Raw genomic sequence first — 57,020 nt, forward strand, 5'->3', positions numbered from 1 at the left:
CCCCCCCCCCCCCCCCCCCCCCCCCCCCCCCCCCCCCCCCCCCCCCCCCCCCCCCCCCCCCCCCCCCCCCCCCCCCCCCCCCCCCCCCCCCCCCCCCCCCCCCGACCGGCCCTGACGCAGCGTCCGGCCGACCACGTCGTTGCCCTCTTCCGGGCCGTACGCGTGCTCCGTCGGGGTGAGCCACCGGCGTCGGCCGTTGTGGCGTGGCTCACGCCGCCGGACGCTCCCCCACTCGAACCGACCGGGGGGACGTGGGAGCGATGGCGTGGTGGAACTGGGCTCTGGTCCTGTGGGCGACGGGCGCGACCGTGGGCATGGCCGGCCTGGGTGTCGTGCTGGCGACGCGCGTGGGAGGACAGCGGCAGGTGCCGGCGTCCGACGACGGGCTGGCCGTGTTCGACGGGGAGTCCCGGCATCCCGTCGGGCCCGCGCGGAACCCCGCGCCACGTGCCCTCGCCCGCCACGTCGACCCAGGCGGCACCGTCGCCGGACCCCGCGGCTGACCCGCGCACCGTCCGCGCGCTGTCCCGCGGACCGTGCCGTCGTGTCCCCGGCCGGGCGCGGCGGGAGGGACCCGGTGTGACCTCGGACGCTCGTGCTCTGCCCACGGTGGTGGGCAGAGCACGAGGGCAGCCGACCGACCGGGCCCGAGCGGACACGGCCGCGCGCCGTGCCCAGGGGTGGCTCCGGGGCGGACGTCGGCCCGCCGTCGCCGGCAGCGCCGACGGAGTCGACCCGGTCAGCCGCCCACGAGCTCGCGGGCCGCCTCCGGCCACCACTGACCGGCGGGCGGGCCACCCCGGCAGGTGCCGTCGGAGTCGCCGGGCTGCTTGATCCACAAGAGCGCGTCGACCCGAGGCAGGTCGGTGGAGGCAGTGGGCGGGTCGCCCAGTCGTCGGTCCGGCGGGTTGCACCAGCGCTCCGGGTCGCTGGTGTCCGGAGGCGGGCCGGCACCGTTCCGGCTGGTGTCGATGACGAAGTGGGCGGGGTCCGTCCCGGCGGGCGCTCCGCGTCCCAGCTCCTCGGAGAGGGCCAGCCCGTAGGCCGCGCTGGCCTCGGTGCTCTCGAAGTTGGAGACGTTGAGGGCGAACCCGTCGGCCCGGTCGACGTTGCTCCGCCGCAGGGCGTCGGCCAGCACCGGGAGGTCGGTGATCCAGCTGGCGTTGCCGGCGTCGACGTAGACCCGGGCCCCCGGCTGCCGGTCGAGGATCTCCACGGCCTGCGCGAGCAGCTCGTAGCGCGCCGCGGGGTCCAGGTCCGGGCAGCCGACCACCGCCTGCGGGACCGCGTCCGGTTCCAGGACGACGACGGCCGGCCGGTCGGCCAGCGCGGCGGCGAAACTACCGATCCAGCTCAGGTACTCGTCGGCGTCCGCGGCACCGCCGGCGGAGTACGAGCGGCAGTCGCGCAGCGGCACGTTGTAGGCCACCAGGACCGGCAGCTGCCCGGCCTCCGCGGCGGCCCGGGACACCTCCTCCACCGCCGGGTAGGGGTTCTCCGGGGCGGCGACCCAGGTGGCCGCCGGCTGCCCGGCCAGGGGCGCGAGCGCCTCGGCCTCCTCGGTACGCCCCGCCGCCTCGGCCTGCCGGACGGCGACCGGGCCGTGGCCCTCGGGGTTGAGCCAGAGCTCCCCGGACAGCCGCCCGCGGTCCTCCTCGGCCACCGACGTGGCGCCGGCCGGAGAGGCGTCGGGCTCGGCGTCCGGCGTCCCGGCGGACCCACAGCCCACGACCGCGGTCGTCGCGGCCACCAGGACCACGCCCCGCAGCGACCGCCGGCGGGTCACCGTCATCGGACGCGGACCCATCGACCCGGGGAGGGGACCCCCTGGGCGTCGAGGACGACGAGCATGTACCAGCCGGACGGCGTCAGCCCCTCCTCGACCGGGACACCGAGCTCGTAGGCCGGCCCACCGCAGCAGCCCGACTCCGGACACGTCCCGTCGTGCTCCCCCTGACCGTGGTCGCCCGAGCCGCCCGGCGGGCAGGACGGGGCCGCCGTCCGGGTCACGTCCAGGGCGATGGACCGCTGCTCGGGGTCGGTCTGGTGGGTCACGGCGCTGGGCCGCATCAGGCGGGCCTCGACGATCTGGCGGTCGGTGGTCACCGGGAAGGCGCTCCCCCGGGTGACGGCCGCCGGTGCGTCGGTGACGGCCGGCCGGTCCCCGGCGAAGAGGTACGGCGGGGAGTAGATCTCGATCCGGGTCTCGAACCGCCCCGGCAGGGTGTTCTCCTCGTCGGAGAACAGCGGGTCCGAGCCCATGGTCATCACCCGGCCGTCGGGCAGCAGCAGCGCGGTGGCGTGGTAGTTCCGCCCGACCTCGTTCGGGGCCGCCTCGTGCAGCTCGCCGGTGCCGGGGTCGTACAGGGTCGTCAGGTGCAGGTCGCTCTGGCCGTTGCCCCGGTAGCCCACCGAACCGCCGGTGAGCAGGGTCCGGTCGTCGGGCAGCGTGACGGCGTTGATGTACCGGGCCGGGCTGGGGTACTCCCCGGCCGGCTCGTACCGCGGCTCGGGGTCGGTCAGGTCCACGACGTCGAAGCGCGCCGTCGACTCCTCGCTGTCCCCGACCAGCCCACCGCCGACGATCCCGACCCGCTGGTCCTGGGCCGGCGCCAGCAGGAAGGAGCTGCTGGTCTCGTTGTACTCGGGGTCCCGGAGCCCGTCGACGTCCTGCCAGCTGTTGTCGGCGAGGTCCCAGATGCCGGGCTGGCGGCCCTCCTCGTCCGAGCCGTAGCCGGTGTTGGAGCCGCTGTAGAACACCCGGTGGCCGTCGGCGAGCCGGAACAGGCCGGGGTAGGTCGGGAAGTAGCGCTCCAGCTGCGGCTCGACCTCCCAGGTGCGGGTGGCCGGGTCGTAGACCTCGTTGTCCCCGTCGATGATCTTGCCGTGCTCGTCGAGGCCGGAGACGGCGAGCACCTTCCCCCCGTCCAGCCCGATCAGCGTGGGGTACCAGCGGGCCTCGGTGAGCCGGTCGGTCTCCCGGTAGGTCTCCGTGGCGACGTCGAACTCGTACGAGGCGTCCAGGCCGCGGTAGTTCTGCTTCTCCAGGGTGATCGTGTCCCCCTGGCCGTAGAGGTCCCGGCGCTGGGCCGGGTCCAGCCCCACGACCTGGAACTGGGTGCCGCCGGTCACGACGTACTCGGCGCCCTCCTCCTCCGCCTCGATCCACACGTCCTGCTGGCCGGCCATCCGGCTGCCGTCGGACATGTGGTGTGCGGGGGGCACCGTGACGTCCGCCGTGGACACGTACGTCTTCCCACCCGCGGTGAAGCGGGTGCCCTCGGGCAGGGAGACCGCGGCGTCGTGGCTCTCGTTCTTGACGGTGAGGATGCCGGCGGCCCGGTCGACGTCGTCGGCGAGCACCTCGTACTCCGCGGTGCCGCCGGCGATCAGCAGGTTGCCGTTGGGGAGGTAGGCGTGCCCCGCGCAGAACAGGTCCTCCGGCGTCGGGACCTCCGTGGTCTCCCCGGTGACCGGGTCCCAGACGACGGTGGTGAAGCTGCCCGCCTCGAACTCGCGGGCGTTGTTCCCGGACCCGGCGATGAGGAGCACCTTGCCGGTGTACAGCAGCGCGGCGTGGATGGCCTGGACCCGGTACTCCTCCGGCAGCTCGATGGTCTCCCAGTGCCCGTACCGGGCCTTGTAGTCGGGCTGGTTGCGCTGGTACTCGGTGTAGGCGCGGTCGACGACGTCGGTGACGACCGGGCCGTTGGCGGCCACGAGCGCGGCCACCGCCGCACCGATCAGCAGGGCGTTGCGCAGCCGGCGCAACGGCCGCGGTCTGCGTCGGGTCATCGGGAGCTCTCCTGGGTCAGGGGGGCGGCCGGGCGGACGGGCGGGACGTCGACCACGAAGTTCGGCGGGAGGCCGAGCGGTCGGCCGACGGCGGCGGGCTCGTGCGGGAGCGGCTCGGGGACGGGCCGGCGCAGGCGGTCCCGCACCAGGCCCGAGCCCCACACCACCACGGGCACCAGGCACACGAGCACGCTCAGCGCCGCCCAGAGGCGGATGGCCAGGTGCGAGTTGCCCAGCGGCACCGACAGCGCGAGGGCGGTCAGCAGCAGCGCGGCCCACGACAGGTTCTTGGTGAAGGAGCCGAGCCGGTCACCGGAGACGGCGCCCTTGCGGGTGACGGCGAAGCTGATGGAGCGGCCGCGGATCGCGGCCCACAACGCGCTGACGTACATCGGCGTCGACATGACCGACATGGCCATCCCGCTGATGCCCGAGGAGCCCTCCTCCTCGTGCGGGCTGACGTTGTGCCGGCGGTTCCAGAAGTACAGGCCGACCTGCAGGACCGCGGCGTTGACGTAGAGCATCAACCACAGCTGCGCGGCGACGAGCACGCCGGCGACACCGGTCAGCAGGTAGGCGGCGAGGTTGGTGACGCCGAGCACCCAGCTGACGGCGACCGCCGGGTAGTAGGACATCAGCAGCCCGTAGTGCGCCCGCCGCCAGAACGGCAGCCGCAGCCGCCAGAACTGCCGGAGGACGACCTCGTCGGTGCCGCGCGCCCACCGGCCCTGCTGGGTGAAGTAGTCCCGCCAGGTCGTCGGGCCCTCCCCCACCGCGAGCACGTCGGGGGTGTAGACCGACTTCCAGGTCGCGCCCGTGTCCGGGTTGACGCTGGAGTGCCAGACGATGCTGGTCGCGGCGTCCTCGGTGATGGAGTCCTGCAGCCCGCCGATGGCGCGCAGGGCCGAGAGCCGGACGGCGTTGTTGGTACCGACGAACATCGCGGTGGCGAACCGGTTGCCCGCCCGCTGCAGGACGCTGTGGAACAGGTACTGCTGGGACTCCGCGGCGCGGGTGACGAAGTTGTCGTAGTTGCCGTACACCTGCGGGCCCACCACGAAGGCGACGTCCGGGTCGTGGAAGTAGCCCATCAGGCGCTCGACGAAGTTCGGCAGGGGCACGTGGTCGGTGTCCACGGAGACCCAGAAGTCGTAGTCGCCGCCGTGGGCGTCCAGCCAGGCGTTGTAGTTCCCGTGCTTGGTCCTGGCCTTGTGCCGGCCGGTCTCCTGGTTCCACGCGGGCACACCGTGGCGGGTGAAGTGGTGGACGCCCAGCTCCGCGCACAGCGCGCGGACGTCGGGGTCGTCGCCCTCGTCGAGCAGCCACACGTCCAGCACGCCGTCGTACCGGACCCGCACCGCGGCCTCGAGGGTCCGCCGGACCATCTCCAGCGGTTCCTTGCCGGGGACGATCGTCGTGATGAAGGCGATGCGCTGACCGGTCAGCGGCGTCATGGGGATCGGGTCGCGCGCGTTGAGGGTCGACACCGCCAGGGTGAACACGTTCACCAGCCGGAGGACCTCGATGGTGGCCACGCTGCCGATCAGGACCAGGGCGAGCACCGACCGCCAGTCCCCCAGGAACTCCGGGTAGTGCGACGGCTGGAGCAGCCAGAGCAGGAACAGCGCCTCGAAGGTGAGGGCGGCCGTCACGAGCAGCCACGCCCGGGCGCGGGCCGCACCGCGGGTCACCGGCCGGAACCGGACCCGACGGTCCTCGGGCGGGGCCTGCAGCGGCCCGGCGAGCTCGCTGAAGTCGCTGTAGGGGTAGGTCGGCTGAGCGACGCGCTCAGTCACGCCGGGACGTGACCACGAGGCTGCCTCCTCTCCGGGAGCACGCCGGCTGGCGGGCAGCCGAGGACCCCGCCGCGGGGCGGGGCGCGTGTGCGTTCAAGGGCGGGGTGTGTGGGGGTGTCGGCCGGTCCCGTCCGCACGACGGGGAACTCCGGACCGGGCGCCCGGCCGGCGGACGCCGCACGGTCAGAGCGGGCGGACCCGGGGACCGGGGCGTCGCAGGACGCGCGGCAGCCGGGCCGTCGAGCGAGGGCGGTCCATCACCCGCGGAGCTGGCGGTGCACGGTGCACGACGTTGTTCCCCCTTGACCCGGCGGTCCGGACCGGACAGGACGTCGGTCTCGCCACTCGCTCCCCGAACGGTCTGGCGACCGTGTTCTCCCCCGTGCACCTGCGTGGCGTCGGTGGGGACCGCTCGGATCCTCACGTCGTCTCGGACGCCTGACTCCCAGGCGCTGTCTGCGACGCTATTGAGGTCTCATCACGCAGAGCGACCGATCTGCCGATGTTCACCCGGAAGTAGGACCGGAACGTGTGACGCAGTCCTCACCTGCGGTCCGCGGACTCCCAGTTCCGCCGGCAGGCCCCTCATCAGCGGATCTGCCGCCGAGCGTGCCGTCCCCGCACCCGAGGCGCCCCCTGGGGGCACCCGGGCGGGCGGCCACGACGGCCCGAGCCCCGGTCGCGCAGCGTGACAACGGATGGCCGCGTACACCCCTCGGGGCGCCACCCTCCGGAGCGTCCGGTTCAGGCGTCGACGTAGCGGTCCCGTTCGACGACGAACTGGCCGGTGGCGGTGTTGGCGTCGATGAACTCCGGCAGCAGCGGGATCCGGACGGTCACCGTGACGCACACGGAGAACTCCTCCCCCGGCGTCAGCGACGGCGTGTAGCTGCCCGCGCCGGAGCAGTCGACTCCCGGCGGGGCGTAGGCCAGCCGGACGTCGGTGGCGTCGACCGCCTGGTCCTCCACCGCCAGCCGCGCCGCCACCTCGGCCCGGGCCGCACCACTCACCGGGTCCGGCGCCGTGCCGATCGCCCGGCCGGCCTCGCGCGCCGCCGCCGTGGAGGCGAACACCCCGCGCTGCACGGCCGACAACCCGGCCACGACGTAGACCAGCGGCACGAACACCACGATCGCGATGAACACGAACTCGACCAGCGCCGAGCCCCGCTCACCGTCGAGCCGACCCAGCCGCGCCCGCAGCCACCTCACGCCGCCGCCTCCTTGACCGCCCGGCCGGTCACCTGCAGCGGCAGCAGGTCGCCCAGCCCCGCCAGCAGCGTCGGCACCGACCCCGAGCAGCGCACCACCACCAGCGTCAACCCGGTGTCGTCGGCCTCCTCGGCCGAGCTGCACACCAGCCCCTCCGCGGTCCGCACCGAGGTGGCCCGGGCCACCGTCGCCACCGTCCGGTCGGCACCGGCCGAGGAGGCGACGTCGGCGAGCGCCGCGTACCGGGCGCCCTCCTGCGCGCTCGCGGTCACCACGTTGCGCACGTGCACGTAGACCGCCACCTGCAGCACCGCGAGCAGCAGCACCACGACCAGCACCGAGACGAACACGAACTCCACGACCGCGCCGCCCCGCTCGCCGTCGTCCCGCGGCGGCTCCTCTGCAGGGGCCCGCCGCGAGCGTGCGAGTGGCGGGGGGCAGAGGGGTCCTCTCTCAGCCACCTGTCGTGACGGAGTCCAGCGCGTTGGTCACCGCGGAGACGATCGCCTCGCGGAACGGGATGAGGATGGCCAGCACCAGCGCCGCCGTCATCACCGTGATCATCACCCACCCCGGGACGTCGCCCCGTTCGGGTTCCTCTCCCCTGAGCCGGTCGCCCAACGCGGCCAGAACGGCCAGGACCCCCGTGAACTGCGGCATCGGTGTTCGTCCCTCCTGTCGTGTCCGCCGGCTCATCGCGCCAGCGAGACGATGCTGATCAGCCCCGGGAACAGGGCGAAGAGAACGGTGACCGGCAGCACCAGGAAGACGACCGGGACCATCATCGCGATCTCCTTCCGGCCGCCGGCCTCCAGCAGCCGGCGCTTGCCGGCCTCGCGCACGTCGGCCGCCTGGGCGCGCAGCACCTCGGCCAGCGGGGTGCCGCGCTCCATCGCGACGAGCAGGCCGTCGATGAAGCGGGCGAGCGCGTCGACCGACGTCCGGTCGGCGACCTGCTGCAGCGCGTCGGTCAGCGGCACCCCGGCGCGGGCGCGGCCGAGCGCTGCGCCCAGCTCGCCGGCCAGCTCCCCCCCGGAGAGGCGGGTGACCCGCGCGATCGCCGCGGTCGGGCTCTCCCCGGCGGTCACGGCCAGGGCCAGCAGCTCGGCGACCACGGGGAACTCGGCGAGCAGCAGCTCCTCGCGGCGGCGGAGCCGGTGGGTGAGCCACCAGTCCCGCCCGAGCACCCCACCGACCAGCCCCGCGATGCAGAGCAGCGCCGCCGACAGCACGTTGACGCTGCCCGCGAGCAGGGAGCCGACCCCGGCCAGGAGCGCGGCCCCGAGCAGCCCGAGCCCGCCCCAGACCACCTGCTCCACGCGGAAGTCCTCGACGGTCGAGTCCCCGCCGAGCGCGTCCAGGCGACGGCGGACCGCCGTCCGGCCACCGAGCACGCGGTCGACGAGACGGGCGCCGTCGGCCACCACCGGACCGAACACACGGCGCGCGGCGGTGAGCAGCCCGGTTTCGGTCGCCGTGCCCAGCAGCCGGGACGGCGGCGGGGTGTCGTGCACGTACGGAGCGAGCCGGTCGACCAGCCGGACCGACCGGAACGGCGGCGCGAACGTGACCACCAGCAGCAGGCCGACCGCCACCGCCAGCCCGAGCAGCATCCCGGCGAGCGCCGCGCTCACGGTGCCACCCCGCCACCCCGCGGACCGTCCGCGTGCCCGACCCTCACTGCAGCACCCGCACGTCCTGCGGCAACCGGCCGATCTGCAGCATCAGCCGGTAGGCGACCAGGCACACCGCGGCGCCACCGAGCAGCAGCGCGGTGCCCAGCGGCGAGTCGTAGGCGTCGAGGGTGGTCGACTGGGTCGCGAGGAGCAGCAGCACCACCCAGGGGGCGGCGACCGCCAGCCGGGCCGCCTGCACCACCCACCCCTGGCGGGTCTCCAGCTCCGCGCGCGCCCGGGCGTCCTCACGGAGGAAGGTGGCCAGGGTCCGCAGCACGCGGCCGAGGTCGCTGCCACCGACCTCGCGGGCCACCCGCAGCGTCTCGACGATCCGGTCACCGACCGGGTCGGCGAGGGAGTCCTTGAGCCGGTCCAGGCACTCCCCGAACCGGCCCGTGGAGCGGTACTCCGCGGCGAACCGGGCGAACGGCGCGCGCAGCGCCTCCGGACCGCGGGTCCCGAGCGCGGCGAGCGCCTCGGGCAGGGAGAGGCCGGCGCGGACGGCGGAGGCCAGGTTGTCCACCACCTCCGGCCAGACCTCGCGCAGGTCGGCCTGCCGCTTGACCGCCAGCCGGCGCACCTGGACCGCGGGCAGCGCCGAGCCGAACGCCGCGAAGACCAGGCTGACCGTGACCGTGCCCGTGGTGAGCAGGACGACCACCAGCACCAGCAGCCCGAGCCCGACCTGCAGCGCGGTCAGCTGGGCGGCGTTGATGCCGGTCAGCCCGGCCGCGGCGAGCCGCTGCTGACGCCGCGACGGGGCGCGCGTCCCACTGCGGCGCTGCGGTGCGCGGGGTCCGCTGCGCCAGACGAGCAGCAGGCCGACGCCCAGCAGGAGTCCCAGCAGCGGCCCGGTCAGGGTCACGCCCCCCACCGGGCGTCGTCGAGCAGCGCCGCGAGGTCGACGCCGTGGGCGGCGAAGCGCTCCGGGTGCGGCGGGTAGCCGTCGGCCCGCACCAACCGCCCGTCCCTCGTGGTGAAGACGTCGGCCAGCTCGATCACGCCGTCCTCGGCGCGTCCGGGGAGCGCGGCGATCTCGCGCACCCGCCGCCGTCCGTCGGGGTCGCTGCCCACGTGGACGACGAGGTCGACGCTGGCCGCCACCGTGGGGACGACGAAGGCGTGGCCGATGTTCTCACCGGCCAGCAGCGGCAGCGTGCACATCTTGACCACGGCCTCGCGGGCGCTGTTGGCGTGCAGCGTGCACATGCCGGGCAGGCCGGAGTTGAGCGCGATCAGGAGGTCCAGGCACTCCTCCTGGCGCACCTCACCGACGACGATCCGGGAGGGCCGCATCCGCAGCGCCTCCTTCACCAGCCGGCGCAGTGGGATCTCCCCGGCACCCTCGAGGTTGGGCTGGCGGGTCTGCATCGCCACCACGTCGGGCAGCGGAACCCGCAGCTCGAAGACCTCCTCGCAGGTGACCACCCGCTCGCGGGCCGGGATGGCCGCGCACAGGCAGTTGAGCAAGGTGGTCTTGCCCGCCTGGGTGCCGCCGGCGACGAGGATGTTCAGCCCGGCGGCGACCGCGGCCTCCAGGAAGCGGGCCGCCTGCACCGTCAGCGTGCCGAGCGCGACCAGCTCGTCCAGCGAGTGCGCCTGCAGCACGAACTTGCGGATGTTGACCGCCATGTGCCGGCGGGTGATGTCCGGGATGACCACGTGCAGCCGCGACCCGTCGGGCATCGTGGCGTCGACGAACGGCGTCGACATGTCGATCCGGCGTCCCGAGGTGCGCAGCATCCGCTCCACCAGGTCGGCCAGCTCCCCGGCACCGAGGATCGTCGTGGTCAGCTCGCTGCGGCCCCGCCGCGCGACGAACACCCGGCCCGGCTCGTTGACCCAGATCTCCTCGACCTCCGGGTCGTCGAGGTGCCGCTGCAGCGGACCGAACCCCGCCACCCGGTCGAGCACGTCGCGGACCACGGAGTCCGCGTCCCCGATCGGCGGCAGCGCGGAGGTCAGCGAGCGCTCGGAGTAGTCGGCGACGACGTCGCGCACGAGCAGCCGCACCGGCGCCGGATCGGTGAACGGGTCCAGCCCGCGGCGGCGGATGAGCTCGCGCACCTCGCCGTCGACCACCTCCAGCGCACTGGTCGCAGTCGGCACGCCCACCCCCGTCGGCCCGTCGAGATCGAGGTCGCCGACTGTATGAGAACTGCACGGTCCGGCGAGCCCGTCGGCGACGGTCTGTGGACAACACCGCGCCAGCCCCACCCGGTCGGGTGTCACCCGGAGGGCCGGACGGCCACCATGTGGGACCGCGGACAGTCGTGCTCTGCCCACCACGGTGGGCAGAGCACGAGCTCCCGCAGGGAAGGGTGCCGGGGGGTCAGGCCCCGACCGGCGCGCCGGCCCGGCGCCACTGCTGCGGGGAGATCCCGTGCGCGGCGCGGAACCGGCGGATCAGGTACCCCGCGTCGGCGTAGCCCACCCGGCCGGCGATCGCCTGCACGGTCAGGTCGGTCTCGGTCAGCAGCCGGCGCACCTCGGCCAGCCGGCGCTCGGTGATCCACTGCTGCACGGTCCGACCGGTGCGCTGCCCCACCACCGTGGTCAGGTGGCCGGCCGACAGCCCCACCTCCGCGGCCACGTCGCGCAGCGAGATCGCCTCGGCGTACCGCCGCTCCACCACGTCGAAGACCGCGGCCAGCAGCGGCTCGTCGCGCAGCCGCAGGTGCCCCGGGACGTCGGCCGCCAGCCGGGCCAGCTCCACCAGCAGCAGCGTCAGCTGGGCCAGCGCGGCCTCGGCGTACCCCTCGCGGCGTTCCCGCAGCTCCCGTTCGAGGTCGGCGAAGCGCCCCGCCCACGCCGGCCGGTCGACCGCGGGCACCGACAGGCGCTGCACCCCGCCGGCCCGGCGCCCGACGAACGGGAACAGCAGCGGATGCGCCCGCCAGGAGCCGAGCGACCCGGGGTTGCGCCGCTCCACGGCGTCCGGCGGGAAGGACGCCGTCCACACCGCGGCGTCCAGGTGCGGGGCCGACCACTCCGGGGCGACCACCTCCCCGGGCGCCACCACGACGACGTCCCCCGCGGCGAGCTCCCACGTCCGGCCGTCCAGGACCAGGCCGCCCGCGCCCCGCTCGACGTAGCTGAGGACGAGGAAGTCGTGCGCGTGCGGACGGTGGGGGAACCCCGGCGGCTCGTGCCCACCCTCGAACCGGGAGACGGTCACCGGGGGCAGGCCGGCCACCCGCGCGTAGCCGTAGAGCGGTGCGCCGTCGACCCGGCCCACCATCGGCCGCTCGTCGGAAGATCGTCCCATCGCGCCCGAAGCACCGCCCTTGTCCCTCCTCATCCCGCGCCCGAGGGTAGGGGTCACGGCAGGAAGATCGAGCACGAGCGAGGCGGCGACATGAGCGGGACGACCAGCGGGCCACGGCTGCGGACGACGATCAGCGGCACCGGCCGCGAGTACCTGCCCGGGATGGGGCGCGCCTGGCTGCTGCCTCTCTACGACCCGATGACCCGGCTGCTCGGCGTCCGGGCGGTGCACCGCCGGCTGCTCGACCAGGCCGCTCTGTGCCCCGGCCAGACCGTCCTGGAGATCGGCTGCGGCACCGGCAACCTGCTGCTCGAGGCCAAGACGACCCAGCCCGCGGCCACCGTCGTCGGGCTGGACCCCGACCTCGCCGCACTGGCCCGCGCGCAGCGCAAGGCGACCCGTCGCGGGCTGGCCGTGCAGCTGGACCGCGGGCACGCCGAGGAGCTGCCCTACGCCGACGGGAGCGTCGACGTCGTCCTCTCCTCGTTCATGCTCCACCACGTGCCCGCCGACGAGCAGGAGACGGCGGTGGGCGAGGTCGTGCGGGTGCTGCGCCCCGGCGGCGCGCTGCACCTGGTGGACGCCGACGGGCACGACCACGACCACCGCGGCCACGAGCACCAGCACGGACCCGGCCGGCACCACGTGGGCGCGGGCCTGCCCGACCTGCTGCGCCGTGCCGGCTTCGCCGAGGTGGCCGAGACCGGCTCGGACTCCCGCCGCCGGGTCGGCCGGTTCACCTTCTACCGCGCGACGACCTGACCCCCGGCCGGCACCGCCCGCCGGACCTGCAGGTGCGGCGGGCGGGCGAGGGACCGGGCGACCACGCAGTACCGCTCGGTCAGCTGGGCCAGCTTCTCCAGGGTGGCGTCGTCGGCGTCGGTGTCGAGCTCGGCGTCCACGGTGATCTCGCCCAGCCCGACGGGGACCTCGCGGGAGACGCCGAGCGTGCCGCGGGCGTCCATGTCGGCGCGGGCGGTGAGCCGCGCGGAGCGGACCGCCACCCCCATCGCGGTGGCGACGCTGCGCATCGTGACCCCCGCGCAGGCCACCAGGGCCTGCAGCAGCATGTCGCCCGAGCAGGCGTCGCTGCCGTCGCCTCCGGTGGAGGGGTGCAGGCCGGCGCGGGCAGGGCCCGCCCAGGTCTGCACGGTGCAGGTGATCCCGGGGTCGGCGAACTCGCCCTCGGCGTGCATCGACGCCCGCGCGGACGCCGGGTCGTCCCGGTACCGCTGCTTGAGCGGCGCCTGCAGGTCTCGGAGTGCGGTGGCGTCCACGGGCCCTCCCTCTCGCCGGGGTCCCCATGCTGGTCCCGCGGCGGTGCATCCGCCAGGGCGGCCGGGCCGGCTCAGCCGGTGACGTGCCGGGCGAGCTCCACCACCGCGCCGACGAACACCTCGCCGTCCAGCAGTGCCCGGTCGTTGTGGTCGGCGCCGGGCACCTCGACCAGCCGGTGCAGCCCGGCGGCCGCCTCGGCGACGGCCCGGCTCTGCGCGGCGGGCACGATCGTGTCGGCGTCGCCCAGCACGACCGTCGTCGGCACGTCGACCGTCGCGATCGCCCGGGCGACCGGGAAGCGGTCCCGCAGCAGGGCGCGGACCGGGAGGAACGGGTAGTGCACGCTGCCCACCGCGGCCAGGTCGACGAACGGCGAACGCAGCACCAGCCCCGCCGGTGGGTGCTCGGTCGCCAGCTCCGTCACGACCGCCGCACCGAGGCTCTCCCCCAGGTAGAGCAGCCGCTCCGGCGGCACCCCCGCGTCCTCGACCAGGTACGCGCGGGCCGCGCGCACGTCCCTCGCCAGGCCCTCCTCGCTGGGGCTGCCGGGGTTCCCGCCGTAGCCGCGGTAGTCGAACAGCAGCACCGCCAGGCCGTGGCCGGCCAGGGCCCGGGCGAGCAGCGCCCGCATCCCGCGGTGCCCGCCGTTGCCGTTGGCCACCAGGACGGTGGGCGCCTCCGGGCCGTCTCCGGGGACGAACCAGGCGCCCAGGCGCAGCCCGTCGGAGGTCTGCAGGACGACGTCCCGGCCGCCGGGGAGCACCGCCGACGCCGGCGGCACCGGGCCCTGGTCGGGCAGGTACACCAGCCGGCGCTGGAGGCCCCACAGCACGCCGGTCAGCACGACCAGCGCCACCGCCAGGACCGCACCCGCACGCAGGGCGGACCGGCGACGGCGCCGCGCGGCCACGTCACCGGCGGCCGGGCAACACCGCGTCGATGAGGTGCGGGCCCGGCTCGGCCAGCGCCGTTCGCAGCTGGTCGGCCAGCTCCTCGGCGGTCGTGGCCCGGGTGGCCGGCACGCCCATGCCGGTGGCCAGCGCGACGAAGTCCAGCCCGGGCCCGCCCAGGTGCAGCAGCTGCCCGGCCCGCTCCCCGTCGCCCTGCGCGCCGACCCGCGACAGCTCGTGCTCGAGGATGGCGTAGGAGCCGTTGTCGCAGACGATCGTGGTGACGTCGAGCTGCTCGCGGGCGTGGGTCCACAGCGCCTGCAGGGTGTACATGGCGCTGCCGTCGGCCTGGACCACGACCACCGGCCGGTCCGGGCAGGCCACCGCCGCCCCGACCGACATGGGCAGGCCGTCGCCGATCGCCCCGCCGGTCAGCGCCAGCCAGTCGTGCCGCGGCGCGCCGGAGGTGAGCTCGGCCAGGCCCACGCCCGAGGTGAGCGCCTCGTCGACGACGATCGCCCCCTCCGGCAGCAGCGCGCCGACCACCGCCGCCATCGCTCGGGGGTCCAGCTCGCCGGTGGGCAGCTCCGGGCGGGCGGCCTCCAGCAGCTCCGGCTCGGCGTCCGGGGCGGCCAGCGCGGCGAGTGCCTGCACCGCGGCGACGCCGTCCTCCCCCGGTGCGGACAGGACGTGCACGGTGCACCCCTCGGGCACCGGCGTCCCCGGCACGTCGGGGTAGCCGAAGAAGTGCACCGGCGCGGTCGCCCCGGCCAGCACCAGGTGCGCCGTCCCGGCCAGCGCGGCGATCGCCATCTCCGGCGGGTAGGGCAGCTTCGCGACGTCGGGCAGACCCGACCCGCGCACCATCCGGGCGGAGAAGGTCTCGCTCACCAGCCGCGCGCCGGTGCCGGCCGCGACCCGGCCGGCGGCCAGCAGGGCCTCCTCGGAGGCGACGACGTCCCCGCCGAGGAACAGCACGGCCGGCTCGCCGGAGGTCAGGGCGGCCGCGACGTCGGCGACCACCTGCTCGGGCACCTGCGGCGCGGGGCGCACCGGCACCGGGTCGGCCGGCGCGGCGCCGTCCTCCCACGAGACGTCGGCGGGCAGGACCAGCGTGGCCACCGCCCCCCGCGCCGCCTGCGCCACCGCCTCCGCCGCGTCCGCGGCGACGTCCGCCGGCGCCAGCGAGCGGCGCACCCAGGTCGACACGGCCCCGGCGAGGGCGTCGATGTCGGACTCCAGCGGAGCGTCCAGCCGCTTGTGGGAGCGGGCGTGGTCCCCGACGACGTTGACCACCGGGGCGCCGCCCCGGCGGGCGTTGTGCAGGTTGGCCAGCCCGTTGCCCAGGCCCGGCCCGAGGTGCAGCAGGGTGGCCGCGGGGCGGCCGGCCATGCGGGCGTACCCGTCGGCCGCGCCGGTGGCCACGCCCTCGAAGAGCGTCAGCACGCCGCGCATCTCCGGGACGTCGTCGAGTGCGGCGACGAAGTGCATCTCGGAGGTGCCGGGGTTGGCGAAGCAGACGTCGACGCCGGCGGCGACCAGGGTGCGGATGAGCGCCTGCGCGCCGTTCACCCGCGACCACCCGGCCGCCGCCGCGGTGCCGCGGTCACGGCAGGTTGGGCATGCCGACCTGGATCTCGCGCACCTCGAAGTGCGCCATCGTGGCCCCGCCGGTGGCGAAGTTGGCGACGTCGGCCGCCGCCGACTGTCCCTCCGGGGAGGCGAAGGCCTTGCCCATCGCCTCCTCGGACTCGAAGTCGAGCTCGGCGACGAAGTAGGGCGCCGGCTGGGAGGGGTCCAGCGACTTGCCGTGGCCCACGGTGAAGCGGATCACCCCGGGCATCTCCATCGCCAGCGGCGCGTGGGTGTCGCGGTAGTACTCGTCGAACGCGCCGGGGTCGGTGGGCTGTCCGTAGCTGACCACGAGCCGGTGGACCATGTGTGCACCTCCGCGTCGGCCGGGCCTCGCTGCCCGGGAGTGGCCCCACCTTGGCAGGTCGGGGGCCACTCCCGCGACCTCTAGAAGGTGATGACCAGGCGGCCGCGCACGCCGCCGCCCTCGAGCACGCGGTGCGCCTCGGCGCCCTGCTCGGCGGGGAAGGTGCGCGCCACGCGCAGGGTCAGCACCCCGTCCTCCACCAGCTGCCGGAGCTCGTCGAGCTTCTGCTGCTCCTCGCCGTAGGTGCGCACCATCACCGGGTGCACCCGCAGTCCGCGCTGCCCGTCGCCCCGGTAGCCGCGGACGGTGGTCACGGTGCCGCCGTCCTTGACCGCGGGGAGCACGAGCTCGTCCTGCACCGAGCCGTCGGCCAGCCCGTCGACGCCGGCCGGGTACAGCTCCCGGATGCGGTCGGCGACGTCGTCCCCCCGCCGGACGACGACGTCGGCACCGAGGTCGCGCACCAGCTGCTCGTCGGCCTCGGAGGCGTCGGCGACGACGGTCAGGCCCGCGTGCTTGGCCAGCTGGACGACGTACCCGCCGAACGCGCCGGCCGCGCCGGTCACCGCGAGCACCTGGCCCGGCTCCAGCGCCATGAGGTCGAGGGCGAGGCGGGCGGTGAGCCCGTTCATCGGCAGCGTCGCGGCCTCGACGTCGCTGGCGCCCTTCGGGACGCGGGCCACCGACCCCACGGGGACGACGAGGTCCTCGCGGTACCCGCCGTGCGCGCCCGTGGGCAGCACGATCGCCATGACCCGCTCGCCCACCTGCAGGTCGGTGTCGACGTCCGGCCCGATCTCGACCAGCTCACCGGCGGCGTCCATGCCCGGCACGTAGGGGAACTGCTTGACCGGGTCGCGCTGGGCGTAGGTGCCGTTGCGGGCGTAGGTGTCGGTGGGGTTCACCGTCGCCGCGGTCACCCGGAGCCGCACCTGGCCCGGGCCCAGCGGCTCGGCCGGGACATCGACGACGTGCAGGGCCTCCGGCCCACCGAACTCGGTCACTCCGACAGCTCTCATGCCCCGAGCCAAGCGGGTGCGGCGAGCCCGTGTTCCCCGGCTTCCACGCAGCAGAACCCCGGCCGGAGCCCCGGGCCCGCCGCCCCGGCCGGTGACCGGCGTGTCGGGAATGGCGGAGGAGCGCCGGTCGCTGGACGGGGTGAGCTCCCGCACGCCCGACCCCGACCCGAGAGGCCGCGCGCATGCCCACGCTGCTGCAGTCCCGCCCCGTCCCCGGAGTCCCGGCCCCGCGCCGCCGCGTGCGCGTCAAGCTCGTGGCCGCGGGGATCGGCCTCGCCGTCCTCGTACCCGCCGGCTTCCACGTGGCCGGCTGGCTGCCCGACAACCCGTTCGGTCAGGACGTCGTCGACCGCAGCACGACGCCGCTGATGCTGGCCCTGGACGACCTGCACGAGTACCACGCGGCCACCGGCACCTTCCAGGTCGTCGTCGACCGCGAGGTGGACACCCGCTACGTGCCCTCGGTGATCAGCGGCGAACGGGTCACCTACCTGGCCACCGGCACCGCCGACGCCTCGGTCGACTTCGAGGGCCTGGACGCCGAGCACGTGGCCCTCTCGGCCGACGGCCGGTCGGCGACCATCGTGCTGCCGGCCCCGCGCATCGGCGAGGTGCGCATCGACCCCGCCGAGAGCCGCGTGCTCGACCGCGACCGCGGCCTGGTGGAGCGGGTCGGGGACGCCTTCGCCGACGACCCGGCCGCCGACGACCCCGAGCTGTTCGCCCTCGCCGAGAGCCGCCTGGCCGCCGCCGCCGACGCCAGCGACCTGGTCGACCGCGCCGAGGACAACACCCGCACGATGCTCACCACCCTCGCGCAGTCGCTGGGCGTGGAGGAGGTCGAGGTGCGGTTCGAGGCGGCTCCCGGCAGCGCCGGCTGAGCCGGAGGACCTCCCGACGCGGTCGTGCTCTGCCCACGGGTGTGGGCAGAGCACGAGGTCTCGCGGGGACACCGTGGCCCCGGCCCCGCCAACGAGGGGACCGGGCCCGGGATCAGCGCTTGAGCGCGTACTCCTTGAGCAGGCCCCGGCTGATGATCGTCTTCTGGATCTCGCTGGTGCCCTCGCCGATGAGCAGGAACGGCGCCTCGCGCATCAGCCGCTCGATCTCGAACTCCTTGGAGTACCCGTAGCCGCCGTGGATCCGGAAGGCCTGCGTGGTCACCTCCGCGCAGTACTCGCTGGCCAGCAGCTTGGCCATGCCGGCCTGGACGTCGTTGCGCTCGCCGGAGTCCTTGAGGCGCGCGGCGTTGACCATCATCAGGTGCGCGGCCTCGACCTTGGTGGCCATCTCGGCCAGCTGGAACGCGATCGCCTGGTGCTGCGCGATCGGCTTGCCGAAGGTCTCCCGCTGCTGCGCGTAGGCCACCGCCAGCTCGAAGGCCCGGATCGAGATGCCACACGCGCGGGCCGCGACGTTGACCCGGCCCACCTCGACGCCGTCCATCATCTGCGCGAACCCGCGGCCCGGCGTCCCCCCGAGGACGTCGTCGGCCGAGGCGCGGAAGCCGTCGAACACCAGCTCGGTGGTGTCCACGCCCTTGTAGCCCATCTTGTCGATCTTCCCGGGGATGGTGAGCCCCGGGAGCACCTCGCCGAAGCCGGCGGGCTTCTCCACGAGGAAGGTCGTCAGGTTCTGGTGGGCCTTGGCCGCCCCCTCGTCGGTGCGGACCAGCGCGGCGACCAGCGTGGACGACGCGCCGTTGGTCAGCCACATCTTCTGGCCGTCGATGACGTAGCCGTCCCCGTCGCGGACCGCCTTGGTGCGGATGCCCGCGACGTCGGAGCCCAGCCCCGGCTCCGACATCGAGAACGCCCCGCGCACCTCCCCGGTCGCCATGCGGGGCAGCAGCCGCTGCTTCTGCTCCTCCGTGCCGTGCTGGACGAGCATGTGCGCCACGATGAAGTGGGTGTTGACGACCCCGGAGACGCTCATCCAGCCGCGGGCGATCTCCTCCACCACCAGCGCGTAGGTCAGCAGCGACTCGCCCAGCCCGCCGAACTCCTCGGGGATGGTCAGCCCGAAGATGCCCAGCTCCTTGAGTCCCTCGACGATCTCGGTCGGGTAGACGTCGCCGTGCTCGAGCTCCTGGGCGTGCGGGATGATCTCCTTGTCCACGAAGCTCCTGACCGTCGCCAGGATCTCCTGCTGGACGTCGGTCAGGTCGGCGGTCTGGGCCAGGCGGGTCATCGCGATCGCTCCTCCGGGACTCCGGTGTCCGTGGTTACTCGTGAGTATGGAGCACCCCTCGTGACTGCCGTCGTGGCCCTCGTCACCCCGTCCGCTGCCCCGGCGGCCGTCCTCCGGGGGACCGCCGTCCTCACCGCCTGCGTCCTGCTGGCCGGCTGCGGCGGGGCCCCGGCCGAGGAGGCACCACGGGAGGACCCGGCCCCCGCGCAGGCCGAGCAGTCGGCGGCCGCCGCCGCCGACCCCGCGGCCGCGACCACCCCGGCGGAGGCCGCCCTGGCCGTGGCGCTGCGCACCGGCGACCTCCCGGCGGGCTGGACGGCGCAGGCGAACCCGGTGGCCGACGGCGACCTCTCCGACGACCCGAGCCTGGCGGGCATCTGCGGGGTCTCCTTCGCCTCGGAGGCGCACCGGACGGCGAAGCACCCGGTGGTCGGCCTCGACCCCGACGGCACCGCGACCCTGGTGTCGGAGGCCATCGCGTACGACTCCGCCGAGGCCGGGGCGCTGGCCCTGACCGAGCTCCGGGACGCCTTCGAGTCCTGCCCGGCCGACGACCGGACCTTCGCCGACCCGCCGGCCGTCGACGGGCTCACCGGCACCGTCGTGGCCGTCCGCTACCGGCTGGCGGACGGGACGACGCAGGACGTCCTCGCCCAAGGGCGTGGCGCGGTGGTCTCGGTGCTCATCGCGGAGGATCCTGCGGCGGGCGCGACGGCGGCCACGGGCATCGCCGCCCGGATGGCGGCCCTGCCCGCCCCCGCGACCGGCGGCTGAGCCCCCACGACGAGAGGACCCGCATGAGCAGCGACGACGGCCTGTACCGGGGCGACCCCCCGCCGGCGCCGCCACCTCCGCCGCCCGGGTACGCCCCTACCACCGGTCACGGGCCGCCGCCGGGGTACACCCCGTTCCCCGGGTACGGGGTGCCGCCGGGTTACGGCCCACCGCCGGGGTACGGGGTGCCGCCGGGCTACGGCCCACCGCCGGGCTACGGCCTGCCCGGCTCCTACCGGCGGCCCACCAACAGCATGGCGATCCTCGCCCTGGTGATGGCGTTCGTGTTCGCGCCGGCCGGGCTCGTGCTCGGGGTCGTCGCCCGCCGGCAGATCCGGGAGACCGGCGAGGAGGGCGAGGGCCTGGCGCTGGCCGGGATCATCGTCGGCTCGATCGCCTGCGCCCTCGTCGTCGTGGCGGTCGGGCTGTGGTTCGTCGCGCTCGCCTCGCTGTCGAGCGTCTCCTTCGGCCCGTAGCCGGTGCGGGGTCAGCTGTCCGGCGGGGTGAAGGTCGAGGTGCGCTGCAGCCCGGCGGCCCGGCCCTTGCCGGCGATGACCAGGGCCATCTTGCGGCTGGCCTCGTCGATCATCTCGTCCCCGAGCATGGCCGAGCCCTTCTTCCCGCCGGCCTCGGAGGTCGACCAGTCGTAGGCGTCGAGGATCAGCTCGGCGTGGTCGTAGTCCTCCTGGGAGGGCGCGTAGATCTCGTTGGCCGCCTCGATCTGGCCCGGGTGCAGCACCCACTTGCCGTCGAAGCCGAGCACCGCCGAGCGCTTGGCCACCTCGCGGAACGCCTCGACGTCGCGGATCTGCAGGAACGGCCCGTCGATCGCCTGCACCCCGCGGGCGCGGGCGGCCATGAGGATCTGCATGAGGATGTAGTGGAACGGGTCGCCGGCGTAGTCCGGGTGCAGCGCCCCGACCACCAGCGACTTCATGTTGATCGAGGCCATGAAGTCGGCCGGGCCGAAGATGATCGTCTCGATCCGCGGGCTGGCGAAGGCGATGTCGTTGACGTTGATCAGGCCCTGCGCGTTCTCGATCTGCGCCTCGATGCCGATCCGGCCCACCTCCAGGCCGGTGGACTTCTCGACCTGGGTGAGCAGCAGGTCCAGCGCCCGCACCTGCGCGGCGTCGACGACCTTGGGCAGCATGATGCAGTCCAGCTCCGCGCCCGCACCCTCCACGACCTCGATCACGTCGTGGTAGGTCCACTCCGTGGTCCAGTCGTTGACCCGGACGGTGCGGATCTTGTCGCCCCAGCCGCCCTCGTTGAGCGCCGCGACGATGTTCTTCCGGGCGCCGGGCTTGGCCAGCGGGGCGCAGGCGTCCTCCAGGTCGAGGAACACCTGGTCGGCCGGCAGGCCCTTCGCCTTCTCCAGGAACCGTGGGTTGCTGCCCGGGACGGCGAGGTTGGAACGGCGGGATCGGAGCTCGGCCACGGTGCCTCCGCATCAGGGGGTCAGGTCGCTCCCGGAGACTAGCCAGAGGGGCAGAAATGGCCATTTCTGCCCCTCAGGTGGCCGGTTCCACCAGGGTCGAGGGCCGGCTGGCCCGCACCACGAGGGCGACGCCGACGACGACGAGCAGCACACCGGGCAGGGCGAGCAGCGGCGGCACCTGCTGCAGCAGCACCAGCGCGAACAGCAGCGCGCCGGGCACCTCCAGCAGGACGACGAGGGACACCACGGTGGGGCCGACCGAGGAGAGCACCAGGTTCAGCAGCGTGTGGCCCAGGAGCTGCGCGCAGAAGGTGATCGCGGCGATCAGCAGCCAGTCGCGGGCGGCGAACCCCGCCAGCGGCGCCCCGACGACGACCGCGGACACCGCGATCGCCGCCGCGCACACCGAGTAGCAGACCACTGCGTACGCCGAGGTGGGCAGCCGCTTCCGCGCCCGCGCCCCGGCCAGCACGTAGCCGCCGGCGCAGACCGCCCCGAGCAGCGCCAGCCCGTCGCCGGCGAGGGCGCGCACGCTCACCGACACGTCCACCCCGGCGATGAGCGCGACCCCGAGCACCGCGAGCACCAGCCCCCACCAGATCGCCGCGGGCAGCCGCACGCCGCTCACCCGGGCCGCCAGCGCCGTCCAGATGGGGGTGGTGGTGACCAGCGCGGTGGAGGCGGCGACCGTGGTCATCGACAGGCTGGGCAGCCAGGCGGCGAAGTGCGCGGCGAGGAACAGCCCGGCCACCACCGACGTCCCGAGGTCGCGCGGGCGCAGGCCGGCCAGCGCCGAGCGGTCCCGGAGGAGGAGCACCGGGAGCAGCGCCGCCGCCCCGCCCACGTTGCGCCAGAAGGCCAGCGCCAGCATCGGAGCGGCCACCAGCGTGGTCAGCGGCGCGGACAGCGAGATGCCGATGACGGCCACCGCGATGAGGCCGACGTCCCGACCGCCGGGGCGGTGCACGGCCCACGCGGACGCCGCCGGTGCGCTCAGGAGGGCACCCGGATCCGGCCCCGGGCGACCGGCACCACCGCCCCCTGCACCGTCGTGGCGGTGGTCCGGCCCCCGGAGGCGGTGACGGTGCAGGACAGCAGCGACGGGCGGCCCATGGCCTCGCCCTGGCGGACGACGTAGGACGACGTCGCGTCGGGGGCCAGCAGCCCGGTGGCGACCAGCCACACACCGGCGCCCAGGGCGGCCGAGCCGGTGGCGGGGTCCTCCCCCCACCCCAGGTCGGCGGCGAACACCCGTGCGGAGGCGGTGGAGGCCCCGGCGTCCCAGGACAGCACGGAGACCCCCTCCCCCACCCCCAGCGCGCCCAGCAGCGCGGGGACGGGCGCGGCGTCGTCGACCACCTCGGGACGCACGGCCAGGTAGCTGAACGGCAGCCCGCAGCCGGCGACGTGCGCGGGCAGGCCGACGGCGTCGGCGGCCGACAGCCCCATCGCCTCGGCCAGCGCCCCCGGGTCGGGGCCGTCCTCGAGGGTGGGCCGCCCGCCGGAGAGGGTCGCGCCGTCGTCGTCCACCACGACGTCGAGGACGCCGGCGCCGCACTCCTGGCGCAGGGTGCCCGCGGCCAGCCGGCCGGCGCGGACCAGGGTGTGCGCCGCCCCCACGCTCGGGTGGCCGGCGAAGGGCAGCTCGGCGTAGGGGGTGAAGATGCGGACCCGGTAGTCGGCGTGCGACCCCTCGGTCGGTGCGCACAGGAACGAGGTCTCCGACAGGTGGAACTCGTTGGCCAGCGCCTGGCACTGCTCGGTGCTCAGCCCGTCGGCGTCGAGGACGACGGCCAGCGGGTTGCCCGCGAACGCGCGGGGGGCGAAGACGTCGACGACCTCGTACTCGAGCTCGGCTGCGGGGGACGACACGGCGCCGACGGTAGCCTCAGCGCTCGTGGCCGGCTCGCCAGGCCACGGCAGTGCCGCGGTGACCGAGCTCGCGAGGTCACCCACCCACTCCGCACCTCGGCACGGAGCCGACGAGCGCCATCGAGGAGGTCCCGTGACCACGGTGACGAGGGCCTACGTCTCCCGGCTGGCCGGGCTGCCGGTCTTCGACCCCAACGGCGACCGGGTCGGCAAGGTCCGCGACGTCGTGGTCGCCCTGCGGGTGGGCACCGCCGCGCCGCGGGTGCTGGGGCTCGTGGTCGAGGTGGTGGCCCGCCGGCGCATCTTCGTGCCGATGGGCCGGGTGACCGCCGTCGACACCGGTGCGGTCGTGCTGGCCTCGGGCACCCTCAACCTCAAGCGCTTCGAGCAGCGGGCCGGCGAGACCCTCGTCCTCGGGGAGCTGCTGGACCGCTCGGTGCGCATCGCCGACGACGACCGTCCCGCGCACGTGGTCGACGCCGGGATGGAGCAGACCCGCACCGGTGACTGGGTGCTGTCCAAGCTCGCCGTCCAGGAGCCCGGCCGGCTGGGCCGCCGCGGGCAGCTGCACACCCTGAACTGGGACGAGGTGACCGGCCTGGGCCTGCCGCAGAGCGGCCAGGGCGCGGAGACCCTCATCGCCACCTACCGCGAGCTCAACGCCGCCGACCTCGCCCACGCGCTGCAGGACCTCCCGATCAAGCGCCGGCACGAGGTGGCCGAGGCCCTGGACGACGAGCGGCTGGCCGACGTCCTCGGGGAGCTGCCGGAGGCCGACCAGATCACCATCCTCGGCACCCTGGACGAGGGGCGCGCCGCCGACGTCCTCGAGGTGATGGACCCCGACGACGCCGCCGACCTGCTGGCCGAGCTGTCCAACGTCGACCGCAACCGGCTGCTGGAGCTCATGGAGCCCGACGAGGCCGAGCCGGTGCGCCAGCTGCTGCAGTACTCCGAGGACACCGCCGGCGGGATCATGACCAGCGAGCCGGTGATCCTCTCCCCCGACGCCACCATCGCCGAGGCGCTGGCGCGGGTGCGCGAGCCCGAGCTGACCCCGGCCCTGGCCAGCCAGGTGTACGTGTGCCGGCCGCCGTCGGCCACCCCGACCGGGCGCTACCTGGGCCTGGCGCACATCCAGCGGCTGCTGCGCGAGCCGCCGTCCACCCTGGTCAGCGGGGTCGTCGACGACATGGAGCCGCTGCGGCCGGAGGCCCCGCTGGCCGAGGTGACCCGCTACTTCGCCACCTACAACCTGGTCGCCGCGCCGGTCGTCGACGCCCAGGGCCGGCTCGTGGGCGCGGTCAGCGTGGACGACGTCCTGGACCACCTGCTGCCCGACGACTGGCGCGAGCGGGCCCGCCGTGGCTGAGGGCCGCCGGCTCGACGTCCCGCGGGGTGCGCGGGGCTTCGGCAGCTTCCTGCGCCTGGACCCCGACGCCGTCGGCCGGTTCGCCGAGGGCATCGCCCGCTTCCTCGGCACCGGGCGCTTCCTGGCCGTGCAGACGGTGATCGTGACCGTCTGGATCCTGCTCAACGTCTTCGCGATCCGCCTGCAGTGGGACCCCTACCCCTTCATCCTGCTCAACCTGGCGTTCTCCACCCAGGCCGCCTACGCCGCGCCGCTGATCCTGCTGGCGCAGAACCGGCAGGCCGACCGCGACCGGGTGCAGGCCGAGGAGGACCGCGCCCGCGCCGCCTCCACCCGCGCCGACACCGAGTACCTGGCCCGGGAGCTGGCCTCGTTGCGCGTCGCCGTCGGCGAGCTGGCCACCCGCGACTTCATCCGCGGCGAGCTCAGCCGGCTGCTGGCCGACGAGGACGACGACGGCGGCGACCGGAAGAAGAAGAGCGGCGGCAAGAAGCGTCGCGAGGCCGCGGCGGGGGCCGACGCCGTCGGCTGACGGCCGGAGCGACACACTGCACACTCTGCATCGTTGCATCGTGTGCAGTGGAGGAGGACGCTGGCCTCCGTGGTGGAGCGGGGACTGCGCGAGCGCAAGAAGGCCGACACCCGCGCGGCCCTGGCCGCCGCGACCCTGCAGCTGGCCGTCGAGCGCGGGTGGGAGCACGTCACCGTGGAGGCGATCGCCGCGGCGGCCGACGTGTCCTACCGGACGTTCTTCAACCACTTCTCCGCCAAGGAGGAGGCCCTCCTCTTCCCCTCCGGCCCGGAGCAGCCGCGGCTGTCGGCCCGGGTGCGCGCCCAGCCGGCGGGCACCCCGGTCCTGGACGCCGTCCGGGCCGCGTTGCACGAGGACCTCACCGAGCTGGAGGCCGACCCCGGCGCCCTGCGCGACTGGATGACCGTCGTCCTCGCCACGCCGTCCCTCATCCCCCGGCTGGTCGAGATGAGCTCGGCCGACGAGCGGGACATGGCGCTGGCCATCGCCGAGCGCACCGGCCAGGACGCCGAGGCCGACCTCTACCCCGGCCTGCTGGCTGCCGTCGTCTCCGCCGCGGTGCGGGTCACCCTGTGGCGCTGGCACCTGCTGGCCGGGGCGACCCCGCTGGTCACCGTGGTGGACGAGGCGCTGGAGGCACTCGCCGCCGGGCTCACGCCCCCCGCCCCGACCGCCTGACCCACCTCACCCCCGAAGATCCCGACCGACAGGAGCAGCATGTCCACGACCGCCGAGTCCGGCGCCGCCGGGGCGGCCAGTACGCAGGCCCGGATGAGCCGACGGGAGGTGCTCCAGGCGCTGTCCGGCCTGATGGTGGGCATCTTCGTGTCCATCCTGGCGGCGACCGTCGTCAGCAACGCCCTCCCGGTGATCATCGCCGACCTCAACGGCAGCCAGTCGGTCTACACCTGGGTCGTGACGGCGGAGCTGCTCGCCATGACCGCCTCGGTCCCGCTCTGGGGCAAGCTCGCGGACCTGGTGAGCCAGAAGCTCCTGGTCCAGCTGTCCCTGGCGCTGTTCGTCGCCGGGTCGCTGCTGGCCGGCTTCTCGCAGGACACCGGCACGCTGATCGTCGCCCGCGTCGTCCAGGGTCTCGGCGCCGGTGGCCTCACCGCGCTCGTGCAGATCGTGATGGCGGCGATGATCCCGCCGCGCGAGCTGGGCCGCTACGCCGGCATCTTCGGGGCCGTCTTCGCCGTGGCCACCGTCGCCGGGCCGCTGATCGGCGGCGTCATCGTCGACACCTCCTGGCTGGGCTGGCGCTGGTGCTTCTTCATGGGCGTCCCGTTCGCGCTGCTGGCGATCGTGCTGCTGCAGAAGACGCTGAAGCTCACCCAGGTCCGCCGCGGCGACGTGCACATCGACTGGCTGGGCGCGCTGCTGATCACCGCCGGGGTGAGCACCCTGCTCATCTGGGTCACCCTGGCCGGCAACGAGTTCGACTGGGCCTCCGGGACGACGGCGCTCATGGTGGGCGGCGCGGTCGTGCTGCTGGTCCTGGCCGTGCTCGTCGAGTCCCGGTCGCCCGAGCCGGTCATCCCGCTGGACATCTTCCGCAACCGCACGGTCACCCTCACCACCCTGGCCAGCGCCCTGGTCGGCATCGCGATGTTCGGCGGCACGGTCTTCCTGTCGCAGTACTTCCAGATCTCGCTGGGCTACACCCCCACCGAGGCCGGGCTGCTCTCCCTGCCGATGATCGCCGGCCTGCTCGTGTCCTCCACCGTGGCCGGTGCCCTGATCACCAGGACCGGCACCTGGAAGCGCTTCCTGATCGCCGGTGGGGTGCTCATGACCGTCGGCTTCGGACTGCTGGCCACCATCGACGCGCAGACCTCGATCTGGGTGCTCGGCGCGTTCATGGTCGTGCTCGGCGTCGGCGTCGGGCTGCTCATGCAGAACCTCGTCCTCGCCGCGCAGAACGACGTCCCGGCCCGCGAGCTGGGCTCGGCGACCTCCGTGCTGTCGTTCTTCCGCAGCCTGGGCGGCACGATCGGCGTCAGCGTACTCGGCGCGGTGCTGGCCGGCCGGGTCGCCGGCGACCTGAGCGTGCTGGGTGGCGGCGCGACCGCCGACGGGGGCGGCGAGACGACCGTCCCCGACGTCTCGAGCCTGCCGCCGGAGGTCGCGGGCCTGGTGCAGGACGCCTACGGCAACGCGACGGCGGAGCTGTTCCTGATCGCGACGCCGCTGGCCGCGCTGGCGCTGCTGGTCGTGCTCTTCATCAAGGAGAAGCCGCTGAAGACGACGTCGGGCGCCGAGCGACTCGCCGAGGAGCAGGCCCAGCTGCCCCTCGCGCACTGACGCACCCCCGCGCACCCAGGCCGCCGTGGCCCCCTCCCCGGGGCCACGGCGGTCCCGCGTCCGGGCCCGCACCGCGGCCCGCCGGTTCCGTCGTCCCCCTGCGGCACGATCCGGGGCGTGACGCGCACGCACACCGTCACCGGGTCGCCGATCGGCCCGCTGACGCTGGTGGCCGAGGACGACGCCCTGGTCGCCCTGTACCTGGACCCGCCCGACCCGGCCGCGGTCGGCGAGCGGGACGACGCCGGGCTCGCCGACGCCGTCCGCCAGCTGGCGGAGTACTTCGCCGGTGACCGCACCGGGTTCGACCTGCGGCTGCGGGCGACGGGCAACGAGCTGCAGCTGGCCGTCTGGCGGCTCATGGCGGAGATCCCCTACGGCGAGACCCGCTCCTACGGCGCCCTCGCCCGGCAGCTCGGCGACCGGACCCTCGCCCAGGCGGTGGGCACGGCGTGCGGGCGCAACCCGCTGCCGGTCGTGGTCCCCTGCCACCGCGTGGTCGGCGCCGACGGGAGCCTCGTCGGCTTCGGCGGAGGACTGCACCGCAAGCGGTTCCTCCTCGACCTGGAGCAGCGCGACCGCCGGCTGTTCTGACCCCCGGGTCAGCCGGTGAGGACGTGCACCAGCGCGCCGGCGGCCCCGGCGAGCACCAGGACGACGATGAACGGCGCCCGCAGGGCCAGCGCGACCGCGGCCACGGCGAGGCCGGCCAGCCGCCCGTCGACGACGATCGTGCCGTCGCTGGTGGCGGCCTGGACGGCGACCAGCGCGGCCAGCAGCGCCGCGGGGACGAAGTCCACGATCCGCGCCACCCACGGCTGCTCCACCCACGCGGCCGGCACCGACAGCCCGGCCAGCTTGAGCAGGTAGCAGCCCAGGGACCCGGCGACGACCGCCACCCACAGCGCCGTGCCGCTCACCGCGCACCGTCCGCGGCGACCGGCCGGCGGGGCCGGCCCGCGAGCGCGACGGCCACGACGGCGGCGATCACCTGCACACCGGCCGGCACCACCGGCGTCAGGGCCAGCGCCACGACCGCACCGCCGACCGCGACCCGCCGCTGCACCGCCGCCTCGGGGAACGACCGCCGCAGCCGCGGCCACAGCAGCGCCAGGAACGCGGCCGGGACGACGGCGTCCAGCGCGGCCAGCGCCGCACCGCTGAGCGCCGCCGCACCGAGGGAGCCGACCACGGTCGTGAGGTTCCAGACCACGAAGATCGTCGCGCCGCCGGCCAGGAACGCCAGCCGGGCCAGCTTGCGGTCCGGCGCGGCGATGGCCAGCGCGGTCGTCTCGTCGATGACCCAGTGCGCCGTCCCCAGGCGCGGCAGGACGCCGCGCGGCCGCAGCAGCGGCACCAGCCGGACGCCGTACACGGTGTTGCGGGTGCCGAGCAGCAGCGCGCTGCCGACGGCGGCCAGCGCGCTGCCACCCGCGCCGAGCACGCCGACCAGGGCGAACTGGGAGGCGCCGGTGAACATGAGCAGCGACATCGTCATCGCCTGCCAGAGGTCGAGCCCGGCGGCGTCGGCCGCGGCGCCGAAGGCCACGCCGTAGAGGCCCACGGCCAGGCCCAGCCCGACGGCGTCGCGCAGGGTGGCGGAGCGCTGGTCGGACACGGGGCCAGGGTAGTGAGCGCGTCGGTGCGTACTGGATCACGCCACGGACGGCGGGCTCGGTCGGCGCGCCGCCGTACAGTGGCATGAGACCCGTGTGCGCAGGTCGCCGCCGCCTCTCGGCGGACCGGACCGGGTCCCCCCGTCGAAGGAGACAGACGCAACGATGTCCGCCCCGCTGACCGGCGCGCCGGCGCTCGACGCCGTCAACGCCGCTCTGGCCACCGTGCAGGACCCGGAGATCAACCGCCCGCTGACCGAGCTGGGCATGGTCAAGGACGTGCAGATCGCCGAGGACGGCGCCGTCCGGGTCGAGGTCTACCTCACCGTCTCGGGCTGCCCGATGCGCGAGACGATCACCAACCGCGTCACCCAGGCCGTCTCCGCCGTCCCCGGCGTGACGGCGGTCCAGGTCGGCCTGGACGTCATGGACGACGAGCAGCGCGCCGAGCTGCGCCGCACCGTGCGGGGCACCGACGCCGCCGACCCCGTCATCCCGTTCGCCCAGCCGGGCTCGCTGACCCGCGTGTACGCCGTCGCCTCCGGCAAGGGCGGCGTGGGCAAGTCGTCGGTGACGGTGAACCTGGCTGCGGCACTGTCCCGGCGCGGCCTGTCGGTCGGCGTGGTGGACGCCGACATCTACGGCCACTCGGTGCCGCGGATGCTCGGGGTCGACGACAAGCCCACCCAGGTCGACAACATGATCATGCCGCCGCAGGCCTACGGCGTGAAGGTCATCTCGATCGGCATGTTCACCCCGGGCAACACCCCGGTCGTGTGGCGCGGGCCGATGCTGCACCGTGCGCTGCAGCAGTTCCTGGCCGACGTGTGGTGGGGCGACCTCGACGTCCTCCTGCTGGACCTCCCGCCCGGCACCGGCGACGTCGCGATCTCCATCGCGCAGCTGCTGCCCAACGCCGAGATCCTCGTCGTGACGACGCCGCAGCTGGCCGCCGCCGAGGTGGCCGAGCGGGCCGGGGCGATCGCCACCCAGACCCACCAGCAGGTGGTCGGCGTCATCGAGAACATGTCGTGGATGGACCTGCCCGACGGCTCCCGCGTGGAGGTCTTCGGCTCCGGCGGTGGGCAGACGGTCTCCGACGCGCTGACCCGCACCCTGGGCGCCCGGGTGCCGCTGCTCGGCCAGATCCCGCTCGACACCCGGGTGCGCGAGGCCGGTGACGCCGGTGCGCCGGTGGTGCTAGCCGACCCCGAGTCCCCGGCCGCCCAGGCGCTGACCGCCATCGCCGACGGGCTGGCCAGCCGTCAGCGCGGGCTGTCGGGCATGTCCCTGGGGCTCACCCCGGTCCGCCGCTGAGCTGACCGCGACAGAGGCCCGGTCCCCGGTGGTGGGGCCGGGCCTCTGTGCTGTCCCCCGCCGCACTGCGGGCGCTTCTCTCGCCCCGCCGGGGCTGCAGGGCCGGCAGCGCACGAGGAACACCGGCAGTCCGCCGGGAACGGTCAGCGGAAGGACGGGTCCTCGTGCGGGCGGCCCCTCAGCTCGTGGAAGCCGTCGGTGGCCGCGACCAGGGTGACGCCGTCCCACAGCCGTCCCGCCGCCTCTCCCCGCGGCACCCGGGAGACGACCGGGCCGAACCAGGCGGTGCGCCCGCCGCCGGCTCCCGGGACGGCCACCACCGGCGTCCCGACGTGGTCGCCGACCAGGCCGATGCCCGCGGCGTGCGAGGCCCGCACGAGGCCGTCGTGCTCCGGCGAGGCCATGACCCCGGCCAGGTCGGCGGGCAGGCCCACGCCGCGCAGGAGGTCACCGGCGTCCGGCCACTCCGACCGGGTGTGGACCGCCTCGCCGTAGGCGGCGTAGAGGGCGGCGAGTGCCTCCTGCCCGTACCGGTCCGCCACGACGGCGAACAGCCGCACGGGCTGCCAGAGCCAGCCCTCGGGATCACCCTCGGGATCGTCCTCGCGGCCCTCGTTGAGCACCGCCAGGCTCATGACGTGCCACCGCACCCGCACGGCGCGCACCCGTTCCACCTCGCGCAGCCAGCACGCCGTCGCCCAGGTGTAGGGACAGCTCGGGTCGAACCAGCAGTCGGCGGTGAGCACCGCCCCCATCCTGCTGACTACGTCGCGTCGGGGTCGAACGGGGGCGGGGTGGCCGCGTCGCGGGAGCGGACGGCGTTCCGGCCGGCCACGGTCGCGCCCGCCCCGGCCCGGGACAGCCCCGCCGAGCCGGTGGCGCTGCCCCGGCGCACCGACGGCGCGTCGTCGTCGGCGAGCAGCTGGTTCCGGATGAAGGTCTTCGGGTGGTACTGGCGCAGGTCGAGGTCGCGGAGCTTGGCGAGGTCGTCACCGAGCGACTCGTCCACCTGGGCACGGACGCCGGTGATCGCCTCGCGGACCTTCTTCAGGCCGGTGGCGGCGTCCTTGGCCAGGTGCGGGAGCCGTTCGGGGCCGAAGATGAACAGCGCGGCGAGCGCGAGGACGATGATCTCGCCCCAGCCGATCGAGTCGAACACGAAACCGCTCCCGTCGTCCCGCGGACGCCCCTGCCGCCCACGGCTGTCCAGCCTAGGCGCGTCGCGGCGCCGGGTCAGTGCCCCGATCCGGGGGGTGGCCGGGGTCTCAGGCCTCGTCGAGGGTGACGTCGACGGTCGTGGAGGAGCCACCGCGGATCAGCTCGATGCGGACGGTCTCCCCCGGCTCGTGGGCGTCGACGGCGACGACCAGCTCCTCGGAGCTGCCCACCGGGTCCTCGCCCACCGCGATGATCACGTCCTGCTCCCGGATGCCGGCCTCGGCCGCGCCGCTGCCGGGCTCGACGTTGACCACGAGGGCGCCGTCCCGGGTGCCGTCGGTGACCGAACGGGCGTTGACCCCCAGCGCGGCGTGCACCGCCCGGCCGGTGCTGATCAGCTGCTCGGCGATGTCGCGGGCGGAGTCGATCGGGATGGCGAAGCCCAGGCCCACGCTGCCGCCGCCGAGGGAGGCGATGGCGGTGTTGATGCCGATCACCTCACCCGAGCCGTTGACCAGCGCGCCCCCGGAGTTGCCCGGGTTGATGGGCGCGTCGGTCTGCACGGCGCTGATGACGGCGTTGGTGTCCGAGCCCTCCCCCGACAGCCGGACCGGCCGGTCCAGCGCGCTGACGATCCCGGTGGTCACCGTGCTGGCCAGGCCCAGCGGGGAGCCGATCGCCACGACCGGGTCACCGACGACGACGTCGGAGGAGTCGCCCAGGGCCGCGGTGAGCAGGCCGGGCTTCTCCACCTTGAGGACGGCGATGTCGCTGGCCGGGTCGCGGCCGACGATCCGCGCCGCCGAGCCGCTGCCGTCGGAGAACACCGCGCGGATCTCGGCGCCCTCGACGCCGTCGGCGCCGGAGATGACGTGGTTGTTGGTGATGATGTAGCCGTTCTCCCCGTCGACGACCACGCCGGAGCCGGTGGCGCCGGCCTCGCCGAGTCGGACCTCGACCGAGACCACGGTCGGGGTGACCCGCTCGGCGATGTCGGAGACCGAGCCCGGCTCGCGGGCGATGCCCTCGCTGGTCTCGTTGAGCTGGGTGCCCGGGGCGAGCAGCGGGGTCTCGCTGGCGGTGCGGGTCAGCAGGTAGCCGGCGCCCCCACCGATCGCGCCGACGAGCAGCACGGCGAGGACCACCAGCACCGACAGCCGGATCGACAGGTCGCGCAGCCGGAGCTTGCGGCGGCCCTTCGCGTCGACGACGACCGGGCCGGGCTGGTCCTCGGGCTCCTCGAAGACCGCCGGACCGGTGAGCGCGGCCGGCGCGTGGGGGTCCCGCCAGGGGTCCGAGCGGGCGTCGGGCTTCCACCACGGGCCGGTGGCGGTCCGGCGGCGTTCCGGCCGGCCGCCGGGCGGCTCCTGCAGGCCGCGCCGGCCCGGTCCGGGCGGCGCGAAGGCACGCAGCACGGCCTCGGGCGGCGGGGGCGGCAGCGGCCGCGGCGGCGGGGTGGGGCGGTCACCGGCGAAGCTGCCCTGGACGGCGGTGGGCCGCCCGAACGCCGCCTGCTGCGCCGGACTCGGGGCGGGCGGGCGCAGCACGGCGGGACGCGGCTCGCCGGGAGGGGGGTCGAAGCCCCCGACACCGGCCCGCGGGCGCGCGAAGACCTCGTCGGGGACCGGCGCCTGGTCGGCCGGCCGCGACTCCTCGGGGCCCTCCGGGTTCTCGGGCAGCGGGTCCTCCCCGGGCACGGCGTCGGTACGGGTGTTCAGGGCGTTCCACCCGGGCGGACGGCGGCGGTGTCGACGGTGATGGTCCGCACCACCGGCGGCGCGATCTGGGTGCGCTGCTCCGGCGGGGAACCGGCGACCGACGAGGGCACCCGCCGCTCGCCGTGCGGAGCGTCGACCGGGAGGCCCAGCGCGAGCACCGTGACGCCCAGCCCGAGGCCGGCCAGCGCGCCGGCGACCCCGCGCCGCAGCCAGCGGGCCTGACCGGGCCGCTCGGTGGGGGGTGCCGACGGGGTCAGCGGCACCGACCAGGAGCCGGCCGGCCCGGAGACCGTGAGCTGTCCCGGCCCGGCGCTCAGCCCGCCACCGGCGCCGGGGACGTCGGCGGTGAAGGGGATGGCGCGCAGACGCGAGAGCAGGTCACCGGGCACCGCGACCTCGGCGCAGGTGTGCAGCGCGTCCTTGGCCTCCCGCTGGGCCTCCACCGCCATCCGGCACTGGGCGCAGCCGGCCAGGTGCCGGGCGGCGCGGCCGGCGGGGCCGCCGGCCAGCTCGCCGTCCACCAGGGCGGCGATGGCCTCCTGGGCCAGGTGGCTCTCGGGGATGTTCACCCCGCGCTCCCCTCCGCGGCCACCGGGCGGCGCGGAGCCAGGTGCGCCAGGGCCTCGCGCAGCTGGACACGGCCGCGGTGGATGCGGCTGCGGACCGTGCCGAGCTTGATGCCGAGGGTGGCCGCGATCTCCTCGTAGGTCAGCCCCTCGATGTCACACAGGACGACGGCGACGCGGAACTCCGGCGAGAGCGCGTCGAGCGCCGCCTGCACCTGCGGGTCGAGGTGGGTGTCGGAGTACACCTGCTCGGGGCTGGGCGCGGTACCGGGCAGGCGCTCGGTGTCCTCGGGCAGGGCGTCGAAGCGGATGCGCTGCCGGCGCCGCACCATGTCGAGGAACAGGTTGGTGGTGATCCGGTGCAGCCAGCCCTCGAAGGTGCCGGGCGAGAAGTCAGCCAGCGAGCGGAACACCCGGACGAACGTCTCCTGGGTGAGGTCCTCGGCGTCCTGCGGGTTGCCCGACAGCCGGTAGGCCAGCCGGTAGACCCGCGCGGAGTGGTCGCGGACGACCTGCTCCCAGGTGGGGGCGACCCACGCCTCGGCGCCGGGCGCGTCGGGCACGGCGGCCGGCTGCGCGGGGAGGGAGGCGTCGGGCACGGGTCCAGGATCGCAGACGGGGGCCGCTCCCTGCCCTCCCACGTCGGCGGGGCGGGTGGGGGCGGCTCGCTTGGGGCGCACGTCGTGATCAACGGGCCGCGCGCCACCCCGTGTTCCCGTTCACAGCAAGCTCACAGCTCCGCCGGTCGCGGCCGGTCACCGGGAGTGCGGCCACTACCCTCGGTCGGTGATGAGCAGCGGACCGCGGCCGGGGAGGGACGGCGCCGCCTACGCCGACCGGTTCGCGACCGAGACGCCCGCCCTCGTCGCGGCCCGGGCGCGGGCGGCCCGCCTCGGCGGCCCGGCGCCGCTCGAGCCGGCCGTCGGCGCCACGCTGGCCGTCCTGGCCGCCACCGGGGGCGCCCGCGCGGTGGTCTCGATCGGCAGTGGCGCCGGTGTGGTCGGCCTCTGGCTGCTCGAGGGCATGCGCCCCGACGGCGTCCTCACCGCCCTGGACGGCGACCCGGAGCAGCTGCGCGCGGCCCGGCTGGCCTTCGTCGAGGCCGGCCACCCCGCCGGGCGCACCCGGATGATCTTCGGGACGCCGGCCGAGGTGCTGCCGCGGCTGTCCCCGGGCGCCTACGACATGGTGGTCTGCGCCGGGCCACCCACCGAGTACGCCCGGCACCTCGACGCCCTGCTCGACCTGGTGCGGGTGGGCGGCACGCTGACCTGCCACGGGCTGCTGGAGGGCGACCGCATCGCCGACCGGGCGGCCCGGGACGAGCAGACGGTCACCTGGCGGGACCTCGCCCGCACCGTGCGCGAGCACGAGTCGCTGACCTCCGCGGTCCTCCCCATCGGGGCCGGCCTGCTGGTGGCGACCCGGCGTCGCTGAGACCGCGACGCCGGGCCGGCCGCCGTCAGTCGGTGCCGGACTCCATCGCGGCGCGGTCGAGCAGCTCGTCCTCCTCGGAGACCGCCCCGCGGGAGGCGATCGCCTGGGCGCCGCCCGCGGCCATCGCGCCGATCAGCCCGGTCGAGGCCGCCTGCGCGGCGCCGATCGCGGCCGGGGTCACGCCGCCGACCATGCCGATCGCCGCGTACTGCTCCAGCTTGGCGCGGGAGTCGGCGATGTCGAGGTTGCGCATGGTCAGCTGACCGATGCGGTCCACCGGGCCGAACGCGGAGTCCTCGGTGCGCTCCATGGACAGCTTGTCCGGGTGGTAGCTGAACGCCGGCCCGGAGGTGTCGAGGATCGAGTAGTCCTCGCCCCGCCGCAGCCGCAGGGTGACCTCGCCGGTGACGGCCATGCCGACCCAGCGCTGCAGCGACTCCCGCAGCATCAGCGACTGCGGGTCCAGCCAGCGTCCCTCGTACATCAGCCGGCCGAGGCGCCGGCCCTCGCTGTGGTAGGTGGCGAGGGTGTCCTCGTTGTGGATGGCGTTGACCAGCCGCTCGTAGACCACGTGCAGCAGCGCCATGCCGGGCGCCTCGTAGATGCCCCGGCTCTTGGCCTCGATGATGCGGTTCTCGATCTGGTCGGACATGCCCAGCCCGTGCCGGCCGCCGATGGCGTTGGCCTCCAGCACCAGGTCGACGGCGGAGGCGTACTCCTTGCCGTTGATGCTGACCGGCCGCCCCTGGGCGAACCCGATCGTGACGTCCTCGGGCGCGATCTCGACCTCGGGGTCCCAGAACCGCACGCCCATGATCGGCTCGACGATCTCGACCCCGGCGTCCAGGTGCTCCAGCGACTTGGCCTCGTGGGTGGCGCCCCAGATGTTGGCGTCGGTGGAGTACGCCTTCTCGGTGCTGTCCCGGTAGGGCAGGTCGTGGGCCAGCAGCCACTCCGACATCTCCTTGCGGCCGCCGAGCTCGGTGACGAAGTCGGCGTCCAGCCACGGCTTGTAGATCCGCAGCGAGGGGTTGGCCAGCAGGCCGTAGCGGTAGAACCGCTCGATGTCGTTGCCCTTGTAGGTGGAGCCGTCGCCCCAGATCTGCACGTCGTCCTCGAGCATCGCGCGCACCAGCAGGGTGCCGGTGACCGCGCGGCCGAGCGGGGTGGTGTTGAAGTAGCTGCGCCCGCCGGACCGGACGTGGAACGCCCCGCAGGTCAGGGCCGCCAGCCCCTCCTCCACGAGGGCCGCCCGGCAGTCGACCAGGCGCGCGATCTCCGCGCCGTAGGCGGTCGCGCGGCCGGGGACCGAGGCGATGTCCGGCTCGTCGTACTGGCCGATGTCGGCGGTGTACGTGCACGGCACCGCCCCCTTGTCGCGCATCCACGCGACCGCCACCGAGGTGTCGAGTCCGCCGGAGAAGGCGATGCCGACGCGCTCGCCGACCGGGAGGGAGGTGAGGACCTTGGACACGAGAAGAAGTATGCACGCCAATGCATGATCATGCACAGGCGGGGTCGGACGCCCCTCAGACGTACGCGCGGGCGCCCTTGCCCAGGACGGTGACCCCGCCGGCGCTCACGTGGTAGCGCTGGCGGTCGGTGTCGAGGTCCACCCCGATCCGCGCCCACGGCGGGACGACGACGTTCTTGTCGAGGATGGCCCGCCGGACGTAGGCGCCCTCACCGACGAACACGCCGTCCATGAGCACGCTGTCCTCGACCCGCGCCCCGCGCTCGACGCGCACCCCCGGTGAGACCACCGAGTTGTGCACCGAGCCGCCGCCGATGATCGCGCCGGCGCTGACCATCGACTCCTCCGCGCGGCCACCGAGCACGAACTTGGCCGGTGGGAGCTGCGGCGGCAGGGTGAGGATCGGCCAGCGGTCGTTGTAGAGGTTGAAGATCGGCGTGACCGACACGAGGTCCATGTGCGCGTCGAAGTAGGAGTCGATCGTCCCGACGTCGCGCCAGTAGCCGTGGTCGCGCTCGCTCGCGCCCGGGACGATGTTGGTGGAGAAGTCGTAGACCCAGGCGTCACCGGCCTCGGCCAGCATCGGCATGATCGAGCCGCCCATGTCGTGCGCGGAGTTCTCGTCCTCGGCGTCGGCCCGCAACGCCTCGAGCAGCGCGTCGGTGGTGAACACGTAGTTGCCCATGGAGGCGAAGCTCTCCTCCGGCGAGTCCGGCAGCCCCGGCGGGTCGGCCGGCTTCTCCAGGAACCCGCGCACCTTGCCGTCGGCGTCGGCGTCGATGACGCCGAACTCGGTGGCCTCCGCGCGCGGCACGCGCAGGCCGGCGATGGTGACCCCCGCCCCGGTCTGCAGGTGCTGGTCGATCATCTGCGCCGGGTCCATGCGGTAGACGTGGTCGGCGCCGAACACCATGACGATGTCGGGCCGGGCGTCGTAGATGAGGTTCAGGCTCTGGAAGATCGCGTCGGCGCTGCCGGTGTACCAGCGCGGCCCGAGCCGCTGCTGCGCGGGCACCGGGGTGATGTAGTTGCCCAGCATCTGCGACAGCCGCCACGTCGTGGTGATGTGCCGGTCGAGGCTGTGGCTCTTGTACTGCGTGAGGACGGCGATCTGCCGGATCTCGGCGTTGACGAGGTTGGACAGCACGAAGTCGATGAGCCGGTAGTTGCCGCCGAACGGCACTGCCGGTTTGGCCCGGTCCGCGGTGAGAGGGGCCAACCGCTTGCCCTCACCGCCGGCCAGGACGATGCCGAGAACCCGAGGACCGCCACGCATGTGACGCAACGTAGCCGGTGGACGGGGCCGCCGCCGCACCACGGTGCACGGTGCTCACCCCTAGGGTGAGGCGCGTGCGCATCGGCTTGGTGACCCGCGAGTGGCCGCCGGACGTCTACGGCGGCGCGGGGGTGCACGTCGAGCACCTCGCGGCGGCCCTGCGGGCGCTGCCGGCCGGCCCCCAGCTCGACGTCCACTGCTTCGGCGATCCCCGGGCGGACGCCACCGGGCACGCCGTCCCCGCCGGGCTGACCGGCGCCAACGGCGCGCTGCAGGCCCTGGGCGTCGACGTCGAGATCGCCGGGGCGCTCGCCGACGCCGACCTGGTGCACAGCCACACCTGGTACGCCAACGCCGCGGGCCTGTTCGCCGCGCTGGTGCACGGGGTGCCGCACGTGGTCACCGCGCACTCCCTCGAGCCGCGGCGGCCGTGGAAGGCCGACCAGCTCGGCGGCGGTTACCGGCTGTCCTCCTGGGTGGAGCGCACCGCCTACCTCGCCGCCGACGCGGTGATCGCCGTCAGTGGCGGCATGAAGGCCGACGTGCTCGCCGTCTACCCCGAGCTGGACCCCGACCGGGTGCACGTCGTCGGCAACGGGGTGGACGCCGAGGCCTACCGCCCGGTGCACGACCCCGACGTGGTGCGCTCCCTCGGCGTGGACCCCGACCGGCCGTACGCGCTGTTCGTCGGCCGGATCACCCGGCAGAAGGGCGTCATGCACCTGCTGGCCGCCGCCGAGCAGCTGCCCCCCGAGGCCGGGCTGGTGCTCTGCGCGGGCGCCGCCGACACCCCGGCCGAGCGCCAGCAGGTGGCCGACGCCGTGGCCGAGCTGCAGGCGCGGCGGGACGGCGTGGTGTGGATCGAGGCGATGCTGCCGCGCGAGCAGCTGGTCCCCCTCATCACCGGCGCCACCGTGTTCGTCGTCCCCTCGGTGTACGAGCCGCTCGGCATCGTGAACCTGGAGGCCGCCGCCTGCGGCACGGCGGTCGTGGCCAGTGCGGTGGGCGGCATCCCCGAGGTCGTCGCCGACGGCCGCACCGGGCTGCTGGTGCCCTACGACCCGGACGACGCCGCCGCCTTCGAGTCGGGGCTGGCGGCGCGGGTCGCCGAGCTGCTCGCCGACCCGGAGCGGGCGGCGCGCATGGGGGCGGCGGGCCGGGAGCGGGTGCTGGCCGAGTTCGGCTGGCCGGCCATCGCCCAGCAGACCGTGGAGGTCTACTCCGCCGTCCTCACGGCGCGGGGCTGACCCCCGGCGCTGGGGTACCGTCGCTGCGCCGGCCCGTGCCGGCGGCGCACGTGCAGCGAAGTCCGGTGCGACACCGGCGCTGTCCCGCAACTGTGATGGCCGTCCCGGCCGAGCCAGATCGCCTGCCGCGCGTCGTGTACCGACCCGCGCGGCAAGGGTCGCGCACCGGGCGCCCGGCGCTCGTGGGCGGCGCGCGCCGCCTCGCAGAGAGACCTCCGTTGCCCCGTACCGCTCCGCGCCGGCGCTCCCGCGCCGCGCTCCTGCTGCCTCTCCTCCTCGCGCTGTCGGCGTGCGCCGGCGACGACTCCACCACCGGGGACGCCGCCAGCCCGCCCACCGCCGCGGCCGGGGACTTCCCCGTGACGGTGACCGGGGACGCCGGCGAGCTCACCCTCGACCAGCGCCCGGAGGCGATCGTCTCGATGTCGGCCTCGGCCACCGAGATGCTCTTCGCGATCGGCGCCGGCGAGCAGGTGGAGGCCGTGGACAGCACGTCGGACTTCCCGGCCGAGGCGCCGACGACCGACCTGTCGGCCTTCACGCCCAACGCCGAGGCGATCGCGGCGCACTCCCCCGACCTCGTCGTCCTCAGCGACGACCTCAACGGCATCGTCGACGCCCTCGACGCGCTGGCGGTGCCCACCCTGCTGCTGGGGGCGCCCAGCACGCTCGAGGAGAGCTACGAGCAGGTGCAGACCCTCGGCGCGGCCACCGGTCACCCCGACGAGGCCGCCGACGTGGTGGCCGACGTGCAGGACCGGATCGCCGACGCCGTGGCCTCCGTGCCGGCCGAGGTGCGGGGCATGCGCGTCTACCACGAGCTGGACCCGAGCTTCTACTCCGCGACCAGCGACACCTTCATCGGCAGCGTCTACCGCGCCTTCGGCCTGGAGAACATCGCCGACGGGGCGGCCGACACCTCCGGCGGGTACCCGCAGCTGTCGGCGGAGTACGTCGTCGGCCAGGCGCCGGGGCTCGTGGTCCTCGCCGACACCGTCTGCTGCGGGCAGACCGCGGCGACGCTCGCGCAGCGGCCCGCCTTCGACACCGTGCCCGCCGTCCAGGAGGGCCGGGTGTTCGAGGCCGGCGACGACGTCGCCTCCCGGTGGGGCCCGCGGGTGGCCGACTTCGCCGAGTCGGTGGCCGCCGTCCTGCGGGGCTGAGCGGAGCCCCCATGACGGCCACCGCGGACGGCACCCGCAGCCCCGCCGCCGCCCCACCGGCACGGACGCGGCGCCGGGCGGCGCTGGTCCTGTGGACGGCGGGTCTGGCGCTGGTGCTGTCGATGCTGGCCGGGGTGTGGGTGGGGGCGCTGCCGCTGCCGCCCGGCGCCGTCGTCGCCACCCTCGCCGACCGGGCGCTGGCGCCGCTGGGCGTCGACGTGGGCGGCGGCCTGGAGGGGACGGGCGCGGCGGTCCTGCTGCAGCTGCGGCTGCCGCGGGTGGTGCTCGCCGCCCTCGTCGGCGCGGGGCTGGCCATCGCCGGCGCCGCCTACCAGGGGGTCTTCCGCAACCCGCTGGCCGACCCGTACCTGCTGGGTGCGGCCGCCGGGGCCGGCCTAGGCGCGACCCTCGTCATCGCCTACGCACCGGGGACGTCCCTCGGCCCGGTCGGCGTCGTCCCCCTCGCGGCGTTCGCCGGCGCCCTGCTCGGTGTCGGTGCCGCCCTGGCCCTGGGCACGGCCGCCGGGGGCTCACACGGCCCCACGCTCCTGCTGGCCGGCGTCGCCGTCGCCTCGTTCCTCGCCGCGGCGCAGACGCTGGTGCAGCAGCAGAACACCGACGACCTGCGTGAGGTCTACGGCTGGCTGCTCGGCCAGCTGGGACGCGCCCAGTGGTCCGACGTGGTCCTCGTCCTGCCCTACCTCGGCGCCGCCTGCCTGGTGCTCCTGCTGTGCGGGCGCGCCCTCGACGTGCTGGCCGTCGGCGACGACGAGGCGCGCTCCCTGGGCGTGCACCCGGGGCGGATGCGGCTGCTGGTGATCGTCGCGGCGTCCCTCGCCACCGCGTCGGCGGTCGCGGTCAGCGGGCTGATCGGCTTCGTCGGGCTGGTCGTCCCGCACATCGCCCGCCGGCTGGTCGGCGGCTCCAACGCCCGGGTGCTGCCCGCGGCGCTGCTGACCGGGGGCGCCTTCCTCGTGGCCGCCGACCTGGTGGCGCGGGTGGTGCTCGCGCCGGCCGAGCTGCCGATCGGCGTGGTCACCGCCTTCGTCGGTGCCCCCTTCTTCGGCGCCCTGCTGTGGCTGGGGGCGAGGCGGCGGTGAGCACCCCGGTCACCGGCGGGGCCCGGGTGGAGGTCGTCGGGCTCAGCGCCGCGTTCGGCCGCACGCGGGTCCTCGACGACGTCCGGCTGGCCGTGGCGCCCGGCGGGTGGACGGCGGTCATCGGCCCGAACGGGGCCGGCAAGTCGACCCTGCTGCGCTCGGTGCTCGGGTTCCACCCGCACAGCGGGGTGGTCCGCGTCGACGGCGTCCCGACCTCCGGCATGCCACGGCGGGAGCGGGCCCGCCAGCTGGCGTACGCGCCGCAGCGCCCCGTCGTCCCGGAGGGAGTGGGCACCGCCGACTACGTGGCGCTGGGCCGCACCCCGCACCGGTCGCTGCTGGCCGCGCCCCGTCCGGGTGACCGGCGGGTCGTGGCGGAGGTGATGGACCGCCTGGGGCTCACCGGGCTGGCCGACCGGCTGGTGTCCACGCTCTCCGGCGGCGAGCAGCAGCGCGCCGTCCTCGCCCGGGCGCTGGCCCAGCAGCCGCGGGTGCTGCTGCTCGACGAGCCCACCGCGGCGCTGGACCTCGGCCACGCGCAGCAGGTGCTCGACCTGGTCGACCGGCTGCGCCGCCAGGACGGCCTCACCGTGCTCAGCACGCTGCACGACCTCAGCCTGGCCGGGCAGTACGCCGACCGGCTGGCGCTGCTGTCCGCCGGCCGGGTCGTGGCCGAGGGACCGCCGGCCGACGTCCTGACCGCCGAGGCGCTGGCCAGCCACTACGGCGCCCGCGCCGAGGTGGTCGCGGGCCCGCACGGCCCCGCCGTCCTGCCGCTGCGCGCGCCCGACGGCGACCGGGGATGATCGTCGGCCGGACCGCTGCACGGGACCGGCCCCGCGCGGCGGGCCGGCCGGGCGGTCCGCGACCCACGAGGAGGAACCGCGTGTCGCAGGCTGCCGCGCCGGTGCTGCAGGTCGGCCTGCTCGCCGCCCCCGGAGCGCCCGCCGAGCTGGCCGGCTGGCTGGCCGACGAGCTCGCCACCGAGCTGGGCGCGGCGCACCCCGAGGTCCGCTGGGAGCTGCGGGCCGTCGAGGACGGGCTGGTGCAGCCCCCCGCGGACGACGACGAGATCGTCCTCGCCACCCGCCGCCGCCTGCTCGCCGAGGACTGGGACCTCGCCCTCGCCCTCACCGACGTGCCCCTGGAGGTGGGGCGCCGTCCGGTGGTCGGGCACGCCAGCCCGGTGCACGGCGTCGCGCTGCTGTCCCTGCCCGCCCTCGGCGCGGTCGGCCGGCGGCGGCGCGCGCTGCAGGCCGCCGCCGGGCTGGTGCGCACCCTGCTGGGCACCGCGGACGGCGACGAGGACGACCGCGCCGCGATGGGACGGCGGCTGCGCGAGCTGGCCACCGACCCGGCGGACTCCACCGCGGGGGTGGCCTTCACCGCGCGGGTCCTGTCGGGCAACCTGCGGCTGCTGCTCGGCATGGTGCGGGCCAACCGGCCGTGGCGGCTGGCCGTGCAGCTGTCCCGGGCGCTGACCGCGGCGATCGCGGCCGGCGTCTTCGCCCTCATCACCGCCGACATCTGGCGGCTGGCCGACGCCTTCGGCTGGCCCCGGCTGACCGTGGTCGCCGTCGGGTCCGTCGTGGCCGTGGTCGTCACGCTGGTCGTCGGCGCGCAGCTGTGGGAGCGCCCGCGGCACCGGCGGGAACGCAAGCAGGTGCTGCTGTTCAACGTGGCCACCACCGCCACCGTCGTGCTCGGGGTGCTCACCCTCTACGCCGTGCTGTACCTGCTGGCGCTGGCCGGGGCGCTGCTGCTCGTGGTCGCCCCGCTGTTCGCCGAGGGCCTGGGCCACCCGGTGCACCTGCCGGACTACCTCGAGCTGGCCTGGCTGACCTGCTCGCTGGCCACCGTCGGCGGCGCGCTCGGTGCGGGGCTGGAGTCCGACGAGGCCGTGCGCGAGGCCGCCTACACGTACCGCTCCGGCCAGCCGCTGGACGATGGAGGAACGGGCGGGTCCGTTTCGCCGCGTGCCCCTGCCGTCCATGACGGATGATCAGCACGTGTCGATCGCCGAGCGCTTCACCGCCGCGCTGGGCCACGTCTCCGACGACGACCTCGCCGGACCCGAGCTGCTGCCCGTCCGGCTGTCCCACGCCTGCGCCCGGATGCTGCGGGTGGACGGCGCCGGCCTGAGCGTCCTCGACGCCGAGGGCCGCCGCATCCCGCTCGGCGCCAGCTCCGAGGACGCGGCCCTCGCCGAGCGGCTGCAGTTCACCGCCGGCAGCGGGCCGTGCCACACCGCGCAGGAGCACCGGGAGCCGGTGTTCGCCGCCTACGCCGACCTGCACCGTCGCTGGCCGGCCTTCGCGGAGCTGCTCGTCGAGCGCACGCCGTTCCGCGCCGTGGTGGCCCTGCCCCTCGGCGAGACCCTCGCCGGGCCCGGGGCCCTGGACCTGTTCTTCGCCGACGAGAACTCGGTGACCGGGCTCGACGTGTTCGAGGCCGTGGCCGTCAGCGACCTGGTCACCTCCGCCCTCGAGGAGGCCACGGTGTGGTCGACGTGGTCGGAGGAGGGCGGGCCGTCCTGGTTGCACGGCCCCACCGCCCGGCGACGGGCGGTGGTGTGGGAGGCGATCGGCCGGCTCAGCATGGCCCTGGACGTCGGCAGCCCGGTGGCCCTGGACCTGCTCCGCGCCACGGCCTGGTCGGCGGGGCGGTCGGTCGACGACCTGGCGGCCGACGTGGTGGCCGGCCGGCTGGACCCGGCCAGCCTGCGCCCGGCTCCGGACCCGCCTGCCTGAGGGCCCGGTCCGTCACGCGGGGCCCGGGCACTCCCCCGCGATTGGGGGTCCGACACCCCCGCCGTTCGGCCGTTCCCGCCCGGGGGGCACCGAGGACACTGTGCGTACACGGATGCAGTCCCCGTGCGACTGACCGCACGACGGCGCGGGTACCGTCCCCGCTCGGCCCGCAGGGAACGAAGGAGGTGGCGCGTGATCAAGGTGTTGCTGGCCGACGACCACGCGTTCGTCCGTGACTCGCTGACCGAGCTGCTCTCGGCCAGCGGTGACGTCAGCGTCGTCGCGCAGTGCGAGGACGGCGAGCAGGTGCTCGACGCCGCCCGGCGCACCCAGCCCGACGTGGTCCTCCTCGACCTCGCCATGCCGCGCGTCACCGGGCTGCAGGCCGCCCGGGAGCTGCTGGCGGCCCACCCCGACACCCGGATCGTCGTCCTCACCGGTTCCCTCACCCCGGCCCTGGTGGCCGAGGCCCAGGAGATCGGCGTCGTGGGGTACCTGCTCAAGGACGACGACCCCGGCGCACTGCCCGAGCACGTCCGCGCCGTGGCCGCCGGGGGGACCGCCTGGAGTGACGCCGCGGCCTCGGCCGCCCCCCAGAAGGGTGACCGGGGGCTGTGATGACGACAACTGAACGGCACAGTCTCGTGCACGGTGAGTACCGACCCGCTCATGGCCGGTGGAGATCACCGGGGACTTAGGTCCTGACCTGGCGCGCAACCCCTGGTCAGATCCCCCCGGCTCCGGTGCTATGTGCGGGCCTCCCCGCGCAGCGGGTGGGACACAGGCACGACACGGGGGTACACCTTGACGCTCGCCCAGCTGGACCAGGGCACCGCGATCGACCAGGTCCGGGTCCTGGTCGTCGACGACCACCGCACGTTCGCCGAGCTGCTCTCCGGGGCGCTGGCCTCGGCCGGCATGCACGCGGTCGGGACGGCGCACTCCGCCGCGCAGGCCGTGGCGATGGCCCAGGACCTCCAGCCCGACATCGTGGTCATGGACATCGAGATGCCCCGCCAGGACGGCCTGGCGGCGACCCGCCGCGTCCGCGAGGTCGCCCCGCACGCCGTCGTGGCCGTGGTGACCGCCCACCGCGACCCCGACTGGGTGGTCCGCGCCGCCCAGGCCGGCGCCTCGGCGTTCATCCCGAAGGACGGCTCCCTGGCGGAGATGATCGACGTGCTGTCCCGGGTGCAGGCCGGGCAGATGCTGGTCGCCCCGTCCACCTTCGCCGGTGGCCCGACGTGCGCCCCCGCGGCCTCCCCCGACCGCGTCGCCCCGCCGCAGCTGACCCGCCGCGAGCAGGAGGTGCTCGACTGCCTCGGGCGCGGCATGCAGGTGAAGGCCATCGCCCGGGTCCTCGGCATCACGCTGGAGACCTGCCGCGGCTACGTGAAGTCGCTGCACGCCAAGCTCGGTGTCCGTTCCCAGCTGGAGGCCGTCGTCAAGGCGCAGCAGTTGGGGCTCCTCGGCTCGCTGAATGAGCACTGAGGCTCCTCCGTCCGCTCCGCCCCGCACCTCCGGTCAGTCGCGCCGCCGCGCTCCGGGCGTGCGGCGTGAGCTGGCCGCCTTCTGCGCCACCGCCCTGCTGGCCCTGCTCGTCGTCTCGGCGGGCACCATCTGGCTGAGCGAGCGCATCGCCCGCACGAACGCCCTGGCCGAGGCCGAGCGGTCCGCCGAGCGGCTCGGCGCCCTCCTGGTGGCGCCGGTGCTGACCGAGGCGCTCGCGGGGGTGCCCGGGCGGTGGGCCGAGCTCGACCGCGACGTCCGGAACCGGATGAGCGACGGCTCGGTGACCAAGATGGTCGTCTGGCGGGCCGACGGCGAGATCCTCTACGCCAGCGACCCCACGCTCATCGGCAGGGAGATCGAGCCCTCCGACGAGCTGCGCGCGGCCGTCGGGGGCGACACCGTCTCCAGCGTCGACGAGGCACCGGAGACCGGCGGCGACGGCGCGCTGCTCGAGGTGTACACCCCCCTGCGGGTCCCCGGTGAGCAGCTGGCCTTCGAGGCGTACTTCGCCTACGAGGGCATCGACCGCCAGGCCGCCCTGCTGCGCGGCGAGATCATCCCGATGGCGATCGGGGCGCTCGTCCTGCTCCAGGTGGTGCAGATCCCGATCGCGGTCTCCCTGGCCCGGCGCGTGCGCCGCCAGCAGGCCGAGCGCGCCGCCCTCATGCAGCGCTCCGTCGAGGCGTCGGACCGCGAGCGCCGGGCCATCGCCGCCGACGTCCACGACGGGCCGGTGCAGGACCTCGCCGGCGTCAGCTACGCCCTCTCCGCGCTGCGCAGCGCCCTGCCCGAGGACCGGCAGCCGACGGTGGACAAGCTGGTGGGCGCCATCCGGCACGCCGTCCAGTCGCTGCGCCGGCTGATGGTCGACATCTACCCCCCCGACCTCAGCGGCTCCGGGCTGGGCGCGGCGATCGCCGACGCCGCCGAGCCGCTGCGCGCGGAGGGGGTGACCGTCCTGATGGACGCCGCCCCCCTGCCGGAACTCACGCCCGACGCCGCGGCAGTGCTCTACCGCACCGCCAAGGAGGCGCTGGCCAACGTGGCGCACCACGCGGGCGCCACGCACACGTGGATCACCCTCGAGGAGACCGACCTCGCGGGCGCGCCGTCCGTGCGGCTGGAGATCGCCGACGACGGGGTCGGTTTCCCCGCCGGGGGCACCGACCGGCGGCACGAGGGCCACCTCGGCCTGTCGCTGCTGCGCGACCGCGTGCTCGACCTGGGCGGCACGGTGGTCCTCGGCGAGCGGGACGGCGGGGGCGCCGTCCTGACCGCAGTGGTACCGGCAAGTCACGATCAGTGACGCAATCTCCCCCCTGACCTGCACGAACCCCCCATTTGCGGGGACCCCCGATCCCCTTGTGGCGGCTGTGACGGGGGCGTCCTGAACGAGAGAGTTCCACTACCGCATCCACAGACAGCGGCAGTGAGGAGCTCTCCCCGATGGACCTGCCCAGCCTGAACCGCCGTGACGTGCTGAAGGTGTCACTGGCCGGCACCGCAGCCGTGGCACTGCCCTTCCAGGCAGTCCTGTCGGCGAAGAGCGCCTCCGAGCTGGACGAGTCCAGGTTGCCGAAGCCCTACGCTGCCGCCTTCCGCGCCCCCCGGGTCGCCACGCCGGTCGCCCGCGACGACGTCCCGGGCAACGACTACGGCACCCGGCCGGACACCGGCGCCCCGATCCCGGGCGGCGAGTACAGCGGCACCGACTACTACCGCATCGAGCAGAAGCCCACGACGGTCGAGTTCATCAAGGGCGTCCAGACCACGATGTGGGGCTACAACGGTGAGGTCCCCGGCCCGACCATCCGCACCTACGTCAAGGACGGCAAGGGCCGCCGGGTGGTCATGCAGCAGATCAACCGGCTGCCGGCCAGGCACCCGACGCTGAACTACGTGCCGTGGACCTCCACCCACCTGCACGGCTCGCCGTCCAAGCCGCAGTTCGACGGGTACGCCGGCGACCTGACCCAGCCGGGCGAGTGGAAGAACTACGAGTACCCGAACAACTGCACGCCCCGGACGGCCTGGTACCACGACCACGGCGTGCACCACACCGCCCAGAACGTCTACATGGGCCTCGCCGCGCAGTACCACATCGTCGACGAGGACCTCGAGATCTCCCTGGGGATCCCGCGGTACCGCCGGGACCTGGCGGCCAACGCGCCCCAGTACGAGTTCCCGCTGATCATCGGCGACGTCATGTTCGCCAGCAACGGCCAGCTGATGTTCGACGACGACGGGGAGTCCGGCCTCTACGGCGACGTCATCCTGGTCAACGGCGTGCCGTGGCCGAACATGAAGGTCGAGCCGCGCAAGTACCGCTTCCGCGTGCTCAACGGCTCCCTGGCCCGCGGCTACAAGCTGCGGCTGAGCAACGGCAAGCCGTTCACGATCATCGCCACCGACGGCGGCTTCGTGCACGAGCCGCAGACGGTCACCACCTTCACCATCGGCATGGCCGAGCGCTACGAGATCGTCATCGACTTCGCCAGCATGAAGGGCACGAAGGTCCAGCTGCTCAACAGCGGCGTCAAGAACGCCCGGGACTTCGACCACACCGGCAAGGTCATGCAGTTCGAGGTCGGCCAGACCGTCACCAGCCAGGACGGCAACGGCCCGTTCAACCTGGCCGCGTTCGCCGCCCTGAAGCACCCGGCGATGAAGCTCACCACCGGCGAGTCGGTCGCCACCCGGCGCATGCGGCTGGAGCGCACCAACGGCCTGTGGGTCATCAACGACAAGACCTGGGACGACGTCGTCCGCTCGAAGTACGAGGACGTCTTCGCCCAGGTGGCACCCAACTCGGTGGAGATCTGGGAGATCGAGAACTCCTCAGGCGGCTGGTTCCACCCGCTGCACGTGCACCTGGTCGACTTCCAGGTGCTCGACCGCAACGGGCAGCCGCCCCGCCCGGAGGAGCGCGGCCCCAAGGACGTCGTCTACGTCGGCGAGAACGAGACCATCCGCGTGCTCATGAAGTTCGAGCACGAGGAGGGGCGGTACATGATCCACTGCCACAACCTCTCGCACGAGGACCACGACATGATGGTCCAGTACCAGGTGGGGCACCACGACCTCGACTGCGACTCGATCAACACCTGCCCGCCGCAGGGCGGCGAGCCGCCGGTGCTCACGCCGCGCACGCCGCCGGTCGAGCCCGAGGAGCCGGCTGAGGACGACGAGCTGCCGGATGACGACGAGGTGCCCGAGACGCCGGCCCCGACGACCCCGGCCACGCCGTCCACGTCGGCGGCGCCGTCCACGCCGCCCCGGCGCGGGTCGACGACCACCACGGCGCCGACCACCACGGCCCCGAGCACCCCGGCCCCGGCTCCGGCTCCCACCACGTCGGCCGCGCCCACCACGCCCACCCGGCGCACGCGGTGACCGCCCTCCACGCCGCCCCCGCGGAGACCGCCCCGGCGGCCCCGTCCCGGTACGTCTCGCGGTGGCAGCTCGTGGCGGCGGCGGGGCTCGCCGCCGCCGGTGGGCTGCACGTGGCCGCCGCGGTGGACCACCTGCAGTCCGGTGAGCTGGCCGTCGGGTTCTTCCTGCTCACCGCGCTCGCCCAGGTCGGCCTGGCCGCCTGGATGGCGTTGAGCGCCTGGTCGGGCCGGCGGACCAGCCCGGAGCTGGCCGCCTTCGCCCTCCTCGGCACCGTGGGCCTGCTCGTGCTCTACGTGGTGGCCCACACGACCAACGTGCTCGACGCCTTCGCGGTGACCCACGCGACCTCCGGCGGGCACGCGCACGACGTCCCCGGTCGCGAGATGCTGGCGGTCGACCCGATCACCGGGGTGGACTTCACCGAGGGCATGCCGACCGCCGTCGACGGGCCGGTGGCCATGGACGGCACGACCTCCCCGGCGTCCGGACACGGGCCCGAGGGGGTCGGCACCGCGACGGTCGGCGCCGAGCTGCTGGTCCTCACCGCCCTGACGGCCCTCCTGCCCCGCACCTGGCGGGGATGGGCCACGAACGGACTGCTGGCCCTGGGCGGCCTCGCCTGGGTCCTCTGGTTCACCGGCGTCCTCGGGTGAGGAACGCCCCTCCGACAGCCGCCGCGGCCACTGGTGACCCCCGCACCAGTGGCCGCGGCGGTGGGCGGCACCGGGCCCCCCGCCCGGGTACCGCCGCCCGAACGGCCGCCGTGGTCACTGGTGACCCCCGCACCAGTGACCACGGCGGTGCCGTCCCCGGCACGGCCGACGGCCCCCGATCAGCTGCCGCGGCTCCCGGTGACCCCCGCACCCGGAGCCGCGGCAGCGCGCTGTGGCGCCGGGTGAGCGGTCTGGCGACGTGGGGGGCCGCCGGCCTGGCGCTGCTGCTCGTCCTGTCGATGGCCGGCCTGCTGCCGGTGCAGCTCATGCGCGTCGACTCCGGCAGCATGACGCCCACCACCGCCTCGGGCGACCTCCTGCTGGTCCGTCACGGGCACGGCCCGGTGGCGCGCGGGGACGTCGTCGCCGTGCACCACCCGCTGGAGGACGGGCTGCTGGTCAAGCGGGCCGTCGCGGTGGGCGGGGACGAGGTCGGCATCGAGGACGGCGTCCTCGTGGTCAACGGGACGCCGGTGTGCGAGCCGGCCATCGACCCCGCGCTGATGGACGGCGTGTGGTTCGGGCCGGTCACCGTCCCCGAGGACTCGCTGTTCCTGCTCAGCGACCACCGCGACGGGTCGATCGACTCCCGCGCCTTCGGGCCGGTGCCCACCGACGACCTGGTCGGCTCCGTCGTGGGCCGCGCGTGGCCGCACCCGGGTGCGCTGCCCTCGCCGTCCGCCGGCTGCTGAGCATCCGCCGGCTCCCCGCGTCGAGATCCCGCGATCTCGCCGCGTGGGGCCGGTCCGGCCGTGCGAGATACCGCGATCTCGACGGGTGGGGCCGGTCCGGGCGGGCGAGATCCCGCGATCTCGCACCATCGGGCCGGTTCGGGCGTACGAGATCCCGCGATCTCGACGGGGGGCTGTGCGGAGGGGGCGCCTCAGCCGCGGACGGGGCCCTCGGCGGTCGGCGAACCCGCCGGGAAGCCGAGGTCGTCGCCGGCCGAGCGGGACAGCTCGTGCCAGAGCTTGTTGGTGTCGTTGAGCTCGCGCTCGACCTCGGTCAGCGCCACGTGCACCGGGATGCCGGGGCGGCCGCCGACCTTGACCAGGAAGTGGCCGCGACCGGGCGGCTCGGCCTCCACGCCGGCGCCGGGGTTCCACGCGGGCGGGTCCTGCCACCCGGCCAGCAGCTCCTGCTCGGCGGCGGTCAGCGGGACGGCGGAGGTGAGCATCGGCATCTCGGCCATGGGCAGCCCGCCGCAGATGACCATGCCGGAGCGCTCCACGAAGCCGCGGGCCTTCATGCGGTCCTCCTCGGTCGGGAGGGCCAGCAGGTCGCTCATGGTGTGGCTGACCATCGCCATGCCGACGCCGCGCTGCCGGTTGAGCCGGGTGAGGGCGTCGACCCGGTCGACCATGCCGCGCCCGGCCCGCAGCGCCCGCCACAGCTCGTCGAGCACGACGAAGTGGTGCCGGCGGGGCTCCAGCCCGGCGTCGGCCAGGGCGTGCGCCACGCTGATCGCGCCGAACCCGGCCGACCAGCAGGCCAGCAGGACGGCGGCCTGCAGGTCGGTCTGCGCGTCGTCGATGCTCGACACGTCGAAGACCACCGGGCGGTCGCGGCGCATCGGCGTCGTCGTCGGCTCGGCGAAGATGCGGCCCAGCCGCCCGCCGCCGGTGAGGCCGACGAGGGTGGCCTCGAGGTCCTCGGTGACGTCGTCGTAGCGGCTGCGGTCCCCGCGGTCCAGGGCGGCGGCGCGGACGTCCTCGGGGGCGGCGCGCAGCACCGCCAGCAGGTGGTGCAGCGTCGGGGCGCCCAGCCGCGCGGTGTCGTGGGTGTCGTCGAGGACGCGCAGCGCGCGGTCGAGCACCGTCTCCTCGCGGTCGGTGGGCGGAGCGCCGCGCATCACGGTGACGAGGGCGGCGACGATCGCGTGCCGGCGTCCGTGCGCGTCGGCGAGCACCTGGCTGCGCGCGTCGCCGGTGAGCCGGGCGGCGGCGGCGACGGCCTCGCCGGGGTCGAGCACGTTGAGGTGGCCGCGGCCCCGGCCCAGCCGGATGACCTGGCCGCCGATCGCCTCCACGAGGTCCACGTAGTCGGGCTTGAGGTCGCCCAGCACCATCGGCAGGACGCCGTAGCCGGCCAGGCCCAGTGCCATCCGGCGGACGACGGTCGACTTGCCGAGGCCGGGCTTGCCGAGGACGAACGCCGAGGGGTTGCTGATCAGCCGGGCCCGCTGGAACCAGCTGATCGGGTCGCAGCACAGCGTGGCGCCGGTGAGGAGGTTGCGGCCCAGCGGCACCCCGGTCATCGGCGTCCCCGCGCCCGCGGCGAAGGGCCACAGGCCGCAGGCCTGCACGGTGGTCGCGCGCCACTCGTCGGGGGCCTGCACGTAGGTCGCCGACCCGCCACCGCGGCCCGGCCAGCCGCGCGGGCCCGGTCCGGGCGAGGGCCGGCCGGCCCGGCTGCGGGTCACAGTGCCTCCCGGAACTCGCGGGGGACGGTCAGGTGCGCCGAGGGGACGATGCCCAGCGGCAGCGCCGCGGCGAAGGCGGAGTCCTGGGACCCGTAGACCGGGCGCAGCTGGGTGCGGGCGGTCGCGGAGAGGTTGTCGATCGCGGCGCGGGCGGCGTCGAGCGCGGCGCGCGGGTCGTCGAGGAGGTCGGCGTCGGCCACGGTCGCCGTCACGAGCATCGCGAAGTCGACCAGCCCGGCGCCGCGGGCCTCCTCCTCCGCGGTGAGGGTGGCGGCGCGCTGGTCGGCCAGCACGCGGGCCGACGGCCGGGACGACGAGGAGGCGCGGAAGTCGGCGGTGCGCCGGTCCTGCTCGACGATGCGGGCGGCCCGGCCGGCGTCCAGCGGCCGGTACAGCAGGGTGACCCGCTTGCGGTCGACGTCCGGGTGCGGTGCGATGAGGTCGGCCAGCACCGAGGAGAAGACCTCCCCGCGCGGCGCCTCGGTCATCGACCAGGTCACCGACACCGCGCCGTCGTGCCGGTACCAGCCCCAGCCCGCCTGGGCGGCGGCCGGGCCGACGTCGGACCAGCGCAGCTCGGGCGGGCCCTCGGCGGCGTGCGCCTCGTCGAGGATGCGCGCCGCGGAGGGGTCGTAGGCGACCCGGACCGCCTCGCAGAGCTCCTGGGCGGTGGCCGGGTGGACGACGCCCGCACCGGTGGCGTTGAGGCCCGCGGTCAGCCCGGGCAGCCGGGTGCCGATGTCGCGGGCGATGTCGGCGGTGTCGCGGCGGCGGCCACCGGAGCGGCCCGCCGTGGAGTACGTGAGGGAGACGTAGGCGGTGACGGTCGCCGAGCCCGCGGGGTAGGTCTCCACGACCTCCCGCAGCATGGCGAGGGCCACCTGGGGGGCCCGCGGGTCCAGGGAGCCGGCCACCTCGCGCCGGAGCCGGGTGCCGGAGTCCGGTGCGGTCTCGACGGTCACCGACGCCGCGACCAGGCCCGGCTCGTTGCCGAGGGCGGCCAGCCAGGCGCCCCAGTGGGCCACCCAGGTGTCCACCTGCTCCTCGTCGACGAGGGAGGCGCCGTCGGGCTCGGTGACGAGCACGACGGTGGCGTGCCGGGTCGCGGGGACCGTGAGCAGGGCGAAGGGCCGGCCGTGGGCGTCCTGCCACTCCGACAGCCGCGAGGCCGCGGCCAGCCCCGGCAGCTGGTGGCTGCTCTCGGGGGTGCGGCCCAGCGGCCCGGACCGGTACAGGTGGGCGCCGCTGCGCCGGGCCCTCGTCCAGGCGACCCGGCTGGACAGTCGCTGGAGCCCCGACCGGTGGTGCCGGTCGCGGACCACGAGGAGGGCGAGCAGCCCGCCGAGGACGCCGCCGGCGACCAGCGCCCACAGCAGGCCGGCGAACAGCTGGACGGCGATCACCCCGAGCAGGCCGGCCAGCAGGAGGCCGGTGCCGAGGAGGCCGAAGCCGCCGAGCCCCGGGGTGGTGGGGCGGCGCCAGTTGCCGTAGGTGCGGGGGCCGGTGGCGGGGGCGGGCGCGGCGGTCACGGGCGCGGGTCCTCTGCGTCGGTGCGGGCGGTGGGCAGCGACCGCGGCTCGGCGGCGGCGCGGACGGCCTCGGGGGCCGAGGAGACGGCGGGGACGGCTTCCCGCCGGTGGCGGCCCGGTTCCAGGCGCGCACCGACGCGGGCTCCGCTGGAGTCGATCGTCGCCGCGGCCGTCCGGTGGCCGGCGCCCCGGGCAGAGGGCACCCGCACCGCCGAGGCGGCGGTCGCGCCGCCGGCGCCGAGGTTCCCCGGCGCCACGGCCCGGGCCCCGGACGGCAGGCCGCCGGCCGCCGCCCGCACCCGGTTGCCGCCGGCGGTCACCGTGCGCACCGCGGGCTGGAGCACCCGCAGCAGCGCCGGCAGGGCGGCGATGGCCAGGGCGAGGAAGGTGGTGCCGGTCAGCGCGGCGACCAGCGGGGCGTCCTCGGGGGCGGGGGCGAGCAGCAGGCCGGTGGCGTACACCAGCGCGGCGGCCGGCTGGTACAGCGCGAAGGCCAGCGTCCAGGTGAGGGTGCGGACGAAGACCACCCGCCCGGTGTCGGTGTTGGTCGCCGAGGCCGACAGCGGGAGCACCCCGGCGAGGACGACGAGGACGACCCCGCGGGCCACCAGCAGCACGATCTGGACGACGGCGCCCAGCAGCGCGGCCGTCCCGAGCAGGACGACGAGCACCGCCGACATGCCGTCGGTCTGTTGCAGCGCCAGCAGGTCGGTCAGGCCCGCCTGGACGTCGCCGGTGGCCTGCTGCAGCACCCAGACGGAGAACGCGTCGGCGGCGGTCACCAGCAGGGTGACGCCGGTGAGGCTCGCGCCGGCCACCAGCACCAGGGTGCCCAGGCCGCGGAGCAGCTCGGCCAGGGGCTGGGTCCGCCGCTGCCACACCATGCGGGCCGCGGCCACCAGGACCGCGACCACCGCCACGGCGCCGGAGTACCAGGCCAGCGACCCGGTCAGCAGGTCGGTCGCCTCCGACGGCACCGCGGCACCATCGGCGCCGACGGTGCCCAGCCCGGGGGACGGCGGGTCCGCCCACAGCCGCGCCACGGCGGCCAGCGCGTCGCCGGCCGCCTCGACGATCTCCTTCGCCAGGTCGCCCACGATGTCGCCGCCTCCAGTCTCGTCGAACACGCCCACACCGGCGGCCGGGATGGCCGGGTCGAGGAACACGTCACCGAAGCCGGCCGACGCCGTGTCCAGCTCGACGACGTCCACCGATCCGCTGATCGAGTGGCCGCCGGACAGGCTGGCCAGCCGGTCGAACTCCTCCCCACCCGGCGCGGCCTCCACGAGCGCGGCCGGGATGCGGTCGGTCTCCACCGCCACCTGGTCGGCCGTGGGGGCCGGCGGCACCACGCCGTCGTCCACCACGGCGGCCGGGAGCCGGTCGACCTCGACGGCGACCTGCTCCGGCGTCGGCGGGGCGGGGGTCAGCACCTCCCCCGTCGGCACGATCGGGTCGGCCGGCGTGGTGGGTGCCGGAGTGGTCGGCGTCGGCTCGGCCGGCGTGGTGGGTGCCGGAGTGGTCGGCGTCGGCTCGGCCGGCGTGGTGGGTGCCGGAGTGGTCGGCGTCGGCTCGGCCGGCGTGGTGGGTGCCGGAGTGGTCGGCGTCGGCTCGGCCGGGGTCGTGGGTGCCGGGGTGGTCGGCGTCGGCTCGGCCGGCGTGGTCGGTGCCGGGGTCGTCGGCTCCGGGCTCGGACCGGGGTCCGGCTTCGGCTCCGGGCTCGGACCGGGGTCCGGCTTGGGTTCTGGCTTCGGCTCCGGGCTGGGGCTCGGGTCGGGCTTCGGCTCCGGGCTGGGCTGCGGCTCGGGGGTCGGCTCGGGCTCCGGCGCCACGCTCGGCGCGGCCGTGGTCGGCGTGGCCGTGGTGGGTGCCGCCGGGGCCGTGGTCTCCGCGGGCGGGGCCGGGCTGGTCACCTCGGCACCTCCGTGGTCGGGTCGTCCATCACTGCTGTCCCCCGTGTCCGGCCGTGCTCAGACCAGCGCCGCGATCAGCCCGGACGCCGAGCCCGCAAGCACCGCGCCACCCAGGACGTAGGCCAGGCTCACGGCGTGCTCGGCGCCCTCACCGCGCCGGTGGGCCAGCGCCATGCGCGCCCCGACCAGGAGCACCCCGACCACGCAGACGGCGAGCACCGTCCACGCGACCCACTGGACGATGGTCACGATGCCCTCGGAGCCGGGTGGGGCGACACCCTGGCCGGGGTCCACCACCGCGAGTGCGACGGGCGAGGCGAGCAGGCTCATCGGATCTGTCCTCGGGTCGAGAGGGCATCGGTCGTCGTCGTCCACGGTGGATCTGCGGTGGAGGAGCGGCAATGCCCGACATTGGGGGTGCCCCGGGGGTCCCCCGTCCGGATGTACTCGGTGGCGCACCGGTGTGGCGGGGGTCCCGCCGGGGTCGACGGGAGGGTCACGGGCATGCGCAGCTCGCGACGAGGTCTCGCGGCGGTTCCCGCACTGGCCGTGGCGCTCACGCTGGCCGGCTGCGGCAGCGCGCCGTCGGCGGCCGAGCCGGCGCCGCAGGCCACGCCCGAGCCCACCGTCGCGCCCGGCGACGCCGACGCGCAGCTGCCCCCCGCGCCGCCCTCCCCCGCGGACGACGACGCCTCCCGCGCTGCCGCCCTGGACGCCGCCACCGCCGCGCTGACCGCCTTCGCCCGGCCCGCCCTCGACCCGGCACAGTGGTGGACCGAGCTCCAGCCGCTGCTCAGCCCCGCGGCGGCGGTCGCCTACGAGGGCACCGACCCCGCGGCGGTCCCGGCGTCGGCGGTCACCGGGCCTCCGCAGCCGACCCCGGCGGTGAGCGCGTACCTGGCCACCGTGCTCGTCCCGACCGACGCCGGGGAGTACGCCGTCCTCCTCGTCCGCGAGGGCGACGGCGCCCCGTGGCTGGTCGAGCGGATCACCCCGGTCGAGGCGGCCGGCACGTCGTCCGGGGCCGTGACCCCGCCCCCGGGCGACGCCGGGCCCGTGCCGGGGACGGCGCCGTGAGGCGGGCCGCGGTCGCGGCCGTGCTGGCACCGGTGCTCGTCGCCGGCGGCCTGCTGACCGCCACCCTGGTGACCGAGGCCGACCGCCAGGCCGGCGCCTGCAGCCCCGGCGGGTCGCCGGTGAGCGTGAGCGGCGTCCCGGACGCACCGGTGGCCGGCTGGTCGGGCACCCAGCTGGTCAACGCGGCGCTGATCATGGAGGCCGGGGAGGCGCTGGGCGTCAGCGCCCGGGGCCAGGTCATCGGGGTGATGACGGCCATGGGCGAGTCCTCGCTGACCGTC

General features: G+C 75.3%; 58 protein-coding genes (1 of these 58 running past the window's edge). 26 read left to right on the plus strand and 32 right to left on the minus strand.

Going from position 1 to position 57,020, the window contains the following annotated elements:
- Window positions 1-739: 739 nt before the first annotated feature.
- The 10 genes from ACI79E_RS11700 to ACI79E_RS11745 form a co-directional block, all read right to left on the minus strand.
- Window positions 740-1,792 carry a glycoside hydrolase family 6 protein gene (locus ACI79E_RS11700; protein ID WP_456932710.1) on the minus strand — a complete coding sequence of 351 codons (1,053 nt, stop codon included), beginning with the start codon at window positions 1,790-1,792 and terminating at the stop codon, window positions 740-742.
- Window positions 1,789-3,795 (minus strand): radical copper oxidase GlxA, encoded by a 2,007-nt coding sequence (gene glxA, locus ACI79E_RS11705; protein WP_456932711.1) that lies wholly within the window; start codon window positions 3,793-3,795, stop codon window positions 1,789-1,791. Before glxA ends, ACI79E_RS11700 begins: the two co-directional genes overlap by 4 nt.
- Window positions 3,792-5,591: a glycosyltransferase family 2 protein gene (locus tag ACI79E_RS11710; protein WP_456932712.1), complete on the minus strand. Its 1,800-nt coding sequence runs from the start codon at window positions 5,589-5,591 to the stop codon at window positions 3,792-3,794. The genes glxA and ACI79E_RS11710 overlap by 4 nt, the downstream gene beginning before the upstream one ends.
- Before the next feature lie 744 nt (window positions 5,592-6,335).
- Window positions 6,336-6,803: a hypothetical protein gene (locus tag ACI79E_RS11715; protein ID WP_456932713.1), complete on the minus strand. Its 468-nt coding sequence runs from the start codon at window positions 6,801-6,803 to the stop codon at window positions 6,336-6,338.
- The gene (locus ACI79E_RS11720; RefSeq protein ID WP_456932714.1) at window positions 6,800-7,162 is read right to left on the minus strand and encodes a TadE/TadG family type IV pilus assembly protein; all 363 of its coding nucleotides are present in this window, start codon (window positions 7,160-7,162) and stop codon (window positions 6,800-6,802) included. Before ACI79E_RS11720 ends, ACI79E_RS11715 begins: the two co-directional genes overlap by 4 nt.
- Window positions 7,163-7,256: 94 nt before the next feature.
- Window positions 7,257-7,463, minus strand: a complete 207-nt coding sequence (locus ACI79E_RS11725; protein ID WP_456932715.1) for a hypothetical protein — start codon at window positions 7,461-7,463, stop codon at window positions 7,257-7,259.
- Window positions 7,464-7,495: 32 nt separating this feature from the next.
- Window positions 7,496-8,437 (minus strand): type II secretion system F family protein, encoded by a 942-nt coding sequence (locus ACI79E_RS11730; RefSeq protein WP_456932716.1) that lies wholly within the window; start codon window positions 8,435-8,437, stop codon window positions 7,496-7,498.
- Between the two features lie 43 nt (window positions 8,438-8,480).
- A complete protein-coding gene (locus ACI79E_RS11735) occupies window positions 8,481-9,344 on the minus strand; it encodes a type II secretion system F family protein (protein ID WP_456932717.1) in 864 nt (287 codons plus the stop codon).
- The gene (locus ACI79E_RS11740) at window positions 9,341-10,588 is read right to left on the minus strand and encodes a CpaF family protein (protein ID WP_456932718.1); all 1,248 of its coding nucleotides are present in this window, start codon (window positions 10,586-10,588) and stop codon (window positions 9,341-9,343) included. Before ACI79E_RS11740 ends, ACI79E_RS11735 begins: the two co-directional genes overlap by 4 nt.
- A 223-nt stretch (window positions 10,589-10,811) precedes the next feature.
- A complete protein-coding gene (locus ACI79E_RS11745; RefSeq protein WP_456932719.1) occupies window positions 10,812-11,747 on the minus strand; it encodes an AraC family transcriptional regulator in 936 nt (311 codons plus the stop codon).
- A 90-nt stretch (window positions 11,748-11,837) separates the two neighbouring features.
- Here ACI79E_RS11745 and ACI79E_RS11750 point away from each other — a divergent pair, with 90 nt between their 5' ends.
- Window positions 11,838-12,509: a class I SAM-dependent methyltransferase gene (locus tag ACI79E_RS11750; RefSeq protein WP_456932720.1), complete on the plus strand. Its 672-nt coding sequence runs from the start codon at window positions 11,838-11,840 to the stop codon at window positions 12,507-12,509.
- On the opposite strand, the gene ACI79E_RS11755 is transcribed toward ACI79E_RS11750, so the two are convergent.
- From ACI79E_RS11755 to ACI79E_RS11775, 5 genes are all read right to left on the minus strand, one after another.
- Complete coding sequence (locus tag ACI79E_RS11755; RefSeq protein ID WP_456932721.1) at window positions 12,491-13,024, minus strand: OsmC family protein; 534 nt, start codon at window positions 13,022-13,024, stop codon at window positions 12,491-12,493. The two genes, ACI79E_RS11750 and ACI79E_RS11755, sit on opposite strands and share 19 nt — an antisense overlap.
- 71 nt (window positions 13,025-13,095) lie before the next feature.
- A complete protein-coding gene (locus tag ACI79E_RS11760) occupies window positions 13,096-13,881 on the minus strand; it encodes an alpha/beta hydrolase (RefSeq protein WP_456932722.1) in 786 nt (261 codons plus the stop codon).
- Window positions 13,882-13,936: 55 nt separating this feature from the next.
- Complete coding sequence (locus ACI79E_RS11765) at window positions 13,937-15,487, minus strand: acetolactate synthase large subunit (RefSeq protein WP_456932723.1); 1,551 nt, start codon at window positions 15,485-15,487, stop codon at window positions 13,937-13,939.
- A 34-nt stretch (window positions 15,488-15,521) separates the two neighbouring features.
- A complete protein-coding gene (locus ACI79E_RS11770; RefSeq protein WP_456932724.1) occupies window positions 15,522-15,854 on the minus strand; it encodes an EthD family reductase in 333 nt (110 codons plus the stop codon).
- Window positions 15,855-15,934: 80 nt separating this feature from the next.
- Window positions 15,935-16,873: a quinone oxidoreductase family protein gene (locus ACI79E_RS11775; protein WP_456932725.1), complete on the minus strand. Its 939-nt coding sequence runs from the start codon at window positions 16,871-16,873 to the stop codon at window positions 15,935-15,937.
- A 182-nt stretch (window positions 16,874-17,055) separates the two neighbouring features.
- On the opposite strand from ACI79E_RS11775, the gene ACI79E_RS11780 reads away from it, so the two are divergent.
- Window positions 17,056-17,754 (plus strand): DUF4230 domain-containing protein, encoded by a 699-nt coding sequence (locus ACI79E_RS11780; RefSeq protein ID WP_456932726.1) that lies wholly within the window; start codon window positions 17,056-17,058, stop codon window positions 17,752-17,754.
- 112 nt (window positions 17,755-17,866) lie between these two features.
- Here the strand turns inward: ACI79E_RS11780 and ACI79E_RS11785 are convergent, their stop codons facing one another.
- A complete protein-coding gene (locus ACI79E_RS11785) occupies window positions 17,867-19,063 on the minus strand; it encodes an acyl-CoA dehydrogenase family protein (RefSeq protein ID WP_456932727.1) in 1,197 nt (398 codons plus the stop codon).
- Between the two features lie 60 nt (window positions 19,064-19,123).
- Between ACI79E_RS11785 and ACI79E_RS11790 the strand changes: the two genes are divergently transcribed.
- Window positions 19,124-19,837, plus strand: a complete 714-nt coding sequence (locus tag ACI79E_RS11790) for a hypothetical protein (RefSeq protein WP_456932728.1) — start codon at window positions 19,124-19,126, stop codon at window positions 19,835-19,837.
- Between the two features lie 23 nt (window positions 19,838-19,860).
- Complete coding sequence (locus ACI79E_RS11795; protein WP_456932729.1) at window positions 19,861-20,313, plus strand: DUF4190 domain-containing protein; 453 nt, start codon at window positions 19,861-19,863, stop codon at window positions 20,311-20,313.
- 11 nt (window positions 20,314-20,324) lie between these two features.
- On the opposite strand, the gene ACI79E_RS11800 is transcribed toward ACI79E_RS11795, so the two are convergent.
- The 3 genes from ACI79E_RS11800 to ACI79E_RS11810 form a co-directional block, all read right to left on the minus strand.
- On the minus strand, window positions 20,325-21,278 hold the full coding sequence (locus tag ACI79E_RS11800) for an HpcH/HpaI aldolase/citrate lyase family protein (protein WP_456932730.1): 954 nt from the start codon (window positions 21,276-21,278) through the stop codon (window positions 20,325-20,327).
- A 73-nt stretch (window positions 21,279-21,351) separates the two neighbouring features.
- Window positions 21,352-22,245: a DMT family transporter gene (locus tag ACI79E_RS11805; RefSeq protein WP_456932731.1), complete on the minus strand. Its 894-nt coding sequence runs from the start codon at window positions 22,243-22,245 to the stop codon at window positions 21,352-21,354.
- Between the two features lie 26 nt (window positions 22,246-22,271).
- Window positions 22,272-23,150: a PhzF family phenazine biosynthesis protein gene (locus tag ACI79E_RS11810; protein WP_456932732.1), complete on the minus strand. Its 879-nt coding sequence runs from the start codon at window positions 23,148-23,150 to the stop codon at window positions 22,272-22,274.
- A 133-nt stretch (window positions 23,151-23,283) separates the two neighbouring features.
- Here ACI79E_RS11810 and ACI79E_RS11815 point away from each other — a divergent pair, with 133 nt between their 5' ends.
- The 5 genes from ACI79E_RS11815 (at window position 23,284) to ACI79E_RS11835 (ending at window position 27,952) form a co-directional block, all read left to right on the plus strand.
- Complete coding sequence (locus tag ACI79E_RS11815) at window positions 23,284-24,522, plus strand: magnesium transporter MgtE N-terminal domain-containing protein (RefSeq protein ID WP_456932733.1); 1,239 nt, start codon at window positions 23,284-23,286, stop codon at window positions 24,520-24,522.
- On the plus strand, window positions 24,515-25,054 hold the full coding sequence (locus ACI79E_RS11820; protein ID WP_456932734.1) for a DUF1003 domain-containing protein: 540 nt from the start codon (window positions 24,515-24,517) through the stop codon (window positions 25,052-25,054). Before ACI79E_RS11815 ends, ACI79E_RS11820 begins: the two co-directional genes overlap by 8 nt.
- A 69-nt stretch (window positions 25,055-25,123) precedes the next feature.
- On the plus strand, window positions 25,124-25,732 hold the full coding sequence (locus tag ACI79E_RS11825; protein WP_456932735.1) for a TetR/AcrR family transcriptional regulator: 609 nt from the start codon (window positions 25,124-25,126) through the stop codon (window positions 25,730-25,732).
- 39 nt (window positions 25,733-25,771) lie between these two features.
- Window positions 25,772-27,358: an MDR family MFS transporter gene (locus ACI79E_RS11830; protein ID WP_456932736.1), complete on the plus strand. Its 1,587-nt coding sequence runs from the start codon at window positions 25,772-25,774 to the stop codon at window positions 27,356-27,358.
- Between the two features lie 117 nt (window positions 27,359-27,475).
- Window positions 27,476-27,952, plus strand: a complete 477-nt coding sequence (locus ACI79E_RS11835; protein ID WP_456932737.1) for a methylated-DNA--[protein]-cysteine S-methyltransferase — start codon at window positions 27,476-27,478, stop codon at window positions 27,950-27,952.
- Between the two features lie 8 nt (window positions 27,953-27,960).
- Here ACI79E_RS11835 and ACI79E_RS11840 read toward each other — a convergent pair whose 3' ends face one another.
- Entirely contained in the window at window positions 27,961-28,278 is a 318-nt protein-coding gene (locus tag ACI79E_RS11840; protein ID WP_456932738.1) for an AzlD domain-containing protein, read from the minus strand.
- Entirely contained in the window at window positions 28,275-28,976 is a 702-nt protein-coding gene (locus ACI79E_RS11845; protein ID WP_456932739.1) for an AzlC family ABC transporter permease, read from the minus strand. Before ACI79E_RS11845 ends, ACI79E_RS11840 begins: the two co-directional genes overlap by 4 nt.
- 163 nt (window positions 28,977-29,139) lie before the next feature.
- On the opposite strand from ACI79E_RS11845, the gene ACI79E_RS11850 reads away from it, so the two are divergent.
- Window positions 29,140-30,291 (plus strand): Mrp/NBP35 family ATP-binding protein, encoded by a 1,152-nt coding sequence (locus ACI79E_RS11850; RefSeq protein ID WP_456932740.1) that lies wholly within the window; start codon window positions 29,140-29,142, stop codon window positions 30,289-30,291.
- Between the two features lie 143 nt (window positions 30,292-30,434).
- Here the strand turns inward: ACI79E_RS11850 and ACI79E_RS11855 are convergent, their stop codons facing one another.
- From ACI79E_RS11855 to sigE, 5 genes are all read right to left on the minus strand, one after another.
- On the minus strand, window positions 30,435-31,037 hold the full coding sequence (locus ACI79E_RS11855) for a mycothiol-dependent nitroreductase Rv2466c family protein (protein ID WP_456932741.1): 603 nt from the start codon (window positions 31,035-31,037) through the stop codon (window positions 30,435-30,437).
- A 17-nt stretch (window positions 31,038-31,054) separates the two neighbouring features.
- The gene (locus tag ACI79E_RS11860) at window positions 31,055-31,450 is read right to left on the minus strand and encodes a twin-arginine translocase TatA/TatE family subunit (RefSeq protein WP_456932742.1); all 396 of its coding nucleotides are present in this window, start codon (window positions 31,448-31,450) and stop codon (window positions 31,055-31,057) included.
- 106 nt (window positions 31,451-31,556) lie between these two features.
- Complete coding sequence (locus ACI79E_RS11865) at window positions 31,557-33,146, minus strand: trypsin-like peptidase domain-containing protein (protein WP_456932743.1); 1,590 nt, start codon at window positions 33,144-33,146, stop codon at window positions 31,557-31,559.
- Between the two features lie 17 nt (window positions 33,147-33,163).
- On the minus strand, window positions 33,164-33,736 hold the full coding sequence (locus tag ACI79E_RS11870) for an anti-sigma factor family protein (protein WP_456932744.1): 573 nt from the start codon (window positions 33,734-33,736) through the stop codon (window positions 33,164-33,166).
- Window positions 33,733-34,332 (minus strand): RNA polymerase sigma factor SigE, encoded by a 600-nt coding sequence (gene sigE / locus ACI79E_RS11875; RefSeq protein WP_456932745.1) that lies wholly within the window; start codon window positions 34,330-34,332, stop codon window positions 33,733-33,735. The genes ACI79E_RS11870 and sigE overlap by 4 nt, the downstream gene beginning before the upstream one ends.
- Before the next feature lie 190 nt (window positions 34,333-34,522).
- Between sigE and ACI79E_RS11880 the strand changes: the two genes are divergently transcribed.
- Window positions 34,523-35,170, plus strand: a complete 648-nt coding sequence (locus ACI79E_RS11880; RefSeq protein ID WP_456932746.1) for an O-methyltransferase — start codon at window positions 34,523-34,525, stop codon at window positions 35,168-35,170.
- Between the two features lie 25 nt (window positions 35,171-35,195).
- Here the strand turns inward: ACI79E_RS11880 and argG are convergent, their stop codons facing one another.
- Together argG and glgC are read right to left on the minus strand one after the other, a co-directional pair.
- Window positions 35,196-36,644: an argininosuccinate synthase gene (gene argG / locus ACI79E_RS11885; protein WP_456932747.1), complete on the minus strand. Its 1,449-nt coding sequence runs from the start codon at window positions 36,642-36,644 to the stop codon at window positions 35,196-35,198.
- Window positions 36,645-36,699: 55 nt separating this feature from the next.
- Window positions 36,700-37,920: a glucose-1-phosphate adenylyltransferase gene (glgC, locus tag ACI79E_RS11890; protein WP_456932748.1), complete on the minus strand. Its 1,221-nt coding sequence runs from the start codon at window positions 37,918-37,920 to the stop codon at window positions 36,700-36,702.
- A 74-nt stretch (window positions 37,921-37,994) separates the two neighbouring features.
- On the opposite strand from glgC, the gene glgA reads away from it, so the two are divergent.
- The 12 genes from glgA (at window position 37,995) to lepB (ending at window position 50,490) form a co-directional block, all read left to right on the plus strand.
- The gene (gene glgA, locus ACI79E_RS11895; RefSeq protein WP_456932749.1) at window positions 37,995-39,167 is read left to right on the plus strand and encodes a glycogen synthase; all 1,173 of its coding nucleotides are present in this window, start codon (window positions 37,995-37,997) and stop codon (window positions 39,165-39,167) included.
- A gap of 218 nt (window positions 39,168-39,385) precedes the next feature.
- Window positions 39,386-40,330: an ABC transporter substrate-binding protein gene (locus tag ACI79E_RS11900; RefSeq protein WP_456932750.1), complete on the plus strand. Its 945-nt coding sequence runs from the start codon at window positions 39,386-39,388 to the stop codon at window positions 40,328-40,330.
- An 11-nt stretch (window positions 40,331-40,341) separates the two neighbouring features.
- Window positions 40,342-41,430, plus strand: coding sequence for a FecCD family ABC transporter permease (locus ACI79E_RS11905; RefSeq protein ID WP_456932751.1), 1,089 nt, complete (start codon window positions 40,342-40,344; stop codon window positions 41,428-41,430).
- The gene (locus ACI79E_RS11910; RefSeq protein WP_456932752.1) at window positions 41,427-42,236 is read left to right on the plus strand and encodes an ABC transporter ATP-binding protein; all 810 of its coding nucleotides are present in this window, start codon (window positions 41,427-41,429) and stop codon (window positions 42,234-42,236) included. The genes ACI79E_RS11905 and ACI79E_RS11910 overlap by 4 nt, the downstream gene beginning before the upstream one ends.
- Window positions 42,237-42,316: 80 nt before the next feature.
- Window positions 42,317-43,432, plus strand: coding sequence for a hypothetical protein (locus ACI79E_RS11915; protein WP_456932753.1), 1,116 nt, complete (start codon window positions 42,317-42,319; stop codon window positions 43,430-43,432).
- Window positions 43,422-44,180: a GAF domain-containing protein gene (locus ACI79E_RS11920; protein WP_456932754.1), complete on the plus strand. Its 759-nt coding sequence runs from the start codon at window positions 43,422-43,424 to the stop codon at window positions 44,178-44,180. Before ACI79E_RS11915 ends, ACI79E_RS11920 begins: the two co-directional genes overlap by 11 nt.
- A gap of 192 nt (window positions 44,181-44,372) precedes the next feature.
- Complete coding sequence (locus ACI79E_RS11925; RefSeq protein WP_456932755.1) at window positions 44,373-44,798, plus strand: response regulator; 426 nt, start codon at window positions 44,373-44,375, stop codon at window positions 44,796-44,798.
- A gap of 186 nt (window positions 44,799-44,984) precedes the next feature.
- Window positions 44,985-45,671, plus strand: a complete 687-nt coding sequence (locus tag ACI79E_RS11930; protein ID WP_456932756.1) for a response regulator transcription factor — start codon at window positions 44,985-44,987, stop codon at window positions 45,669-45,671.
- Window positions 45,672-45,729: 58 nt separating this feature from the next.
- Window positions 45,730-46,998, plus strand: coding sequence for a sensor histidine kinase (locus ACI79E_RS11935; RefSeq protein WP_456932757.1), 1,269 nt, complete (start codon window positions 45,730-45,732; stop codon window positions 46,996-46,998).
- Between the two features lie 140 nt (window positions 46,999-47,138).
- Window positions 47,139-49,085, plus strand: coding sequence for a multicopper oxidase domain-containing protein (locus ACI79E_RS11940; protein ID WP_456932758.1), 1,947 nt, complete (start codon window positions 47,139-47,141; stop codon window positions 49,083-49,085).
- The gene (locus ACI79E_RS11945) at window positions 49,082-49,738 is read left to right on the plus strand and encodes a hypothetical protein (protein WP_456932759.1); all 657 of its coding nucleotides are present in this window, start codon (window positions 49,082-49,084) and stop codon (window positions 49,736-49,738) included. The genes ACI79E_RS11940 and ACI79E_RS11945 overlap by 4 nt, the downstream gene beginning before the upstream one ends.
- A gap of 242 nt (window positions 49,739-49,980) precedes the next feature.
- A complete protein-coding gene (gene lepB / locus ACI79E_RS11950; protein WP_456932760.1) occupies window positions 49,981-50,490 on the plus strand; it encodes a signal peptidase I in 510 nt (169 codons plus the stop codon).
- 191 nt (window positions 50,491-50,681) lie between these two features.
- Here the strand turns inward: lepB and ACI79E_RS11955 are convergent, their stop codons facing one another.
- Genes ACI79E_RS11955 through ACI79E_RS11965 form a run of 3 tightly spaced genes read right to left on the minus strand, consistent with a single transcriptional unit; the run spans window position 50,682 to window position 55,182 of the window.
- Window positions 50,682-52,220, minus strand: coding sequence for a hypothetical protein (locus ACI79E_RS11955; protein WP_456932761.1), 1,539 nt, complete (start codon window positions 52,218-52,220; stop codon window positions 50,682-50,684).
- The gene (locus ACI79E_RS11960; RefSeq protein ID WP_456932762.1) at window positions 52,217-53,749 is read right to left on the minus strand and encodes an SCO6880 family protein; all 1,533 of its coding nucleotides are present in this window, start codon (window positions 53,747-53,749) and stop codon (window positions 52,217-52,219) included. Before ACI79E_RS11960 ends, ACI79E_RS11955 begins: the two co-directional genes overlap by 4 nt.
- On the minus strand, window positions 53,746-55,182 hold the full coding sequence (locus tag ACI79E_RS11965) for a hypothetical protein (RefSeq protein ID WP_456932763.1): 1,437 nt from the start codon (window positions 55,180-55,182) through the stop codon (window positions 53,746-53,748). Before ACI79E_RS11965 ends, ACI79E_RS11960 begins: the two co-directional genes overlap by 4 nt.
- A 31-nt stretch (window positions 55,183-55,213) precedes the next feature.
- Here ACI79E_RS11965 and ACI79E_RS11970 point away from each other — a divergent pair, with 31 nt between their 5' ends.
- Window positions 55,214-55,783 carry a hypothetical protein gene (locus ACI79E_RS11970; RefSeq protein WP_456932764.1) on the plus strand — a complete coding sequence of 190 codons (570 nt, stop codon included), beginning with the start codon at window positions 55,214-55,216 and terminating at the stop codon, window positions 55,781-55,783.
- Here ACI79E_RS11970 and ACI79E_RS11975 read toward each other — a convergent pair.
- Window positions 55,720-55,992 carry a hypothetical protein gene (locus tag ACI79E_RS11975; protein ID WP_456932765.1) on the minus strand — a complete coding sequence of 91 codons (273 nt, stop codon included), beginning with the start codon at window positions 55,990-55,992 and terminating at the stop codon, window positions 55,720-55,722. The genes ACI79E_RS11970 and ACI79E_RS11975 overlap by 64 nt on opposite strands.
- A gap of 174 nt (window positions 55,993-56,166) precedes the next feature.
- On the opposite strand from ACI79E_RS11975, the gene ACI79E_RS11980 reads away from it, so the two are divergent.
- Together ACI79E_RS11980 and ACI79E_RS11985 are read left to right on the plus strand one after the other, a co-directional pair.
- Complete coding sequence (locus ACI79E_RS11980) at window positions 56,167-56,739, plus strand: hypothetical protein (protein WP_456932766.1); 573 nt, start codon at window positions 56,167-56,169, stop codon at window positions 56,737-56,739.
- Window positions 56,736-57,020 carry the 5' portion of a M23 family metallopeptidase gene (locus ACI79E_RS11985; protein WP_456932767.1) on the plus strand. It continues 747 nt past the right edge of the window, so only the first 285 of its 1,032 coding nucleotides appear in the window; it begins with the start codon at window positions 56,736-56,738; the stop codon falls past the right edge of the window. The genes ACI79E_RS11980 and ACI79E_RS11985 overlap by 4 nt, the downstream gene beginning before the upstream one ends.

The organism is Geodermatophilus sp. SYSU D00079 (genome assembly GCF_054050635.1).

Coding starts and splice junctions, on each gene's coding strand:
- ACI79E_RS11775 (WP_456932725.1), bottom strand. CDS start 16,873: ATGAGAGCTGTCGGAGTGACCGAGTTCGGTGGGCCGGAGGCCCTGCAC.
- glgC (WP_456932748.1), bottom strand. CDS start 37,920: ATGCGTGGCGGTCCTCGGGTTCTCGGCATCGTCCTGGCCGGCGGTGAG.
- ACI79E_RS11830 (WP_456932736.1), top strand. CDS start 25,772: ATGTCCACGACCGCCGAGTCCGGCGCCGCCGGGGCGGCCAGTACGCAG.
- ACI79E_RS11975 (WP_456932765.1), bottom strand. CDS start 55,992: ATGAGCCTGCTCGCCTCGCCCGTCGCACTCGCGGTGGTGGACCCCGGC.
- ACI79E_RS11700 (WP_456932710.1), bottom strand. CDS start 1,792: ATGACGGTGACCCGCCGGCGGTCGCTGCGGGGCGTGGTCCTGGTGGCC.
- ACI79E_RS11795 (WP_456932729.1), top strand. CDS start 19,861: ATGAGCAGCGACGACGGCCTGTACCGGGGCGACCCCCCGCCGGCGCCG.
- ACI79E_RS11770 (WP_456932724.1), bottom strand. CDS start 15,854: ATGGTCCACCGGCTCGTGGTCAGCTACGGACAGCCCACCGACCCCGGC.
- ACI79E_RS11920 (WP_456932754.1), top strand. CDS start 43,422: ATGACGGATGATCAGCACGTGTCGATCGCCGAGCGCTTCACCGCCGCG.
- ACI79E_RS11745 (WP_456932719.1), bottom strand. CDS start 11,747: ATGGGACGATCTTCCGACGAGCGGCCGATGGTGGGCCGGGTCGACGGC.
- ACI79E_RS11725 (WP_456932715.1), bottom strand. CDS start 7,463: ATGCCGCAGTTCACGGGGGTCCTGGCCGTTCTGGCCGCGTTGGGCGAC.
- ACI79E_RS11905 (WP_456932751.1), top strand. CDS start 40,342: ATGACGGCCACCGCGGACGGCACCCGCAGCCCCGCCGCCGCCCCACCG.
- ACI79E_RS11785 (WP_456932727.1), bottom strand. CDS start 19,063: ATGACCCGCCTGGCCCAGACCGCCGACCTGACCGACGTCCAGCAGGAG.
- ACI79E_RS11780 (WP_456932726.1), top strand. CDS start 17,056: ATGCCCACGCTGCTGCAGTCCCGCCCCGTCCCCGGAGTCCCGGCCCCG.
- ACI79E_RS11980 (WP_456932766.1), top strand. CDS start 56,167: ATGCGCAGCTCGCGACGAGGTCTCGCGGCGGTTCCCGCACTGGCCGTG.
- ACI79E_RS11850 (WP_456932740.1), top strand. CDS start 29,140: ATGTCCGCCCCGCTGACCGGCGCGCCGGCGCTCGACGCCGTCAACGCC.
- ACI79E_RS11880 (WP_456932746.1), top strand. CDS start 34,523: ATGAGCAGCGGACCGCGGCCGGGGAGGGACGGCGCCGCCTACGCCGAC.
- glxA (WP_456932711.1), bottom strand. CDS start 3,795: ATGACCCGACGCAGACCGCGGCCGTTGCGCCGGCTGCGCAACGCCCTG.
- ACI79E_RS11940 (WP_456932758.1), top strand. CDS start 47,139: ATGGACCTGCCCAGCCTGAACCGCCGTGACGTGCTGAAGGTGTCACTG.
- ACI79E_RS11750 (WP_456932720.1), top strand. CDS start 11,838: ATGAGCGGGACGACCAGCGGGCCACGGCTGCGGACGACGATCAGCGGC.